At 60.6% G+C, this 51,675-nt stretch carries 55 protein-coding genes and 1 pseudogene; 30 read left to right on the top strand and 26 right to left on the bottom strand.

Annotation, left to right across the window (positions count from 1 at the left end):
* Window positions 1-12: 12 nt before the first annotated feature.
* On the bottom strand, window positions 13-915 hold the full coding sequence (locus ACF8GF_RS16445) for a DMT family transporter (RefSeq protein WP_176682569.1): 903 nt from the start codon (window positions 913-915) through the stop codon (window positions 13-15).
* 185 nt (window positions 916-1,100) lie between these two features.
* Between ACF8GF_RS16445 and ACF8GF_RS16450 the strand changes: the two genes are divergently transcribed.
* On the top strand, window positions 1,101-1,976 hold the full coding sequence (locus ACF8GF_RS16450) for a helix-turn-helix domain-containing protein (RefSeq protein WP_176682568.1): 876 nt from the start codon (window positions 1,101-1,103) through the stop codon (window positions 1,974-1,976).
* 30 nt (window positions 1,977-2,006) lie between these two features.
* Here the strand turns inward: ACF8GF_RS16450 and ACF8GF_RS16455 are convergent, their stop codons facing one another.
* The 6 genes from ACF8GF_RS16455 to ACF8GF_RS16480 all read right to left on the bottom strand — a co-directional run bounded on the left by ACF8GF_RS16455 (window position 2,007) and on the right by ACF8GF_RS16480 (window position 8,366).
* Window positions 2,007-4,397 (bottom strand): TonB-dependent siderophore receptor, encoded by a 2,391-nt coding sequence (locus tag ACF8GF_RS16455; protein WP_392488670.1) that lies wholly within the window; start codon window positions 4,395-4,397, stop codon window positions 2,007-2,009.
* 193 nt (window positions 4,398-4,590) lie between these two features.
* A complete protein-coding gene (locus tag ACF8GF_RS16460; RefSeq protein WP_176682566.1) occupies window positions 4,591-5,571 on the bottom strand; it encodes a FecR domain-containing protein in 981 nt (326 codons plus the stop codon).
* Window positions 5,568-6,155, bottom strand: coding sequence for an RNA polymerase sigma factor (locus ACF8GF_RS16465; RefSeq protein ID WP_392488671.1), 588 nt, complete (start codon window positions 6,153-6,155; stop codon window positions 5,568-5,570). Before ACF8GF_RS16465 ends, ACF8GF_RS16460 begins: the two co-directional genes overlap by 4 nt.
* Before the next feature lie 5 nt (window positions 6,156-6,160).
* Window positions 6,161-6,487 carry a DUF3325 domain-containing protein gene (locus tag ACF8GF_RS16470; RefSeq protein WP_176682564.1) on the bottom strand — a complete coding sequence of 109 codons (327 nt, stop codon included), beginning with the start codon at window positions 6,485-6,487 and terminating at the stop codon, window positions 6,161-6,163.
* Window positions 6,487-8,064 carry a PepSY domain-containing protein gene (locus tag ACF8GF_RS16475; protein WP_176682563.1) on the bottom strand — a complete coding sequence of 526 codons (1,578 nt, stop codon included), beginning with the start codon at window positions 8,062-8,064 and terminating at the stop codon, window positions 6,487-6,489. Before ACF8GF_RS16475 ends, ACF8GF_RS16470 begins: the two co-directional genes overlap by 1 nt.
* Window positions 8,061-8,366 (bottom strand): DUF3649 domain-containing protein, encoded by a 306-nt coding sequence (locus ACF8GF_RS16480; RefSeq protein ID WP_176682562.1) that lies wholly within the window; start codon window positions 8,364-8,366, stop codon window positions 8,061-8,063. Before ACF8GF_RS16480 ends, ACF8GF_RS16475 begins: the two co-directional genes overlap by 4 nt.
* Window positions 8,367-8,622: 256 nt before the next feature.
* Here ACF8GF_RS16480 and ACF8GF_RS16485 point away from each other — a divergent pair, with 256 nt between their 5' ends.
* Window positions 8,623-8,970, top strand: a complete 348-nt coding sequence (locus tag ACF8GF_RS16485) for an HPF/RaiA family ribosome-associated protein (RefSeq protein WP_176682561.1) — start codon at window positions 8,623-8,625, stop codon at window positions 8,968-8,970.
* Between the two features lie 55 nt (window positions 8,971-9,025).
* On the opposite strand, the gene ACF8GF_RS16490 is transcribed toward ACF8GF_RS16485, so the two are convergent.
* Window positions 9,026-9,439: a response regulator gene (locus ACF8GF_RS16490; protein WP_176682560.1), complete on the bottom strand. Its 414-nt coding sequence runs from the start codon at window positions 9,437-9,439 to the stop codon at window positions 9,026-9,028.
* Between the two features lie 22 nt (window positions 9,440-9,461).
* Window positions 9,462-9,632: a Flp family type IVb pilin gene (locus tag ACF8GF_RS16495; RefSeq protein WP_176682559.1), complete on the bottom strand. Its 171-nt coding sequence runs from the start codon at window positions 9,630-9,632 to the stop codon at window positions 9,462-9,464.
* A gap of 293 nt (window positions 9,633-9,925) precedes the next feature.
* On the opposite strand from ACF8GF_RS16495, the gene cpaB reads away from it, so the two are divergent.
* Genes cpaB through ACF8GF_RS16535 form a run of 8 tightly spaced genes read left to right on the top strand, consistent with a single transcriptional unit; the run spans window position 9,926 to window position 17,371 of the window.
* On the top strand, window positions 9,926-10,879 hold the full coding sequence (gene cpaB, locus ACF8GF_RS16500; RefSeq protein WP_176682558.1) for a Flp pilus assembly protein CpaB: 954 nt from the start codon (window positions 9,926-9,928) through the stop codon (window positions 10,877-10,879).
* A gap of 18 nt (window positions 10,880-10,897) precedes the next feature.
* Window positions 10,898-12,172 carry a type II and III secretion system protein family protein gene (locus ACF8GF_RS16505; protein ID WP_176682557.1) on the top strand — a complete coding sequence of 425 codons (1,275 nt, stop codon included), beginning with the start codon at window positions 10,898-10,900 and terminating at the stop codon, window positions 12,170-12,172.
* On the top strand, window positions 12,169-13,359 hold the full coding sequence (locus ACF8GF_RS16510; protein WP_392488672.1) for a pilus assembly protein: 1,191 nt from the start codon (window positions 12,169-12,171) through the stop codon (window positions 13,357-13,359). The genes ACF8GF_RS16505 and ACF8GF_RS16510 overlap by 4 nt, the downstream gene beginning before the upstream one ends.
* On the top strand, window positions 13,356-14,612 hold the full coding sequence (locus ACF8GF_RS16515; protein ID WP_176682555.1) for a CpaF family protein: 1,257 nt from the start codon (window positions 13,356-13,358) through the stop codon (window positions 14,610-14,612). Before ACF8GF_RS16510 ends, ACF8GF_RS16515 begins: the two co-directional genes overlap by 4 nt.
* Complete coding sequence (locus tag ACF8GF_RS16520) at window positions 14,609-15,490, top strand: type II secretion system F family protein (RefSeq protein ID WP_392462149.1); 882 nt, start codon at window positions 14,609-14,611, stop codon at window positions 15,488-15,490. Before ACF8GF_RS16515 ends, ACF8GF_RS16520 begins: the two co-directional genes overlap by 4 nt.
* A 2-nt stretch (window positions 15,491-15,492) precedes the next feature.
* Entirely contained in the window at window positions 15,493-16,380 is an 888-nt protein-coding gene (locus ACF8GF_RS16525) for a type II secretion system F family protein (RefSeq protein ID WP_176682553.1), read from the top strand.
* 10 nt (window positions 16,381-16,390) lie between these two features.
* On the top strand, window positions 16,391-17,092 hold the full coding sequence (locus tag ACF8GF_RS16530) for a tetratricopeptide repeat protein (RefSeq protein ID WP_176682552.1): 702 nt from the start codon (window positions 16,391-16,393) through the stop codon (window positions 17,090-17,092).
* A gap of 15 nt (window positions 17,093-17,107) precedes the next feature.
* Window positions 17,108-17,371, top strand: a complete 264-nt coding sequence (locus tag ACF8GF_RS16535) for a DUF3613 domain-containing protein (protein ID WP_176682551.1) — start codon at window positions 17,108-17,110, stop codon at window positions 17,369-17,371.
* A gap of 70 nt (window positions 17,372-17,441) precedes the next feature.
* Here ACF8GF_RS16535 and ACF8GF_RS16540 read toward each other — a convergent pair whose 3' ends face one another.
* Window positions 17,442-17,864: a prepilin peptidase gene (locus ACF8GF_RS16540; protein ID WP_392462150.1), complete on the bottom strand. Its 423-nt coding sequence runs from the start codon at window positions 17,862-17,864 to the stop codon at window positions 17,442-17,444.
* A 75-nt stretch (window positions 17,865-17,939) separates the two neighbouring features.
* Here ACF8GF_RS16540 and ACF8GF_RS16545 point away from each other — a divergent pair, with 75 nt between their 5' ends.
* Window positions 17,940-18,383 carry a TadE/TadG family type IV pilus assembly protein gene (locus ACF8GF_RS16545; protein WP_176682549.1) on the top strand — a complete coding sequence of 148 codons (444 nt, stop codon included), beginning with the start codon at window positions 17,940-17,942 and terminating at the stop codon, window positions 18,381-18,383.
* The gene (locus ACF8GF_RS16550; RefSeq protein ID WP_392488673.1) at window positions 18,380-21,025 is read left to right on the top strand and encodes an ATP-binding protein; all 2,646 of its coding nucleotides are present in this window, start codon (window positions 18,380-18,382) and stop codon (window positions 21,023-21,025) included. Before ACF8GF_RS16545 ends, ACF8GF_RS16550 begins: the two co-directional genes overlap by 4 nt.
* Here the strand turns inward: ACF8GF_RS16550 and ACF8GF_RS16555 are convergent.
* A complete protein-coding gene (locus tag ACF8GF_RS16555) occupies window positions 21,010-22,965 on the bottom strand; it encodes a TadG family pilus assembly protein (protein ID WP_392488674.1) in 1,956 nt (651 codons plus the stop codon). The two genes, ACF8GF_RS16550 and ACF8GF_RS16555, sit on opposite strands and share 16 nt — an antisense overlap.
* A 143-nt stretch (window positions 22,966-23,108) precedes the next feature.
* Between ACF8GF_RS16555 and ACF8GF_RS16560 the strand changes: the two genes are divergently transcribed.
* Window positions 23,109-23,399 carry a DUF3509 domain-containing protein gene (locus ACF8GF_RS16560; RefSeq protein ID WP_176682547.1) on the top strand — a complete coding sequence of 97 codons (291 nt, stop codon included), beginning with the start codon at window positions 23,109-23,111 and terminating at the stop codon, window positions 23,397-23,399.
* A gap of 3 nt (window positions 23,400-23,402) precedes the next feature.
* Here the strand turns inward: ACF8GF_RS16560 and ACF8GF_RS16565 are convergent, their stop codons facing one another.
* Window positions 23,403-23,654, bottom strand: coding sequence for a phosphate-starvation-inducible PsiE family protein (locus tag ACF8GF_RS16565; protein ID WP_392462156.1), 252 nt, complete (start codon window positions 23,652-23,654; stop codon window positions 23,403-23,405).
* A gap of 168 nt (window positions 23,655-23,822) precedes the next feature.
* Here ACF8GF_RS16565 and ACF8GF_RS16570 point away from each other — a divergent pair, with 168 nt between their 5' ends.
* From ACF8GF_RS16570 to ACF8GF_RS16585, 4 genes are all read left to right on the top strand, one after another.
* A complete protein-coding gene (locus tag ACF8GF_RS16570) occupies window positions 23,823-24,908 on the top strand; it encodes a hypothetical protein (protein WP_392462158.1) in 1,086 nt (361 codons plus the stop codon).
* Between the two features lie 2 nt (window positions 24,909-24,910).
* Window positions 24,911-26,005: a hypothetical protein gene (locus tag ACF8GF_RS16575; RefSeq protein ID WP_392462159.1), complete on the top strand. Its 1,095-nt coding sequence runs from the start codon at window positions 24,911-24,913 to the stop codon at window positions 26,003-26,005.
* Window positions 26,006-26,028: 23 nt separating this feature from the next.
* Window positions 26,029-26,721 carry a hypothetical protein gene (locus ACF8GF_RS16580; RefSeq protein WP_392462161.1) on the top strand — a complete coding sequence of 231 codons (693 nt, stop codon included), beginning with the start codon at window positions 26,029-26,031 and terminating at the stop codon, window positions 26,719-26,721.
* A gap of 88 nt (window positions 26,722-26,809) precedes the next feature.
* Entirely contained in the window at window positions 26,810-27,424 is a 615-nt protein-coding gene (locus ACF8GF_RS16585) for a hypothetical protein (protein WP_280076536.1), read from the top strand.
* A 58-nt stretch (window positions 27,425-27,482) separates the two neighbouring features.
* Here the strand turns inward: ACF8GF_RS16585 and ACF8GF_RS16590 are convergent, their stop codons facing one another.
* Both ACF8GF_RS16590 and ACF8GF_RS16595 read right to left on the bottom strand, forming a co-directional pair.
* Window positions 27,483-27,956, bottom strand: a complete 474-nt coding sequence (locus ACF8GF_RS16590; RefSeq protein ID WP_392462163.1) for a phosphate-starvation-inducible protein PsiE — start codon at window positions 27,954-27,956, stop codon at window positions 27,483-27,485.
* 80 nt (window positions 27,957-28,036) lie between these two features.
* A pseudogene (locus ACF8GF_RS16595) lies at window positions 28,037-28,285 on the bottom strand (phosphate-starvation-inducible PsiE family protein); the annotation flags it as partial.
* Window positions 28,286-28,742: 457 nt separating this feature from the next.
* Between ACF8GF_RS16595 and ACF8GF_RS16600 the strand changes: the two are divergent.
* The 3 genes from ACF8GF_RS16600 (at window position 28,743) to ACF8GF_RS16610 (ending at window position 30,051) form a co-directional block, all read left to right on the top strand.
* Window positions 28,743-28,985: a hypothetical protein gene (locus ACF8GF_RS16600; protein WP_392488676.1), complete on the top strand. Its 243-nt coding sequence runs from the start codon at window positions 28,743-28,745 to the stop codon at window positions 28,983-28,985.
* 162 nt (window positions 28,986-29,147) lie between these two features.
* Window positions 29,148-29,411, top strand: coding sequence for a DUF3077 domain-containing protein (locus tag ACF8GF_RS16605; protein WP_176682545.1), 264 nt, complete (start codon window positions 29,148-29,150; stop codon window positions 29,409-29,411).
* 376 nt (window positions 29,412-29,787) lie between these two features.
* Window positions 29,788-30,051 carry a YebG family protein gene (locus tag ACF8GF_RS16610; protein WP_176682544.1) on the top strand — a complete coding sequence of 88 codons (264 nt, stop codon included), beginning with the start codon at window positions 29,788-29,790 and terminating at the stop codon, window positions 30,049-30,051.
* Between the two features lie 57 nt (window positions 30,052-30,108).
* Here the strand turns inward: ACF8GF_RS16610 and ACF8GF_RS16615 are convergent, their stop codons facing one another.
* Window positions 30,109-31,128: a Glu/Leu/Phe/Val dehydrogenase gene (locus tag ACF8GF_RS16615; RefSeq protein ID WP_176682543.1), complete on the bottom strand. Its 1,020-nt coding sequence runs from the start codon at window positions 31,126-31,128 to the stop codon at window positions 30,109-30,111.
* 124 nt (window positions 31,129-31,252) lie between these two features.
* Between ACF8GF_RS16615 and ACF8GF_RS16620 the strand changes: the two genes are divergently transcribed.
* Window positions 31,253-32,059 (top strand): SirB1 family protein, encoded by an 807-nt coding sequence (locus ACF8GF_RS16620; protein ID WP_392488677.1) that lies wholly within the window; start codon window positions 31,253-31,255, stop codon window positions 32,057-32,059.
* Here the strand turns inward: ACF8GF_RS16620 and maiA are convergent.
* From maiA to hmgA, 3 genes are read right to left on the bottom strand one after another with little or no spacing between them, the layout of a single operon-like run.
* On the bottom strand, window positions 32,053-32,685 hold the full coding sequence (gene maiA / locus ACF8GF_RS16625) for a maleylacetoacetate isomerase (protein ID WP_209963526.1): 633 nt from the start codon (window positions 32,683-32,685) through the stop codon (window positions 32,053-32,055). The two genes, ACF8GF_RS16620 and maiA, sit on opposite strands and share 7 nt — an antisense overlap.
* A gap of 12 nt (window positions 32,686-32,697) precedes the next feature.
* Window positions 32,698-33,990: a fumarylacetoacetase gene (gene fahA / locus ACF8GF_RS16630; RefSeq protein ID WP_392488678.1), complete on the bottom strand. Its 1,293-nt coding sequence runs from the start codon at window positions 33,988-33,990 to the stop codon at window positions 32,698-32,700.
* A 3-nt stretch (window positions 33,991-33,993) separates the two neighbouring features.
* Entirely contained in the window at window positions 33,994-35,295 is a 1,302-nt protein-coding gene (gene hmgA, locus ACF8GF_RS16635; RefSeq protein WP_392488679.1) for a homogentisate 1,2-dioxygenase, read from the bottom strand.
* A gap of 112 nt (window positions 35,296-35,407) precedes the next feature.
* Between hmgA and ACF8GF_RS16640 the strand changes: the two genes are divergently transcribed.
* Window positions 35,408-36,241, top strand: a complete 834-nt coding sequence (locus tag ACF8GF_RS16640) for an IclR family transcriptional regulator (RefSeq protein ID WP_176682538.1) — start codon at window positions 35,408-35,410, stop codon at window positions 36,239-36,241.
* On the opposite strand, the gene ACF8GF_RS16645 is transcribed toward ACF8GF_RS16640, so the two are convergent.
* From ACF8GF_RS16645 to ACF8GF_RS16660, 4 genes are all read right to left on the bottom strand, one after another.
* On the bottom strand, window positions 36,172-39,396 hold the full coding sequence (locus tag ACF8GF_RS16645; protein ID WP_392488680.1) for a hypothetical protein: 3,225 nt from the start codon (window positions 39,394-39,396) through the stop codon (window positions 36,172-36,174). The two genes, ACF8GF_RS16640 and ACF8GF_RS16645, sit on opposite strands and share 70 nt — an antisense overlap.
* A 392-nt stretch (window positions 39,397-39,788) precedes the next feature.
* Window positions 39,789-40,694 (bottom strand): alpha/beta fold hydrolase, encoded by a 906-nt coding sequence (locus ACF8GF_RS16650; protein ID WP_103469453.1) that lies wholly within the window; start codon window positions 40,692-40,694, stop codon window positions 39,789-39,791.
* Window positions 40,695-40,870: 176 nt separating this feature from the next.
* Complete coding sequence (locus ACF8GF_RS16655) at window positions 40,871-41,557, bottom strand: LrgB family protein (protein WP_392488681.1); 687 nt, start codon at window positions 41,555-41,557, stop codon at window positions 40,871-40,873.
* Window positions 41,547-41,933: a CidA/LrgA family protein gene (locus ACF8GF_RS16660; protein WP_101196255.1), complete on the bottom strand. Its 387-nt coding sequence runs from the start codon at window positions 41,931-41,933 to the stop codon at window positions 41,547-41,549. Before ACF8GF_RS16660 ends, ACF8GF_RS16655 begins: the two co-directional genes overlap by 11 nt.
* Window positions 41,934-42,030: 97 nt before the next feature.
* Between ACF8GF_RS16660 and ACF8GF_RS16665 the strand changes: the two genes are divergently transcribed.
* Window positions 42,031-42,912, top strand: coding sequence for a LysR family transcriptional regulator (locus ACF8GF_RS16665; protein WP_176682533.1), 882 nt, complete (start codon window positions 42,031-42,033; stop codon window positions 42,910-42,912).
* A gap of 21 nt (window positions 42,913-42,933) precedes the next feature.
* Here ACF8GF_RS16665 and ACF8GF_RS16670 read toward each other — a convergent pair whose 3' ends face one another.
* The gene (locus ACF8GF_RS16670) at window positions 42,934-43,389 is read right to left on the bottom strand and encodes a flavodoxin (RefSeq protein WP_392488682.1); all 456 of its coding nucleotides are present in this window, start codon (window positions 43,387-43,389) and stop codon (window positions 42,934-42,936) included.
* A 115-nt stretch (window positions 43,390-43,504) separates the two neighbouring features.
* On the opposite strand from ACF8GF_RS16670, the gene ACF8GF_RS16675 reads away from it, so the two are divergent.
* The gene (locus ACF8GF_RS16675) at window positions 43,505-43,933 is read left to right on the top strand and encodes a PAS domain-containing protein (protein WP_392488683.1); all 429 of its coding nucleotides are present in this window, start codon (window positions 43,505-43,507) and stop codon (window positions 43,931-43,933) included.
* A gap of 59 nt (window positions 43,934-43,992) precedes the next feature.
* Window positions 43,993-44,610 carry a hypothetical protein gene (locus tag ACF8GF_RS16680; protein WP_176682530.1) on the top strand — a complete coding sequence of 206 codons (618 nt, stop codon included), beginning with the start codon at window positions 43,993-43,995 and terminating at the stop codon, window positions 44,608-44,610.
* On the opposite strand, the gene ACF8GF_RS16685 is transcribed toward ACF8GF_RS16680, so the two are convergent.
* Window positions 44,595-45,530, bottom strand: coding sequence for a MerR family transcriptional regulator (locus tag ACF8GF_RS16685; RefSeq protein WP_392462178.1), 936 nt, complete (start codon window positions 45,528-45,530; stop codon window positions 44,595-44,597). The two genes, ACF8GF_RS16680 and ACF8GF_RS16685, sit on opposite strands and share 16 nt — an antisense overlap.
* Before the next feature lie 219 nt (window positions 45,531-45,749).
* On the opposite strand from ACF8GF_RS16685, the gene ACF8GF_RS16690 reads away from it, so the two are divergent.
* Genes ACF8GF_RS16690 through ACF8GF_RS16705 form a run of 4 tightly spaced genes read left to right on the top strand, consistent with a single transcriptional unit; the run spans window position 45,750 to window position 47,721 of the window.
* The gene (locus tag ACF8GF_RS16690; protein WP_176682528.1) at window positions 45,750-46,310 is read left to right on the top strand and encodes an antibiotic biosynthesis monooxygenase; all 561 of its coding nucleotides are present in this window, start codon (window positions 45,750-45,752) and stop codon (window positions 46,308-46,310) included.
* 33 nt (window positions 46,311-46,343) lie between these two features.
* Window positions 46,344-47,081 (top strand): dihydromonapterin reductase, encoded by a 738-nt coding sequence (folM, locus tag ACF8GF_RS16695; RefSeq protein ID WP_176682527.1) that lies wholly within the window; start codon window positions 46,344-46,346, stop codon window positions 47,079-47,081.
* Window positions 47,082-47,090: 9 nt separating this feature from the next.
* Complete coding sequence (locus ACF8GF_RS16700) at window positions 47,091-47,387, top strand: DUF1244 domain-containing protein (protein ID WP_010955294.1); 297 nt, start codon at window positions 47,091-47,093, stop codon at window positions 47,385-47,387.
* Window positions 47,380-47,721, top strand: a complete 342-nt coding sequence (locus ACF8GF_RS16705; RefSeq protein WP_003251646.1) for a HopJ type III effector protein — start codon at window positions 47,380-47,382, stop codon at window positions 47,719-47,721. Before ACF8GF_RS16700 ends, ACF8GF_RS16705 begins: the two co-directional genes overlap by 8 nt.
* A 44-nt stretch (window positions 47,722-47,765) precedes the next feature.
* On the opposite strand, the gene ACF8GF_RS16710 is transcribed toward ACF8GF_RS16705, so the two are convergent.
* Both ACF8GF_RS16710 and fabV read right to left on the bottom strand, forming a co-directional pair.
* The gene (locus ACF8GF_RS16710) at window positions 47,766-48,674 is read right to left on the bottom strand and encodes an alpha/beta fold hydrolase (RefSeq protein ID WP_392488684.1); all 909 of its coding nucleotides are present in this window, start codon (window positions 48,672-48,674) and stop codon (window positions 47,766-47,768) included.
* 143 nt (window positions 48,675-48,817) lie between these two features.
* Window positions 48,818-50,029, bottom strand: a complete 1,212-nt coding sequence (fabV, locus tag ACF8GF_RS16715) for an enoyl-ACP reductase FabV (protein ID WP_176682524.1) — start codon at window positions 50,027-50,029, stop codon at window positions 48,818-48,820.
* A gap of 301 nt (window positions 50,030-50,330) precedes the next feature.
* Here fabV and ACF8GF_RS16720 point away from each other — a divergent pair, with 301 nt between their 5' ends.
* Complete coding sequence (locus ACF8GF_RS16720) at window positions 50,331-51,509, top strand: acetyl-CoA C-acetyltransferase (RefSeq protein WP_176682523.1); 1,179 nt, start codon at window positions 50,331-50,333, stop codon at window positions 51,507-51,509.
* The last annotated feature ends 166 nt before the right edge of the window (window positions 51,510-51,675 follow it).

Here is a 51,675-nt window from a genome sequence, read left to right on the forward strand (position 1 = left end):
GGCAACCATCATCTATTTGGCGACCACAACACCCTCAGCCCCCCTGGCCCGGGGCTTGCGAAACACCAGCACATTCCCCGCCATCACTGCCACCAAACCGAGCAAGGCCGGCGCCGTCCACTGATAACCCTCGGCCACCGCCGACACATTCAACGCCACCAACGGGAACAGCACCGTGCAGTAAGCTGCCCGCTCCGGCCCCATGCGCCCGACCAAGGTCAGGTAGGCAGTGAAGGCAATCACCGACCCCGGCACCACCAGGTACAGCAGCGAACCGATGTAGCGCGCGTTCCACTCCATGCTGAACGGTACGCCGCTGACCACACAGAACACCGCCAGCATCACCGCCCCATAGACCATGCCCCAGGCATTGGTCGTCATCGGCTTGAGGCCGGCCTTCTGCTGCATGCTCGACAGCATGTTGCCGGCCGAGAAGCACAGCGTGCCCAACAGGGCCAAGCCAAGGCCGTACAGGGTTTCGCGGCTGGCTGCGTGATGCGACAGCTCCGGCCAGAACAGCAGGCCCAGGCCAAGCAGGCCCAAGGCACCACCGCCAAGCACATTGGTGGCGATCTTCTGGCCGAAGAAAATTCGGGCGTTAAGCGCGTTCCACAGTGTGGCAGTTGAGAACACCACCGCGATCAGGCCGCTGGCGATCCACTGGCTGGCGCTGAGGAAGCAGATGAAGTTGACGCAGAACAGGCACAGGCCCTGGGCCAGGCAGATCTGGTGGCCGCGGCGGTTCATGGGTTGCAACTGGCGGGTAATCAACAGGAAAGCAAACAGGATCAGGCCGGCCAGGGCGAAGCGGTAGACGATCGACACCGGGATCGCGACCACGCCTAGCTGGAGTTTCAGGGCGATCCAGGTGGTGCCCCAGATCAGGACGGTGAGCAGGTAGAGTGACAGGTTCATGGCGGCAGTTCCTTGGGCCTTTGGAAATCGGTGCCCGGCGCTTGGCGGGTAAACCCGCCCCCACAGGGATGACCAGTGTTCTTTCGATCGGCCTCTGTCAGCTTGCATAAACTTGCGCTTTTCTTGCGCCGGTAGATGTCACTCGATCCAGTGCGCAGTAGGATGGCAGGCAAGAGGACCCGCCAATGACGCCACTCAACCAGCTGCAAGTGTTCAACGCCATGCATGCCTCGCCCCACGCCAGGCTGGAGCTGAGCGCGCACCTGGGTGACGGCTTGGCGGCGGCGTTGTGGAGCAACCGTGACGATGCCCGCGACTACCAGGCGCCCAGCCATCACACCCTGTCGTGCTACATCGCCGACGGCACCGGCACCTACCGCCGCCAGCGCCCGGCCGACAAAGGTGCACCCGACAAGCTGTGCGTGATGCCGGCCGGGCAGGAATCGAACTGGGTCGTCAATGGCGCGATCCGCCTGGCGCACCTGTATGTCAGCGAGGCGCAGTTCGCCTTGGGCTGTGTGCGTCTGCTCGACCGGGAACCGCGCGAGCTGCAACTGCAGGAAGCGACCTTTCTGGACGACCCGCAGCAAGCTGCACGCTTTCGTCAATTGATCCAGTTGGACTGGGACGAGCCCAGTGAGCGCCTGCTGGCCAGCAGCCTCGCGCACGAGATCGTTGACCATGCGCTGCTCAGCCAGGTCGGGTTGCGCCAAGGCCTTCGCCTGAAAGGCGGGCTGGCGCCAAACCTGCGCCGGCAAATGGTCGACTACATCGAGGCACACCTGGACCAGCCCATCACCCTGGGCGAGCTGGCGCTGCGCTGCAACCTGTCCGAATACCACTTTGCGCGCATGTTCCGCGCCAGTTTCGGGCTCCCGCCGCACCAGTATCTGCTGGCCCGGCGGCTGCACCGGGCGTGCCAGCTGTTGCGCCTGGGCGTGTTACCGCTGGGGGAGATTGCCTTGTTGTGCGGGTTTGCCAGTGCCAGCCATTTCAGCAACCGATTTCGACAGGCCTTGGGTGCCACACCTGGCGAATACCGCAGCGCCTTTGTCATCTGAAACCGGGGCCGCTCTGCAGCCCCCGATGACCTAGAACTCGAAGGTGCTCGACAAACTTACCTGCCGCGCATCGCCTACCGCCACAAAGTACTGGTTCACCGCCGAGCTGTAATAAACCTTGTCGAACAGGTTCTTCACGTTCAGCTGCAGGCGCACGTTGTGTTCGTCGAGTTTGGTTTCATAAGTGGCAAACGCATCGGCAACGGTATAGCTCGGCAGGTCGAAGGTGTTGGTCGAGTTACCAGAACGTTCGCCTACATAACGGGCGCCGGCACCGAAGCGCAGCCGGTCCCCCCCGAACAGGCTGCCAAAGTCATACACCGCCGACAGCGAGCCGCTGTGCCGGGCCACGTTCTGCAGGCGGTTGCCCTGAAGATCAGGGTCCTTGGTTACCTTGGCATCGGTCAGTGCATAACTGCCGATCAGGCTCCAGCGCTCGCTGAGCTGGCCGGTCACATCGAGTTCCACACCGCGTGAACTGACCTCACCCGCATTGCTGTAGACCGTCTCGCTTGTGATGGCGTCAATGTTCGAGACCAGTACATTGCGTTTGGTGATATCGAACAACGCCAGGGTGCCCGTGATGCGGCCCGGCATGTCGAGCTTGGCGCCCAGCTCCCACGACTTGCCCTCCTCAGGTGCCACCGAGGCGTCGAGCACAACATTGCCGGTCAGCGGCGCGATGGTCGAGTTGGGCTTGAACGACTCGCTGTAGCTGCCATAGAACGAGAGCTGGTCGTCCACTTTGTAGACGATACCGGCGTGGGGGACCCAGGCCTGGCCACTGATGTCGGTATTGGCCTTGAACGGGCGACCGCGGCCAGCGTACTGGTCGTACTGCTGAAAACGCGCACCAGCTACAAGGATCCAGTGCTCATCGAGGTGCAGCGCATCCTGCACGAGCAGCGCATCGGTGCGCAGCTTGTCGGTCTGGTCGCTGTCGCTGGCGCGTACGTTGGAACCCTCCACTTCCTGTCCGTAGACCGGGTCCAGATAACTGAACGTGGACTGTGGTGTCTGGCGGATCAGGTCACCGCGAAAGATCTTGCGGTCTTCATGGTCGATGCCGAACAGCAGGTCATGCTGCATCCCCGCCAGCTCGACATTGCCATTGAGGCTCAGGGTCACGAACTGGTCACGGCTCATGGCATTGTGGGTGCCGTCGATGCTGCGTGTCAGCGTGCCTTGGGTTTCGTTGACGCCGGTCACGCGAACCTGGCTGGCATCGTAGGTCTCACGATTGAAGCTGTAGCCAACGTGCAGCTTCCAGTCATCAGCCAGCTGATGATCGACTTCCAGGCGATACAGGTCGGAACGCCCTTCCATGTCGTTGAACGGCTCATCCAGGCGGCGCGTGGCGGGGATGTTCAGCGGGTGGCCGTTGTTGCCGAACGCGGTGCCACGGTCGAACGGATAGAGAAATTCACGGTGCTCGTAGGCCAGCACCACCTGGGTGTCTTCGCCCAGCCAGGCCAGCGACGGCGCCACCAGCGATTCGCGGTGCACGCCATAATTGCGCCAGTAGTCCTCGTCTTCGTGGTCGACGATCAGGCGGTAGGCGAAGTTGCTGTCACCCAGTGCGCCCGTGCTGTCGAGCCCGCCACCGCTGCCGTTCTTGCCGCTGCCATAGGTCGAGCCGCGCACAGTCAGGGCGTTGTACTGCTGCAACTGCGGACGCTTGCTGACCACGTTGATGACCCCACCCGGGTCCTGGATACCGTACAGCAACGAGGCAGGCCCCTTGAGCACTTCGACCCGTTCGGTGCTGGCGTTGAGGTTGCGACCCTGCACCACGGGCATGCCATCGCGCATGATCGAGCCGTCGCGGTTGTCGCCGAAGCCACGCTTCATCACCGTATCGGACGTGCCGCCGAAGTTGTTGCCCTGGGTAATGCCGCTGACGTTGCTCAGGGCGTCATCGAGGTTGCGCGGGGCCTGGTCGCGGATGACCTGTGCCGGTACCACGTTGATTGCCTGGGGGATGTCCTGGTTCGGCCCCTGCCCGCGCATGATCGAAGCGCTGGCCGGGGGCTGGTAACTGTAGTCGTCCAGCTGCGAGGTCACGGTGGTGGCCTGTAGGTTGAGGGCGGCGGAAGTGTCTACAGGTTCGAGGGTCAGGGTACGTGCGTCGACGCGGCGCCAGGCCAGCCCAACGTTGCCCAGCAGTTGTTGCAGCGCCTGCTCGGCGCTGAACCGACCATTCAGCGCTGGCGCTTGCACGCCCGGCAGTTCGAGGGTGTAGACCACGCTCTGGCCGGTGGTGCGGCTGAAGGCGTTCAGGGCCTGGGCCAAGGGTTGGGCCGGCTGGGCGAAGGTATAGGCCTGCAACTGCTCGGCAGCGCTTGCCAAGGGGGCGACAGCGAAGGCCGGGAGCGCAGCAAGGCCGAACCAGAGAGGAACGCAACGCGGGGAGAACTTCATGGACGCTGACCTGTGAGAGGGTGATTATTGCGAATCAATCGCACTTTCACTCATTACACGGATGCCACGTGCTGTTACCTCACCTGTGCCTGGAAATATTTTTGCTGTGCCGGCCTCTTCGCGGGTAAACCCGCTTCTACAGGGGGGTGGACGCTGTAGGCGGGTTCACCCGCGAAGAGGCCGGCACAGGCAACTACCGAATCAGGGTCAAACGCCCCAACACGGTCTGCCGTGAAAAACCCATCACCTTGCCCAGCGAATCCAGCGCCAGCAGCGGCTCGGCCACCGGGAAGCTGCCGCTGACCTTGCGCTGCCCCAGGTCACCATCGAGCAACAGGATGCGCCCTGGGTAATAACGCCCAAGGTCTTCGATCACCTGCGCCAGCGGCACCTGATAATAGTTCAGCCACCCTTGGCGCCAGGCCAGACGGTTGTCACTGTCCACCGCCAGGGTGTCGCTTACCCTGCCCGCGCTGTAGGTAGCCTGCTGGTTGGCAGTCAGTTCTCGCGCCAAAGTGCCCTGCGCGGGGCTGACGCCCACACGCCCGCTGCGTACCGTCACCTGGGCACCCTCGCCTTGCTCACGCACCTCGAACTGGGTGCCGAGCACCCGCACTTCGCCGCCGGCAGCTTCCACCAGGAACGGCTCACCGGTATGGGTAACCTCGAAGAACGCCGCGCCATGCAGCAACCGCACACGGCGCTCACCCTGGGCGAAATCGACCGCAATGGCGCTACCGGCATCAAGCGTCACCTGCGACTGGTCGGCCAAGGTCACCTGGCGAATCTGCCCGGCACTGCTGTAGTCCGCCTGCAGGTCCTGCAACCAGTACCCCGGGTGCCAACCACCAGCGACGCCCACGGCCAGCACCAGGCAGGCTGCCAACGCCAACCCTGCCACCCGCCGCCAGCCGCCACGCGCCGGTGGTCTGGCCATGGCATCGAGGTAGCGCTGCAGGGCGTCCTGCTCTTCGTCCGCCAGCCGCGCCGCCGGGGCGGCGCTTTTCTGCCACAGCACCTGGGCCTGTTCGTAGGCTGCGCGGTGCGCGGGGTCGGCCAGCAACCAGCGCTTGAATGCCGCCCCTTCGGCTTGCCCGGGTTGCCCGTTGATCCGGTTGAACCATTGCAGGGCAGCCTGAAACTGCGCCTCGGTGATCGGCGGTAAACGGCTCATCGACGGGCGCTCCCTGGCCGGCGTGGGGTGGACGCGGGCTCGGCAACACTCGCCTTGCACGCTTCAAGGGCGCGCATCATATGCTTTTCCACGGCGCTCTGTGACAGCTGCATGGCTTTGGCGATCTCGCTGTACTTGCAGCCGTGAATGCGGTTGAGCAGGAAGATCTGCCGGGTGCGCTCGGGCAAGGCACGCAAGGTGGCCTCGATACGCTGCAAGTCATGGTCGACCTCCACGGCCTGCTCAGGGGCCTGGGCCAGGCTCGCCTCGTTCACCGGCACAGCGGCTTCGGCCACGCGTTCGCGGCTACTTTCGCTGCGCAGGTGGTCTATGGCCAGGTTGCCCGCACAACGCAACAGGTAAGTGTCCAGCGCCTCGACCTTGACCTCGGGGCGACGCCAGAAACGCAGGAACAACTCCTGGACCAGGTCCGAAGCGGTGGCGCGGCAGCCGACCCGACGGCTTACCAGCGCCTCCATACGCGCACGCTGGGCCTGGAACACCTGAACGAAACGTGCACGTGCGCCTGCGCCTGCGCCTGCGCTGTCAGCGTGAGGCTCGATGATATCCCCTGGCTCACTCACGGGGGTCACACGGCAAACACGGCGAGCATCGGGCCCAGCACCACGCTGACGGCGGCCAGGCCCAGCAGCAGACGAGGCTGGTACGGCAGGCCGAACACCCACAGTGTTACCCCGGCCATCATCACCGCGGTCCACTCCACCAGGCCGAGGGCCCAGCCACGCTGGTGCACGCTGAGCACCAGCGACAGTATCAGCAGCAGCCAACCTGCGACACGCAACAGGTGCAAGTGGCGCGGGCGCGGCTTGCGCCCGAGCAAGTCGCTGAAGTGCTTTTCCATCGCCAGGCACAGGGCAACGAAGCCTGCAAAGGCGATCAGTGCGTTACCCAGCATCAACTCGCCCCCACCGTTTCAATGCTCGGCTTTTTTGTCGCACGCGCGGCGCGCTTGGCTACGGGCGTGGGGCTGGCCAGCATCTTGCGGGCCAGCCAGGCCAGAAACAGGCCGGTCCCCAGGGCTGTCAGATCGAAGCCGGCCATGGCCCAGTCACCCTCCAGTACCGAATGGTTCAAGCCCCGGTCAGTCGTCAGGCCATTGAGCAACGGCAGCAGGGCGAAGGCCAGCGCACCCAGCGCCAGTTGCTCGCCCCAGGCCTTGCGCCCGCTACGCAGCACGGCGTGCACCAGCGACAAGCCCCAGACGATGAAGAAAGCATTCACTTCCCAGTCAGCCCGGCCTTCGACAGCCAAGGGCACCAGGCGGTTGGCCCAGAAGAAGCCCGCCACCGCCAGCAACAAGCCACTCATGCTGGCAATATTGAGCACCTCGACCAAACGCAGCTCACCTGGCATATGCCCGTTCCTGGCGTGCTTGAGCTGGCGCTTGCCCAGCCACATCACCAACCCGGTACCAATCACTGCAGTACCGGCCACGCCAAAGAAGAAATACAGCCAGCGCAGCCAAGGCCCGGCGAAGTTACCCATGTGCAGCCCGGCGAAACTGAAGGCGGTCATCATTACTCCGCTCTCTGGCTTGCCCTGGCTCAACAGCGCACCACTGGCCCCATCGAATGTCCAGTTGGCACTACGCCGATAGGCCACGTGGTCGGCTGCCGATTGGGTGAAGGTGACGCGGGCATTGCTGTCGCCCGGGTTCTGCACCTGGATGTTGCCGACACGCGCCCCCGGCTGCAGCTCCTGCACCTTGGCGTACAGGCTCGGCAGCGCTACCAGCGGCGTGGCCACCTGGGCCGCCTTGGGCGCATCGTTGCGGCCAAACAGGTCGTTGAAGTACTTGTCGGTGTCATTGCCGTAGCTGGCCATGATGCCCGCCGGCATCACCATGTACATGAACAGCACCAGGCTGCTGTAGCTGATCATCAGGTGGAACGGCAGCACCAGCACGCCGATGGCGTTGTGCCCGTCCAGCCAGGAACGCTGCCCCTTGCCAGGGCGGAAGGTGAAAAACTCCTTGAAGATCTTCTTGTGGGTAATGATGCCGGTGACCAACCCCAGCAGCATGATGAAAGCGCAGAACGTCGAGAGCCAACGGCCAACCGGGTAAGGCATCTGAAGCTGGAAGTGAAAGCGGTAGAAGAACTCACCACCGCGGCTGTCACGTGCTGCCACCGGCTGGCCGGTCTGGGTATCGAGGGTTTTTCTGACAAAGCCACGTGGGCCGCCGCTGGGGTCGCGGTAGCCCACACTCAAGGCGGCCTCCCGTTCGTTCGGCAGGCGAATGAACCAGGTACGCGAATGCCCTGCATTGTCCTGCAGGTAACGTTGAGCGACAGCCAGGCTATTGATCGGGTCCAGGGCATGGCTGCGCACTTCAGGCTGCGACCAATGAGTGATTTCTTCCTTGAAGTACGACAGCGTGCCGGTCAGGAAGATGGCGAACAACAGCCAGCCGAAGATCAGGCCAGTCCAGGTGTGCAGCCAGGCCATGGCCTGGCGGAAGCCTTCTTTCATGCGTTCTTCATCCAGTAGGCAACGCCGCTGATCAGGCCCAGCAGCAGGCTTGGCGCCAATACGCCCAACCAGGCGCGACAGGCGCTGCGGCAGGCAAAACACCAGATAAACGCCAGCAGGTAGAAGACGAATGACAGCAGCAGGCCGGTGAGCGTGGCATCGACCTTTGGCAGTGGGGCCAGCAAGGCAATACAGACGCTCGCGAGGGACGCCAGCAGATAGCCACCCAGCAACGCGGCAAGGCTACGGGAGGTCACGGCCAGGCGATAGCTGAGGGGAAGGCCGGCGGTTTTGCGCGTCATGGCGGGGTCCGGGCGTTTTAAAGGCTGCAATAATAATGATTTCAATTCTCATAAGCAAAGCCCAGAATCCTCTCCCCGTTTGGCCACGATAGCGGCACGTCGCAGCCCGCCAATCTGCAACAAGAAATTTATTTTCCAAAAGGGCTTGAATTCGTCTCGCGCTTGCCTGACCTTAGAGTCAAGAGGCGCAGAAATTCCAAGGGTCTCAAGGACCTGAGCGCGTCTCCATGCGAGCAAGCTGAATAAGGATTGAATCATGCAAATCCAGGTCAACAGCAGCAACGATTTCGACGGTAACGCCCGCCTCGACCAGTGGGTCCGCAGCACACTGCAGAACTCGCTGGAACGTTACGAAGAAGACCTCACCCGCATCGAGGTTCACCTGCGCGACGAGAACGGCGTCAAGCCCGGACCGCATGACAAACGCTGCCAGATGGAGGCTCGCCCGAAAGGCCACCAACCGATTTCCGTGACCCACACCGCCACTTCGCTGGACCAGGCAGTCGACGGTGCCGCCACCAAGCTCAATCACGCGCTGGAACACTTCTACGGCAAGCTGCGCAGCAAGCGCGGCGTCTTGGAACTGAGTGACCCGGACGCCTGATCGCACCAATGAAAACGCCCGGCCAAGTGCCGGGCGTTTTCATTCAAGGCCTCCCTCAATTCACTATCCTCAGCTTGGGTACGGGGAACAGGTTCTCCAGTGTATTCAGCAAGCGCGCGTGATAAAGCGGCTTGCGGAAAAAATCCACCACCTGCAAGTGCAGTAATTCGCTGACGTCATCCAGCTCAGCCTGCCCGGACACGACAATCACTGGCAGGTGCTGGCGGGCCGTATGGTCGCGCATGCGCCTGATCAAACCGATACCACTTTCCTCCGGCATACGCAGGTCGGTGATGACCAGAGCAACGTCCGGATGACGGGTAAGTTGTTGCAAGGCAGCTTTTGCCGATGTCGCGGTCAAGCAAGCGAAGCCTTCGTTCTCGAGAAGTTCGGTCAGCTCCAGCAAAGCGTCCTGCTCGTCATCCACCAAGAGGATCTGCTGGCGCGGGAAAGCGTTCGAGTTCGACATGGCGTTGGCTCCTGCTCCCCGGTCAAAGGGCATCTTTGATCGTGGTGAAGGTGGTGTTGACGGCCGTGGAGATGTCCCCGACGAAGGCGGCAAGCACCACTGCGACCATCGTCGCGATGACCGCATATTCGATACCGGACGCACCGTCCTTGCGATGCAGGAAGTTCATGCAGTGCAGAATGAACAGTTTCATGTCTCAGCTCCTTGCGGCACATGCCGGCGATTGCGATATCAAAGTGACACCCATTTGCCATCAAAGAATTGCCAAGCTGAGGCGGACTGCAAATGTATTAAAGGATTAATTACAAAGTATTAGCTCAAGAGGATTAACACCCGCAAAATTGCTAACTGTCTGTATTGCCTCGACTTAATCACACGCCCCCCAAAAAAAACCTCTCACGCATGGCAAATGGCGATGACTGCGCTACCGTTCTATAGCGAAATGATGACTTTTTGACATCAGTCGATGCGTGCAGGGAGGCCGAGATGAGCAGTCGCTTGACCCTATGCCTGGCTGCGTTCTTCCTGCTGGCAGCACTGTTGGCAGGCTACTGGGGTGTGGTGCTGAGCCGCCCTGCGACTGCGCCCGCACCGGCTACCCCTACGGCCCAACAACCGATTGCAGCCATCGCCCCACCGCCCACCACCCCACCGGAGCCACCGCGTACTGCCGTTGTCGTACTGCGCAAGGCTTTGCCAGCCAATACGCCGGTCACTCAAGACGATGTGCTGATCGAACGCCTGCAGGTTGCCCCCGCAGGGGCCTACCAGCAAACCGCGCAGGTAATCGGGCGCACCAGCGCCAGGCCGCTTGCAGCAGGCACCTGGCTGGATGAGTTCAGCTTCCAACCCGGCGGGCCGCTGGCGCGGATGATCCGCACCAGCGAGCGGGCCGTGGCAGTCGGAGTGGACGAAGTGGTCGGCGCCGCCGGCCAACTGCGCCCGGGCGACTACGTAGACGTATTGCTGTTCCTGCGTGAAGAGCCGAACAACCCGCAATCCTCCGCCCAGGTGGTGCTGCCGGCCTTGCGCGTACTCAGTGTTGGCGAGCAGACGGGCCTGGCCAACGACGGCCGCCCGGCGCAGACCGCCGAAGAGCAAAAGGCCCGGCGCGAACAAGCCAGCCTGAGCCATGGCATGGGGACGCGCACCGTGGCGCTGGCAGTGCCCGAGGCCTTGGTCAGCCGTTTGATGCTGGCTGCCCAGGCCGGTACGTTGCGCCTGGCCGTGCGCAGTGCCGATGAACAACGCCTGGCGCGGTACTGGAACGAACCCGATGCCAAACCGCAGGTCGACGCCGCCAACCGCGAACTCTACCGTTTCAGCCAGCTATCCCAGTCGCCGGTGGCCAACGCTGCCAGCCTGGCGACCAGTAAACCCAAACCCGCCATGCACATCATCCGTGGCGCACAGGCTGACGATACGAATAAAAACCCCTGACCTGGCAAGGATGCAGCGATGCGTAGTTCCTTTTTGAGACAAGCATGTTGTACCGGGCTGCTGGCCGTGCTGTTGCCCCAGGCCCAGGCATCCGGCAAAGCCTGCGAGGCGTTCAATCAACTGCCCTCGGTCATCGAGATAGACCAGGGCCTGCAGCAGGAACTGCGCCTGCCACTGGCGATCAGCCGGGTTGCCGTAGGCGAACCCAAGGTGGCTGATGTGCAGGCCAGCGGAGAGCGCGGCGTGGTGATTACCGCGGTGGGCCAGGGTAATACCACCCTGATGCTGTGGACAGCATGCGCCCCGTCACCGCACCGTGCCATGGTGTTCGTCAAAGGCCGGGCCAGTGCCGACATGGCGCAAGACAGCTTTTTGCCGTCGCAGGATGCGCAACTGATCAGCCAGGTGCAGGCCGACATCCGTTTCGTGGAAGTACGCCGCACCAAATACAAGGAGGCCGGTGCACGGCTGTTCTTCAAGGGGTCGAACAACAGCCTGATCGGCTCGCCGGGTACCGTACCGAATACTGTCGTGCGACCTGATTATGTACCGGGAATACAGACAGGTGAGAACCCGGTTACGTATGCGGATGTGCGTCCAGGTATCCCCCTCGACGACACCGTCTTCAACATCGTCTGGGGCGGCGGCAGCAGCCGCTTCCTGGCCATGATCAACGCTCTGGAAAACAGCGGCTTCGCTTATACCCTGGCGCGCCCGAGCCTGACCGTGCTCAGCGGCCAGACAGCAAGCTTCCTGGCAGGCGGTGAAATTCCGATCCCGGTGCCCAGCGCAGGCAGCGACAACGTATCGATCGAATACAAAGAGTTCGGCGTACGTCTGGCGCTGACACCAACCATCATTAGCCCAGGCAGGATCACACTCAAGGTGGCGCCAGAGGTCAGCGAACTGGACTACAACAACGTGGTAACCATCGCCGGCACACAGGTGCCGGGTTTGACGGTAAGGCGCACCGACACCAGCATTGCCCTGGCCGATGGCGAAAGTTTCATCATCAGCGGCCTGGTCAGCAACAACACGCGTTCCGCAGTAGACCGGCTACCCGGCCTGGGCAGCCTGCCGATACTGGGTGCGTTCTTCCGCAACTCGGCCATGCGCCGCGAAGAAACCGAACTGCTGATGATCGTCACTCCACACCTGGTCCAGCCCCTGGCGGCCAACGCACGGCTGCCAGAACTGCCGGGCGAGAACCTGCGCAACTACGACCCCAGCTGGGGGCGCCTGTTTTTCCTCGAGAACGGCAACTTCGATGGCAAGGGCGGATTATCCCAATGAACGAGAGCCTGAACCCCACCTTCCTCGCCATCACCCGCAACGAAGAGGACCTCCACTGGCTACAGGGCGCACTGGCGCCGCAAGGCCAGGTAATCGGGGCCAGTGCCGGCAGCCTCGACGAGTTGCTGGCACTGGTCAATGCCACCTACAGCAACCTGATGTTCATCGGCCTGGACCGCGAACAGCTGGTCAGCCAGTGCGCCTTGATCGAGGGGGTGCTGGAGGCCAGGCCGATGTTGGCAATCGTCGCCCTCGGCGATGGCATGGACAACCAACTGGTGCTGCATGCCATGCGCGCAGGCGCCCGCGACTTCGTCGCCTATGGCTCACGCGCCAGCGAGGTGGCCGGGCTGGTGCGGCGCCTGGGCAAGCGCATGCCGACGGTGGCCAGCAACCCCAGCCTTGGCGGGCTTACGGTGCTGTTCGGCATACAAGCCAATGCGGACGGGGCATTGCTCACCACCCACCTGGCCCGCGTAGTGCAGGAAAGCGGCCAGCAAACCCTGCTGCTGGACCTGGGCCTGCCGCGTGGCGACAGCCTGGCGCTACTCGGCCTGGAGGCTTCGTTCTTCTTCGGCGACGCCCTGCGCCACTTGCGCCGCCTCGACACCACACTGATCGACAGCGCATTCACGCGTGACAAGAAGGGCTTGCGCCTGCTGACCTACGCCGAGGCCGATGAACCGCTGCAACAAACCAGCGCCGCCGAGCTGTACATGCTGCTGAGCGCTTTGCGCCAGCACTTCCAGCACATTGTCGTGAACCTGACCGGGCATGCCGACAGCGAGGCCCTGCGCACGTTGGTGAGCCATTGCGACAAACTGATTGTCTACACCGACCAGAATATCCTCGACTGCCGGCGCAACCTTGAAGTGCTCGACCTGTGGCGTGACAACGGCATGAAGCTGGAACACGCCAGCTTGCTGGTCGACCGCTACCTGGGCAACGTTGCCCCCGACGCCGACACCCTCGCCAAACGTTACGGGCTGCCCTTGCTCAAGGCCATCCCTTGTAGCCCCGAAGTACGCCTGAACGTGAAAAACCAGGGCCTGAGCCTGTTCGAACTGGCCCCGCGTGAAAGCCTCACTCAAGCCCTGCGCAGCCTGGGTGAGCGCCTGGCACAGCGCTCGGAAAACCTCGCACCACCAGGCTTCACCTGGCTGCGTCGGCTTTGGGGCAACAAATGAGCAATGACCAACCCTTTGGTGGCCAGCAACACGCCTCGGGCGACCCCTACGCGCTAAAGCGTGCCCTGCACCGCTTTGCCATCGACGCCATCGAGGACAGCGGCCGCAACCTGCTGGAAGGCGCGCGGCCAGCGCTGACCCAGTTCGTGCTGGAGCAGGTGGGCGATTACGTCGCGCGCCTGCACCTGGCCATGTCGCGCTACGAAATGGAGCGCCTGGCCGAGGAGCTGGTGGATGAGCTGACCGGTTTCGGCCCGCTGGAAGTGTTGCTGCGTGACCCCACCGTCACGGAAATCCTGGTCAACGGCCCCCACCGGGTGTTCGTGGAGCGGGCGGGCCTGCTGCAACAGACCGACCTGCGCTTTATCGACGCTCACCATGTGGAACGGGTGATGCAGCGCATCCTCGCACCGCTCGGCCGACGCCTGGACGAATCCTCGCCAATGGTCGACGCGCGCATGCCCGACGGCAGCCGGGTGAATGCGATCATCCCACCTGTGGCATTGGACGGCCCGTGCCTGTCGATCCGCAAGTTCCGCCAGGACATGCTCAAGAGTGCCGACCTGCTGGCCACCCGCGCCATCGACCAGGCCATCTTCGACTTCTTCGAGCGCGCCGTGGGCAAACGTTGCAACATCCTGGTCAGTGGCGGTACCGGCACCGGCAAGACCACCCTGCTGAACATCCTCAGCCAGATGATCGCGCCCCGCGAACGCCTGGTGACCATCGAAGACGTCGCCGAACTGCAACTGCACCACCCCCATGTGGTGCGCCTGGAAACTCGCCCGCCGAATGCCGAAGGGCATGGCGAAATCAAGGCCAGCGAACTGATCCGCAACGCCCTGCGCATGCGCCCCGACCGCATCATTCTGGGCGAGATCCGCGGCAGCGAAGTGCTCGACGTGCTCACGGCGATGAACACCGGCCACGATGGTTCGATGAGCACGGTGCACGCCAACTCCGCGCAGGATGCGCTGCTGCGCCTGGAAACCCTGGTCGGCCTGAGCGGTCGGCAGATTGCCGAAAAGACCTTGCGGCAAATGGTCTGCGCGGCGCTGGATGTGGTGATCCAGCTGACCCGCCTGCCCGATGGTCGACGTTGCGTCAGCGAGGTGCTGGAAGTGATCGGCGTGCGCGATGAGGTGTACGTGACCAACACCCTGTTCCGCCTCGATCGGCGCGGCGGCGATACCTTTCTGCGCGAAGCACCTAACCCGGCGGGCAGCAAGCTGCGCGCAGAGGGCGTGCTGTGACCGGCCCCCTGCTGCTGGCGCTGTCCCCGCTGTTGATGGGCGTCGCCCTGCTGCTGTTGCGCCGCGGCCTGTACAAGCGGCAAGAAGAGCGCATCCTGCAACGCCTGGGGCGGGCGTTCAGCATCGTGCGCAATGGCACCGCCCGGCGCGAATGGCTCGACGCGCTGCTGCAGCGCGCTGGCTTGGGGGCTGGCGACATCGAGCCACAGCGCTGGTTGCTGGCGTGGCTGGGCGTGGTGGTGCTGGCGCTGATCACCGCCGGCTGGGTGGCCGCCTTGATGCTGCTGGTCGGCCTGCCAACCCTTGCGTACCTGATCCTGAGCTGGCAAAGCCGCCGGCAGATGCGGCAAATCGTCGACCAGTTGCCTAGCCTGCTGGACTACAGCGTGCGCAGCCTCAAGGCCGGCCGCACGCTCAATGATGCAGTGCTGGGCGGTATCGACAGTAGCCGCGATCCCCTGCGCTCAGCCATGGCGCGTGTGCGTCGCAACGTACAGTTGGGCGTGACGCTGGAGGATGCTGTGAGCGAGCTGGCCGAACTGCACAAACAGGACGAACTGCGGCTGTTCGCCCTCGGCTTGCGCATCAACCAGCGCTACGGCGGCAATGCCAGCGAGCTGATGGAAAACCTGATCAAACTGATCCGCGAGCGGGAACAAGGGGCGCGTCAGCTCAAGGCGATGACCGGCGAAACCCGCATCACCGCAATCATTCTCGGCTCGTTGCCGCTGGCGATGGTCGGTTACTTCCTGATGGCCAACCCGCATTACCTGCTGACCATGTGGCGGGACAGCAGCGGCCAGATGATGCTGTTGCTGGCCTTTGCCCTGCAGGTGCTCGGCTGCCTGGTGCTGTGGCGAATGATGAGGAGCCTGTGACCATGGCCTTGCTGATCTGCACTTTGTGCCTGTTCATCGCTGCCTGCCTGTTTGGCCTGCAGGCTGTTCGCCAATGGCGCGCACGAGTACTGGTGGCCCGACGGCTGCAAGGGCGGCTGACCCGCGACGAGCGCCTGGGGGACTGGTTGCACTGGCTGGGCAGCAGTCCGTGGGGGCAGCGCCTACAGAGATTCGACGGCGAAAGCCAGGCCCTGCTCGAACGTATCGGCTGGCGCCGCAGCCGCCAGCGTGCCCTGTTTGCCGCTGTTCAGCTGGGCCTGCCGCTGCTGGCCGTGGCAATGACGCTGCTGCTGCAACAGGTGTTCAAGGGCAGCGCCGCAGCCGGCTGGCTGGTCTGGCCATCGTGCGCGCTGGGCGTAGGTTACCTGCTGCCCAAGCGACTGCTGGCCGTGGCTGCGGCACGTCGCCAGCAGCGCATTGCAGAAGAAGTCAGCCTGCTGATCCCCTTGCTGCGGATTTTATTCGAGACCGGCCTGGCCGTTGAACAGGCACTGCGCGTGCTGAGCCAGGAAGGCCGGACGCTGATCCCGCACACCAGCGCAGAGTTGCGCCAGGTGCTGCAGCGGGTGGACTCAGGCATGGCGCTGGGCCCGGAGCTGGAAAAGGTCGCCCAGTTGCTGGCTGTGGATGAGTTCACCGATACCTGCGTGATCCTGCGCCAGTTGCTGACACAGGGCAGTGGCGCGATGAAGTCGTTGCAGGCACTGAAGGCGCTGCTCGACGACCGTCGCCTGACCCGCCTGCAAGAACGGGTGTCGATGATGTCGGCAAAGATGTCGGCAGTGATGATGGTGTTCCTGTTCCCGGCCTTGCTCATTGTCCTTGCCGGCCCGGGTTTCTCTGCATTGGCGCGGGCGTTAAGCCCATGAGGACTGATTGATGAAGACAATCCTGTTGTGCGCAAGCCTGGTGTTGTTGACCGGATGCGCCGGGCAGCAGCCGGAAGGCCTGCGCCAGTTGTTCGCTACCGCCAGTTGCAGCAAGCCAGACGCCGACCAGCAACTGTCACTGAACCTGGCAGACGAAATGCTCAACGACGGGCGCCCGCACGCCAGCCTTGCCCACTTGCAGCAACTGCCGGACACCTTCGAACAGGTTCGCCTGCGCAAGGCCAAAGTGTCACGGCTGCTTGGCCTCGGCGAAGCCGAGCCCTTGTACCGCAGCCTGCTTGGCGGTTGCCTGGCCGCCGAAGGCGAACATGGCCTGGGCCAATTGGCCTCAGCCCGGGGCGACGACGTCCAGGCCCTGCAGCACCTGCAACGCGCAGTACGGCTTGCGCCTACCGACGAACGGGTGCGCAACGACCTTGGCGTGGTCTTGATGAACCTGGGGCGCTATGAGCAAGCTCGCTTCGAGTTGCTGACGGCCATTGAACTGAAGGACGACAACACGCTGCCTGCGGTCAACCTGGTGACCTTGGCGCTGGTGCAGGACAACTGGCAACAGGCCACCGACCTGGTATACCGGCTGCAGCTCAAAGCTGGGCAGTTTGCCGAAGCCCAGGCGCGGGCCAGCAAGATCAAGGCCGGCGGCCGAGGCCCGATCGCGTCGACCAGGGCCCAGGACATGATGGTCAATTGATACGCGGAGGTGATCATGATCAGGTATGTGATGGTACTGGCCTGCTGCGTTGGCAGCGCGACGTTACTGGCCGAGGAAAACCCGCACCATCCCCCTCTGGACGAGACGGCGACCGAACGGCTGCTGCGCTTGCAGTCCAGCGGTGAGCAGGCATCCAGGCACCTGCAGGTGCAAACCGCGCGGGAGCGTGACCAGTCCATGCAGCGCTGGCTGGATACCTACAAGTACGAAATCCCCGACTTCTACCGCTGGACAAAGATGGCAGAGCGAAACAACTGACTCGCTGACTTAGCGGGGGCTCTGTGGGCTGGGCAATCGCCTACAGATTCTTTGCATACCTTGAAGATGTTTAGCCAACCCAGGCCAGCGAAACGGCAAAGCCTGCCAGCAAGCAAGGCGCAAACGGCCTTTTCTCCCCTGGCTGGCGTGACCTGCGCCGTACCATTTGCCATACAACCATTGCCACACCAGCGCCAATGAACGTGCCGAGTACGTGGTCCAGGCTGGTGGCCAGGGCAAGCGCGCCGAGCAGCTTGACGTCGCCAGCCCCGAACTGGCCGAGCATGTAGCCGGGCAGCGTCAGTAGCAGGACGATGACGAAAGCAAGCGCTGCATCGCTGCCCTGAGCACCTAGCCAACTGTGCCCGGTGGCCAGCAACCAGGCCAGCGCACAGGCAGCAACCCCCAGCGTCAGGACATTGGAAATCTGCCGCTCCCAGGCATCCTGCCCAGCGCACAAGACCAGCCAGACAAGCACTGCAAGGCTATGCATAGGCAAATGGCCATCCCTGTTCGACGATCGGTTCTATGCTGTTACTCAGGATTCATGGTCAGGGTAGACGCAATCATGAAAGCAGGCCCGGCAAAACGGCAAAAAGGCGCAGCGGCCATTGAGTTCGCGGCCGTATTCATGATCTTTTTCGCGGTGTTCTACGGCCTGGTCAGCTACACCCTGCCCATGCTGATGCTGCAGTCATTCAACCAGGCCAGCGCCGAAGCCGTGCGCCGCTGCGTGGCCCTGGACCCGGACAGCGCCAGCTACAGCGCCGATGTGCAGACCCTGGCCCACCAGGTCATCAGCCAACAGTTGCAGTGGATGCCCGCCGCGTTCGACTTCCAGCCCGCCAGTGATACCCAGGTGACCCTGGGCGCCGACAAATTGCTGACCGTGACCATCAACTACCCCAAAACGAAACTGAACAACGTGCTGCCTATGCTGGTACTGCCGCTGATCGGTGAGGTGCCGCGCCTGCCCGATCGCCTAAGGGCCGAAGCGAGCTTGCAGCTATGAGCGGCTTGTTCGATCGCTGGCTGGGTGACCAGGCCACCGCGCAGGTAGCGCCCACCCCGCAAGCGGTGGGGCTGCAACTCTGGCTGGATGACCTTGGGCATGTGTTGCGCCTGGCCGGTCCCCTGCGCACGGTGCTGCCTGCGAGTTCGCACAGTGCCCCCCGTGTGCATGACTACCTGCAACGGCACAGCTGGCTGGTACTTGAAGGCCCCCCTGCCGACTGGCAGGGGCAACCGCTGGACCTTGACTTCACGACCGTGCACGGCCCTGCCCTGCACACCCGCGGCTGGCTCCAGCGGCAGGGCGACGGCTGGCTGCTGCAGCTGTTCGATATCGGTGACCTGCTGGGGGAACTCGAGCAACAAGACCATCGCCTGACGCAACAGGCGCTGGCAGCGGCGCTTGGCCGCGCCCTACGTGACTGCGACGAAGAACGTCTGATGCTGACGGCCACCGAACAACTGAAGCGCCTGGCCGAGCACTGGCATGCCGGCTCCCTGCGCCTGATGCTGGCGGGCGATTGCGGCTGGTACACCTACACATGCAGCGACAACGACTGGCCCTGGGCCGATGACGAGCGCTTGCGACCCTGGCTGCAAACGCTACCGCCACGGGGTCGAGAAGTGGCTGCTGGAAACTCGCTGTTGCAGCCATCATGTGCCGGCTTGCCATTGCTGGCCGTGCCCTACCTGCACGGCCATACCGTGCAGGCCTGGTTGCTGTGCGCAGGCGCGCAACGGCCACCGGCGAGCGAAACGGTCGCGGCCCTGCTGCAAGCGCTGATCGAACCCCTGCTCAGTCGCCTGCGCCAGCACCAGTTGCGGGAACGTTCACGCCACCTGGATGAACTGCAACAGCAACTGGGGGCAGGCTGGTGGTCATGGCCACTGCAAGGGCCGCTGCAGTTCGACCCGGCGCTGGCCTTGCGCCTGGGCATACCGGCTGAGGCCACCGCCGAGCAATGGTTGGGCCGGGTGCACCCGGCCGATCGTGAAGCCGCACGCATGGCGTGGGAACAACTGCGCGCAGGCATTGCTTTGAACCTGAACCTGCGCCTGCTGCCAGCCAACAGCCTGGCAAGCCCGCGCTGGCTACAGTGGGCAGGCCAGTTGCAAGGCCATCAGGTTCAGGGGTTTGTGCTCGATATCAGCGCGTTGAAGGACCAGGAACTGCAGGCCGGAGCCGCGCGCGCCCGGCTCGAAAACCTGATCGCCAGCTCGCCCGCGGTGATTTACATCCAGCGCTATGCCGAAGGTGCACTGCACAGTGAATTTTTCAGCGCCAGCCTGATGCCATTGCTGGGCTGGCCCAGAGACAGTGACCTGGCGCGCCACCCTGCTCAGGCAGTGCATCCCGACGACCACCCGACGTGGCTCGAACGCACCCGCACCCTGCTGCGCGATGGCCAGGTGCGCAGCCGCTACCGCCTGCGCGATCACCTTGGCGCCTACCACTGGATACTGGACGAAGCCCGCCTGCTGCGTGACGACCTGGGCCAGCCTGTGGAGGCTGTGGGGCTGTGGCTGGACGTCAGCGAATTGACCGAAACGGCCGAGCGGGTGCGCCAAAGCGAAGAGCGCTACCGGGTGCTGGTAGAAGACTCGCCGGCCATGATCTGTCGCTATCGCCCAGACCTTGAGCTGCTGTTTGGCAACCACCCGCTTGCCGAACAGCTGGAATGCACGCCGCAACAATTGACGGGCATGAACCTCGGTCAGTGGCTGTCCGACAGCCAGCGAGCGGCCTTCCTCCAACGCCTCTCGATGTTGACGCCGACCCAGCCGTTGGCCAGTGCTGAAATCTGCCTGCAATTGCCCGGGCGCCGAACATCCTGGTGGGTGTGGGCCGAGCGTGGCCTGTTCGATGAGCACGGGCAGTTGCAGGAAGTGCAGGCGGTGGGACGCGACAACACAGCAGTACGCCACAGCCAGCAACAACTGCTACAAGGGGCCAAGATGGCCACGCTGGGCGAATTGGCTACGGGCTTCGTGCATGAAATCAACCAGCCGTTGACTACCATGCGCCTTGCGCTGGTCAATACCCTCAAGCGCCTGGAAAGTGGCGTGGTCGATGCCGAGTATGTGGCGGGCAAACTGCAGCGGATCGATGCCCAGGTCGATCGTATTGCGCGCTTGGTCGAGCATCTGCGCACCTATGGGCGCCGGTCCGAGGTCGAACAGCAAGTGTTCGCCGCCTGGGTGGCGGTGCAGGGTGCGCTGGGGTTGCTGGCTGAGGGGTTGGGCAGCAAAGGTGTAGCCTTGCATATCGAAGAGCCAGAACTGTGTCCGGAAGTACTGGGCCATGAGGACCAGCTCGAACAGGTCCTGATCAACCTGCTGGTCAATGCCCGTGACGCGCTGCTCGAACGGCGGGTTGCCAGGCCGCGGATCAGCGTGAGCCAGCGCGTCGAGGAAGGGCACCTGTGCCTGGTGGTGGAAGACAACGGCGGCGGCATCGAGCCACGCCTGCTCGAACGCATCTTCGAACCATTCTTTACCACCAAGGCCGCCGGAGCGGGCACCGGCTTAGGCTTGTCGGTAAGCCACAGTATCGTCGAGGCCATGGGCGGCAGGCTGGAAGCACACAACAGCAACGAAGGTGCGTGCTTCCAGGTTTGGTTGCCCGTCTACAGCGCCAACTGAGCACGGCCGCCGGAGCAACTGAGGTTGGCCCCGACCTCGGCATTGACCAGGTCTATGCCGAGGACCTTGAGTAACACATTGACCAAGGGGTCGAGCAACGGGCTGAGCAGATTTTTGATCAGGGGTTCGACGATGCCTTTGACGCCGCCAAGGACGTTGCCGACGATTACCAGTACTTCGCCGAGGCCACTGTTGGCAGTGGGCTTGTAGGCTTCCAGCTGTATTCCCAGCAGCGTGTCGGTGAGGCTGCCGACAACGTTGTTGTTGGCGGGTTGCATGCTCTGGTAAGCCGAGGGAAGGCCAATGTTCGGTGGCGTGCTGTTGGGGGCCTGGAACACCAGCGGGCGTTCGACCGCTCCGCTGCCCAGCACCGTGCTGTTGACGCGCAGGCCGAGACCGCCTGCGGCAAAAGGTATACGAGCCAGGCAAGTGCCGATACCCAAGATCTGGCTACAACGCTTGGTACCGATATCTACCAGCGGCAGCGGTTTGACCACAGTAGTGCCACCAGTGAAGAACGCATCCACCGACTCAAAACGCCCCACCGCCACCTTGGCGGCTGAACTCTGAGTCTGTGTCGTCAAACGCTTGGGTGAGCAACTGAAGGTTTCTGGCGATAACGGGTTGAGCCTCGTCGTCGCTTCTGCCACCTCAAGACCGATGTCCAGCGACAACTTATCCGGGACCAGGATTATATCGGTGACCGTACATGGCACGCCGACCAGGCATAGCACCGATTGCAATGTACTGGCGAGGTTCAGGCTGAGCAGATTGTTAAGCACACTGGTTATCGGCCCGACGAGGTCCAACACTGCATTGAGCAACCCAAGCACCGAGTTGAGCAGAGGCAAGTCCAACGAGATCATCGCCCGCACCTGAGCGGTATGCACCCGCAACTCATCTGTACGCGGGTCTCCCACCGCAGAAATCTGCTGGGGTTCGATCACCTTCAGCCGCACCCGACCATTGACCAGCCCCAGCACGTTGATTGGCAAGTCCACCGTTGCTGCACTTTCGCTGACCGCCAGCTGGATTACCCCCTGCACCAGTTGCAGCAACTGAATACTGGCATCCAGCCCGGCCTGCGCCGTGCCGTTCTGAATATCGAGCAAGTCCCCAAGTTGCAGCAGCGTACTGTTGCTGGCGCCCAGTGCCACCTTGCCCAGATTGGTTACCACATCTGCCGCCGCACCGCTCTGCTGCAGTACCTTTACCGCCGCTTGCAGCAACTGCGTAGCAGTGGCGTCGGCAGTGAGCAGTTGCTGATAGTCGCCTGCCTTGAGGTCAAGTTCGACGGCCAGTTGGTCAAGGTAGCTGAGCAGATTCAGCTGAGTACTGGCGATGCCTTGCCAGCCGGCCACATCAAGCTGAACCGCACCGCCCAGGGCGCCGTGCAGTGCATTTAGCAGAACCGACTGCCGCGAGTCGACGGTCGCCAGCGTGGTACGAATACTCAACATAGCCTGCGGCGGCAGGGGCGACGATGCCACCGCATGTGCATGCAAGGTTGTGGTCAACGGCAATCCACTGCCCTGCGCCAACGTGTAGACCCCCGCAGCAACACTGGTGGGCACCGTGTTGCTCACATCCACCCGGATGGCTTCATTGCGATCGTTGTCACTGGTGAAGGTACGCAAGCTGTTGGCGCCGGTCTGCAGGTACCCGCAACTGGCCGTGAGCGGGTTGCTGGCCGCATGGCCGTTGCGTGTGGCGGCAGTCCGGGCAATCACGGTGGCTTGGGGACCGCTGCCGGTACACACGGCAAACTGGCCTGCCGCCTCCAGCGCCGACATGTCGGCAATGCGCTGCAGCTTGCGCTGCTCAAGAAAAAGCCGGCCGCTGTCGATCACCACCAGCATGAACAACAAGGCCAGGCCCAAGGTAACCACCGCCATGAGGCCGATTGCGCCACGCTGGCGGGCTGCAGATGAGGGAACCACGGGCACTCCTTTGCCGGCCATTGGCCATGCGTCGCGGCTGCGATTCCAGGAGTGTAGTTGCGATAATGGCCAATTGCCTGCCAGGAACCAACCTGATGGTGGCCGGTCAACTTCAGCAGATACCTTTTTACAGGCACCCAGCCATGAACAACCCTTTCGACCGAATCAGTGCTGCATTCGCCCCCGAATACCGGGTCAACCTGAGCATTACCAACCTTGACGGCAGCATCATGCTAACCCTGTCCGACGACGCCGGCGTGGTCGCCAAGCGCCTCATCACCCAGGCCCAACGCAACGACCCGGTGCGCCTGCAACGGGTGATCGACAGCATCCGCCTGGGCCTTGCGATCGAACTCGGCCAGAACCCCATGCAAGTGCTGGCCGCGCTGACCCGTGACGTCCGTCACGAGCCGCGCCATTCCGTTGCCAACTGAGGGCTACTTGCCCTCCTCCACTGCCTTGCCGTTGGCGTCCAGCACCTTGGTCGAGGGGTAGCGGTACGAGGCGTAGCGCACCACCAGGATCGAGAACGCCAGCAGCAGGATGCCGCCGCACAGGTACAGCAGCCCTTCGTCCGGTGCCTTGTGGTGCGAAACATCGCCGATCAGCAGGCGAGTGAGCGCGGTGATTGCCACGTACAGCAGGAAGCGGATCGGCATGTGGTTGGTCTTGACCGTTGGAGCTAACATTTTTTCCGTTGCGTGCCCCAAAATCTCCCACCATTCCGAACACGCGATTCACAAGAGCACTACTTTTTCTCGGCAGCCAACCTCTGAAAGCAAGCATCATTGACATAAAGACATCCTTATGATGGCATGAGGCCATTGCGGATAAATGAAAAATATAAGGAGCATAAAATGGCTGGAGGCGAGAGAGCAGGAATTGCGGCGATTGCAGTGAAAGTGGCGAACGAACTACTTCCTTGGCTTAAATGGAATTATCACAACCCTCCTGATCAAAATTTTAACTGTTTGCAAGTCACTAAACACAAGCAATCAAAAACAGAGCCTGATGACACTTCAGAGCAGAAGCACAACCATCCGACAGATGTAGTTTATTCATACATTGATCCTTACACGGAGAAAACTGTAGCGATCAATACTGACCTGAAAAGCTATGCAAAAAACTCCATCACACAATCCAGCATCAGAAAATCACTAAAATCGCTGGCACATACTATTGACTGTGCACGCTACAGTGATGAATGGAAGGAGAGATACTCACTAAGCGAAGAAGACATTGAAATCCGAGGCATGCTATTTGTTTACAATCACGACGGCGGTTGGGACAATAATTTTTATGATGTTTTTTACGGAAAAAAGAACCCAAGAAGATCCAAAAGCTCTCACGAAAATGAGAATGACATAAACATATCAAATATCGACCTCCAAGCAAATCAGCAAATCCACATTTTAGAACCAAAGACCATAAAATATATAAAAACCGTTTTCGACGACCTTGAAAAACTCGATTCAAGATCAGAATTCAATCGAAAAAGCTATCAGTTCTTTTATCCTGACCTTAACCTGCACAAAACTAACAACTCGCCCATCAACCGCCCTGCTACTCTCGAACTGATTTCCGCTCCATTTATGATCATCGAGTATCAAGGAGATGTGCTTTACAACGGAAATCAAGAAGAAGTAAAGCGTGTCGATCCCGGATACAAGATCTATTACAAAGAAAAAATTGAAAGTTGGAAAGAGATTTTCTTCCTTCTTGATTCACTATCAAACTATCAAATGCTTAACAGCAATAAAAAAATATCTGTAAGAGCAATTGCACAAGACCAAGGCGAGATGGCTCAAAATCATTTCAGAACTGCCGTACAAGAATACATAAAAAAATGGGGTAAAAATGAAGTACTTACAGGAATAAGCTTTGAACTGATTCCTACAGTCAGTGACACATTTAGCACACAAGAAATCGAATGCGAGTGGTGACCATGGAAAACCAGAAAAACCAAAGCATCTACATGCCTAATGACAAGGCAATATGCGACGCAGTTCAAAGCTCAAAAGTCAACAACCAAAGCCTAGCGGAAATATTTTTCAAAAGAGGAATAATAGTCTCCCCAAAAACAGAGAGAAAACCATTAGCACTATACTACTCTAGAATGTTTACAGGCTATAAAGACTTTGACGACTTAACATCCAATCTTCAATCAACGACGCACCGCGAAAAAATAACTTCTAGATTCATTAAAAACATTGCAAGCCATGAAGCATTAGATGCAGCCACTGAATTAAAAGACATAATCAATTCAAAAGACTATCCTAAGGACGCTAATGCTTCGATATCCAAACACCTAAACGAAACAATTTTAACAATCACATACAGCGACATAAATCCGAACAAGAGCCAACTCCAGCAGGTTGTCACCAAGGAAGCTGTGATAAGTATATCCTCAAATTCAGACGAGCTTGTAATCAGGTCTCCTTACAATGAGGACGCAGAGAAATGGACCAATCACCTCATAGAAATACTAAGCATAAAAAAAGAGCAGCCCGTTACAGCCGAGACCATATCTCTAGAATTTATTGACAATGCAGAGCTCAGATCTAAATTTTTAGAAGACCTGATAAATAATATTGATGGTTTTTCTCTTAAGGACGTTTCAAAAGTCTCCATCTTTAACCCCGAGAAAAATAGCCGCGAAGAGTCAGAAATAGATCAAGCAGAGAATGAAGAGGAAGACATTGGATCAGACATCCATGTATTCAAAGCATCCCTAAATGGAAAAGGTGTACTCAACTCCAAAGAAATTGATCTCCTACATAGCAAAGGCTTTTATACCTATCATGCAGTATGGACCTGTACAGAAGATTCGGCCACGCCTGACATATATGAGATAGAAGTTAAGTTTGAAGACTCTGACAACTGCACAAGCTTCTCTCACAAAGTTAAAGGATTCTATCGTTACATTTCCAGTGACAAGCATTCCACAAATAGATTTCCACCTACGGGTACGATTGAAAAGCTAATCCAGTCAAAAATTGAAGCAAAGGCTCGGGAGCTAATTGAAAACCTTACAAAATAACGCACATCACAAGGAGCTTCGTAGTGAAAAAAATATTCAACATCAAAGTTTCCGAATGCCCTCCCGCAGAGCTCTTCGAGAAACTACTACATCACGTGCACCATAACTCACTGGACCATGGACTCTACGATCTAGCTAGAGAAGATAATACAGTCTCTGGTTTTTTCTGGGCCCGTGAAACAGTAATAATTTCAAACGAGCTAGATTTACATACTCCAGGTGAAACTTTAACTTTTTACAAAGTTAATAAATTCGCCTTCACGCTACAGAGCATCAAGAAGTTTGAGTATCTACTAATTATCGATTCATCTTCGCGATCAATCAAACCGTTGATTAAACTACTGCAAGAGGCGACCGGTACAAAAGTATTCATTTCTCAAATAGAGATTTCTCTTACCAACCTCGTCACTCATCTGAAAAGCTCTAGCCCCACACAAATCACAATTACACACGCCTACACCTCTAACCAAGTAATTTCCAAAAGCGAGAAAATCTCATTTTCCATTTACAGCATCGAAAATGCATTAACCGCTGCAAACAAAATCATGAATGGAAGCACAATTAGATTTGATCGAATACGAATGCAAACTTCCAGACAAGGTAATATTCTGAAAATCGACATAAAGAGTAACTGTTTATACAGCATCTCAGAATCCAACTCAGAAATCGAAAAACTCCTGCTGCGATACGTTCTCAGCACTCAAAGTGAGCTTTAATTTTCCGAGCATAAACTATCTTATATGGACAAAAATCATACTATTATGATATCATTTAGCCATACAAATTACTTAAATCAGGTCATAGATGTCGCTCCAAGAATGGGCAAACGTTGCCACAATTATAGGGTCATTTGCTGTTGTCGGATTATCACTGCAAGTTTATATTGCACATAAGCAAGTGAAATCAGACCATGAAAGATCTAGAAGGGAAAAATCTGTAGATATATTACTGGAATGGGCTAAGAATCTAAAGAAGGAGGGCTCTGTTGCTAGGAAAATTGTTGAGTGCCTCAGCGAGGAGCAATGCCGAGATATATTCGGACAGAATGAGGTTAAAATTAACAAAAAGTATGCAAATTTATTAATTCAACTTTTTGGCGAAAATCTTGACGGACTGAACGAGCCGACAGAGACAATAACTATTTCAGAAGCTCAATCAACAGAACTGAGATGGCATGTTGTATCGTATCTAAATTCTTTGGAGTTCACTCTAGTAGCATGGCAGTACTCGGTAGTTGACAAAGAAATTATAGAATCTCAGTTCGGCTATCTTTTCCGCCCATCTGATGGGCACGAGGTTCTCAAAAATTTCCGAAAAGTAGCAGATGGCAGTAAAACATATCCCGCCATAGAAATATTCACAGCTCACCTGTCGCAAAAAGAAAGAGATCAGCTAATTTCTAAAGCAAATGTGGCCTAACGAACGCCAAAAAACAGGAGGGGCAACCTGCTAAGCACCTCCTATGTTTATCCTCAAATCACTTATCTAAAACTTGTTCCCCTATTACTTCCCCAGATGCGTCGATAGCTTTACTTGAGGGGAATTTATAGGATGCATATCTAACAGCCAAAACTGACAGAGACAATAAGAAAACACCGCCACAAAGATATATCAGACCAACATCAGGAGCTTTATGGTGCGAGACATCTCCTATCAGATATCGAGTCAGAGCTGTAATTGCGATGTACAATAGAAACCTTATAGGTAGATGATTGGTTTTAAAATAAATACCAACCATCGCCCCAAGCTCTAAGTAGATAAACAAAAGCAAAATATCATCTACACTTGCATGTCTTGCCTCTACCATTTCCAAGAAAGCCATAACAGAAGCCCACGCCGTCACAGCACCAATCGCAAACAATCCAAGATAGTGAAAGCCTTCTACCAGTAAATTCCCCATGGAATTTGCTTTGCCATGCATATTTTTTCGGCTTTCTTCTGCCCATTTCATACCCGAATACTCCAATCATAGCTAGTTTCAGTCTGCTGTATGGATAATCCGCCGGAAACAATGGTGTGTGTTAGATACGTGTGGTTGGTCTTGAAGTAGATCCCCACCATCGCCCCCAGCTCCAGGTAGATGAACAACAGCAGGATGTCATCGACACTGACCCCGCCCTTGCCCAGCATGTCCAGGAACGTCACCACCGCCGCGTAGGCGGTGATCGCGCCAATGCCGAACAGCGCCAGGTAATGGAACGCCTCGACGCAAAGGTTGCCCAGCGAGTCGGCCGAGCCGTGCAGGCCCTTGCGCAGTTTTTCTGCCCATTTGATGTTCACGATGTTCCATTCCCCGATACGTCTTTAAGGATGATGCGTCGCTGATGTGACGCTTGTGCCATGCAGTTAAAGGGCCAAGCCCCTGTCTTGGAAGGCGACCGATTGCCGCAAGGCACCTTGAGGCATGGTCCATTGCAGAAATGTACGGCCGTGCTTGGGGAAAAATCAGATTTAACCCCTTCCTTGTAGGGCATTTCCCAAAGATACTCTGGCCGCCTGTTTTCCATTGCGGCCGTTTTGGCAGCGATCTAGTCTCGGCGGGTCGTTGCATATCAGCGATCGGCTTTGACAGGCCGCGATGAGATACTTTGCATAGCTTTTCCCTTTATGGTGGCTGTGCATGGGGCACGTTCGCGTGCGCCGGTTCTGGTATCCGCCGGTCTGTCAACCTGTGCACAGCTGCCACCTACCTGTTTGACAGCAAGTGGGGAGCGGCCCCAAAAATGGATACCAGAGCATGCTGAAAATAGTTCCCGATCCACCCCACACCCCCCATTCCCTCGAAGACCCCCTGATCCAGGCCACCGACTACGCGTTGTGCGCAGCTACCGTGGCGCATCAGGCGTTGCTGCTTCAGCCCAAGTCACCGGTTTCGATCCTGATGATGACCTCGATGCATGAGCTGGAGGTGCTGCGGGCTCTGCTTGAGTCGGCACTGGTTCAGGTGCAGATGCCCGCTGAGCCCAGGACTTCGCACTAAGGCTGGTTAATGCGCCGGGAGGTCGGCCTCTTCGCGGGCTCGCCCGCTCCCACAGGATCACCACAGCCTCAAGACTTGCACAGTACCTGTTGGAGCCTGTGGGAGCGGGCATGCCCGCGAAAGGGTCGGCCAGACACTAGAGAAACTTCAGGGGATTGAACAATGACAACAGAAGACACCCAATTCACCGTCGGCAAGACCACTTTCTATCAAGGCGAAAACAGCACCCATCCACTGTTCCGCATCGAGCCCGGCATCCCCTGCAGGGACGCCCGCGAGCAGTCGTCGGAATTGATGGGCTATGTGCGTGAATTGACCATTACTGGCCTGATGGAGGAGAAACCCATGATGATCTGGGCCGCCCATTATCTGAGTGCCATGGCCAAGGCGCTGATGGATGATGCCGAGTTGGGTATGAAGCCGTGAGGATTTCGCTTCAGGTTGGATGAAGGCCTCTATGTGTTTGCCGCAGCAGTTTCAGCGCCTGTGAGATCGAGCGCCGCGCGGGCGGCGCTCGATCTACTACATCTACAGCGCATGTCTTGAGCCAGACTGCTCTCCTTGCGATCACGTGCCTGACGCAAAACCCAGCCGTTAACGCCCCCGTAGGAGCGGGTTCACCCGCGAATAGGCCGGACCTGCCGGCCAATATCCCCCGACCATTCACCGTCGCAGCCGCCACCGCATTCGCCCGGTCTATGCCACGCTACAATTTCTGCTTGCGAACCAACCAGCATTGCCATTACTGTATATAGATACAGTAAACCGCAACACAACCAGCAAAAAGGCATAGAGGTGATGAATGGCCGTCGAAGTGGTGTACCGCAGCAGCCGCGACCCGGAGCGCTTGTTCATGGATAAGGCCGAAGCAGACCGTCACGACAAAATGCTCGAACTGGCCGAGCGCCTGGCCGAGGTGCTGCACAAGGCGGTGCCGTCGCTGACCGAGCAGCAGGTCGAGGAAGCCGGTATCTACATGGCGAAGAACCGCGATGTGTTCGCCCGGGCGTTCAAAAGCCAGCCGGATGCGTTGTCCGAGTTGCTTGAGGATGCTGCTGCCGAGTGATCTGGAGGAGTGGGAGCGGGTTTACCCGCGAAGTGGCCCACAACGCCATCATCACCTTCAGCCATACAACAACCGTTCCGCCAACATCTGCGCCACCCTTGCCGGCGAACGCTTCTCCGCCTGCGCATGGCCAAACACTTCGGTCAACCGTGAAGGGATACGCGCGAGGTGCGCAGTAATTGTGCCCTGGTCTTCGCCACGGTGGGTGAGTGCCACATAGATCAGCCCACCGGCATTGATCACGTAGTCAGGTGCATACAATATGCCGCGCGACTCCAGCTGGTCTGCCACCTGCAAGGTAGTCAGCTGGTTGTTGGCCGCCCCCGCCACTGCCGCACAACGCAGTTGCATCACGCTCTGCCCGTTCAGTACCGGGCCCACGCCGCAGGGTGCAAAGATATCGCAAGGGGTACTGATCAACGCATCGTTGGTCACCGGTTTGGCATCGAACTGCTCCATCGCCAGCCGCACCCGCCCCGGGTCCAGGTCGCTGACCAGCAGTTCCGCGCCCACCGCATGCAATTGCTCCGCCAGTGCATAACCGACATTGCCCAACCCCTGCACCGCTACCCGCAAGCCTCTCAGGTCATCGCTGCCCAGCCGGAACGAGGTTGTGGCACGTATGCCCGCGAACACCCCCATCGCCGCATGTGGCGATGGGTCGCCCGACGCCGTAGTGCTGGTCACGTAGGGAGTACTGTGGGCAATGCAGTCCATGTCCAAGGTCGAGGTGCCACTGTCCACGGCAATGATGAAGCGGCCATGGAAGGTATCGATGAAGCGGCCAAAGGCCTCGAACAGCGCGGCGCGGTTTTCCACATGCGGGTTGCGCATGATCACTGCTTTGCCACCCCCCATCGGCAAGCCGGCCAGTGCTGCCTTGTAGCTCATGCCCTGGGCCAGGCGAATAGCGTCGGTCATGGCGCTTTCGTCATCGGCGTAAGGCAGGTAACGACACCCACCCATGGCAGGGCCCAACTGCTCACTGTGGATTGCCACAACGGCTTTCAGGCCCGTAGACGGGTCATTGAACAGGTGCAGTGACTGGGTACGGGTGCTTTGCATCAGCGCGAACATCGACCGGCTCCCCTACGAGGTGCTCCTTCCAGTATAGGCACGGCCTCGGCGTTGACGCCGCCGCCGGACCACTGGACGAAACCACGCGCCACGGCTAATACTCAAACGTGTGTGGAGATGCCCCATGAAGCCACGTCAAGCCTGCCTGGCCTGCCTGGAACGCGAGCCTGTCGACCTGCTGGAAGCCGCATTGTGGATTGCCGCCGAGCACGACCCTGGTGTCGAGCCCGCGGCCAGCCTTGCTGCGCTGCACGACCTGCAGCGCGAGATAAGCGCCAACCTGCCGATGCTGCCGCTGTGCGAACTGGCCCAGCCACTGCTGCGCCAGCTTAATGCGCTGGGCTTTCAGCAGGATGAATACCACCCCTTGCGCCCGCATGCAGCGATGATGGACAAGGTATTGCAGCGCCGCCGCGGCCAACCACTGACCCTGGCCATCCTCGCTTTGGAACTGGCCAGGCGCCTGTCCATACCGCTGGAGGGTGTGGGCTTCCCTGGCCATTTCCTGCTGCGCGTGCCGGGTGCAGACCACCTGCTCGACCCCTGCGGCGGCCGGCGCCTGTACCCCAGCGACTGCCGCGAGTTGCTGGCGCGCCAGTTCGGCCCGCACCAGGCGCTGACAGCAGAGCATCTGCGCAGCGCCAGCCCGCTGCAGATGCTGCAACGCCTGTCACGCAACCTGCGCCAACTGCACATCAGTAACGACAACCACCTGGCGGCGTTGATCGATGCAGAGCGGATCATGCAGTTGGGCCCGGTGCAGGTGAGCGACTATATGACCCGCGCCTCGCTCTACCATCATCTGGATTGCCCGCAGGCCGAGCGCTTCGACCTGGAGCATGCGTTGCTACTGACGGAAGACCCGGTCCAGCGCCTGAAGCTGTCCGAGCGAATCGGCAAGCTTCCGGCGGCGAACCGTTCACTTCACTGAGCCGGGCTGTCCGGTTGCTGGGCGGGGTGGGCCTTGGTGAACGCCGGGTGCGCGGCCGCCAATGCGGCAACCCGCAGGATGCGTGGGAAGCTGTGGAGGTCGATGTTGAAGCGTTCGGCCGCGTACAACTGCGGGATCAGGTACACATCCGCCAGCCCTGGTGTGTCGCCAAAGCAGAAACCGTGATCGCCAATCAGTTGTTCCACTGCCGCAAGCCCCTGGGTGATCCAGTGGCCGATCCACTGGTTGACCTGCCCTTCGTCCTGACCGGCCTGGCGCAGCCGGTTGAGCACGCTGACGTTGTGTAGCGGGTGAATGTCGCAGCCAATGATGGCCGCCACCCCCCGTACCTTGGCCCGTGCCTCGGCTGTGGCCGGCAGCAACGCAGGCTGTGGATAAACCTCTTCCAGGTACTCGATGATCGCCGGCGACTGCACCAGCACCTCACCACCATCGGTGCGCAAGGCCGGTACGCGGCCCTGCGGGTTGACGGCTACATAGCCCTCACCGCGCTGCTCACCCTGCAGCAGGTTGACCGGCAGGGACTGGTAAGCCAGCCCCTTCAGCGCCAGGGCAATGCGCACCCGGTAGGACGAGGTGGAACGGTAATAGGTGTACAGCTCCATACCCCTGCCTCCTCAGTTGGCTGCGATGACCGTGCCGCGGCATTCGCCGAAACCGATGCTGGCCACGCCATCACGTGTGCAGCGGGCACGCAGGATGATTTCGTCGCCGTCTTCAAGGAATTTGCGCACCTCGCCGCTGGCCAGCTCGATCGGCAGTTTGCCGCCTTCGGTGATCTCCAGCAGGCTACCGAACGATCCCGGCGTGGCACCCGACAGCGTGCCCGAACCGAACAAGTCACCCGGCTGCAGCTGGCAGCCGTTGACGCTGTGGTGCGCCACCAGCTGCGCCACGGTCCAGTACATGCTGCGGGTGTTGCTCAAGGTCAGACGGTGCGGGGCAATGCCCTGTTCGCGCATGCGCTCGGTCAGCAGCAGCACTTCGAGTTCGATATCGAATGCACCGCTGGCCTGGTCGCGCTTGTCCAGCAGGTACGACAGTGGCTGCGGGTCGCCTTCCGGGCGGGCCGGCTGGGCGCAGCGGAACGGCTCCAATGCTTCGGCGGTGACAACCCAGGGCGAAATGGTGGTGATGAAGCTTTTGGACAGGAACGGCCCCAGTGGCTGGTATTCCCAAGCCTGGATATCGCGCGCCGACCAGTCGTTGAGCAGGCACAGGCCGGCTATGTGCTCGGCTGCATCGCCTACCGGAATTGCCTGGCCCATGTCATTGCCCTGGCCAATCCAGATACCCAGTTCCAGTTCGTAGTCCAGACGAGCGCAAGGGCCGAAGCTCGGCTCGGTGTGCCCGGCCGGCAGGGTCTGGCCCTTGGGCCGGCGCACGTCGGTGCCGGACGGGCGGATGGTGGAGGCGCGGCCGTGATAACCGATCGGCACGTACTTGTAGTTGGGCAGCAGTGGGTTGTCGGGACGGAACAGTTTGCCCACGTTCTTCGCATGCTCGATACCAACGTAGAAATCGGTGTAGTCACCGATCTGCGCTGGCACGTGCAGCTGGCAGTCGCTGGCCGGGAGCAGCGCCGGCTTCAGGGCTGCCTGGTGTTCGCTGTGCTCGCCCAGCAGCACCTGCAAACGCTCGCGCAGGGCTACGCGGGCGTTGCGGCCCAAAGCGAAGAATGCGTTCAGAGCCCCACCGCGGGTGGCTTCAACGGCGGCCTTGGCCGCCCCGTCGAACAGGCCGGCGGCCAGCACCGCCTCCAGGTCGAGGATCGCGTCGCCGATGGCCACGCCACAGCGCCTGGCTTCACCCGGCCGGCTGAAGATGCCCAATGGCAGGTTCTGCAGGGGGAAGTCGCTGTGCCCGTTGGCGTGCTCGACCCAGCTACGGGCATTGGCAGAGTGGTTCATGGATTATCTCCGGTTCGGGTTGAAGGTGCTCGGCAAGGTTGCCCAGCAACTATCGTAGTCGGCCTGCAATTGCGGGCATTCAAGGGCTTGCAGGCTCGGGCGCAACACTTGGCTGGTCTCGAACATGAAGGCCATGGTGTTGTCGATCTTGTGCGGCGCCAGGTCAGCGGCAATGGCCTTCTCACAGGTTTCGGCGTCGGGGCCATGGGCACTCATCACCCCGTGCAACGAGGCACCACCCGGCAGGAAGCCCTCGGCCTTGGCGTCGTAGGCGCCATTGATCAGGCCCATGAACTCGTTCATCAGGTTGCGGTGGAACCATGGCGGACGGAAGGTGTTCTCGGCCACCATCCAGCGGGGCGGGAAGATCACGAAGTCCATGTTGGCCATGCCATGCACGCTGGTTGGCGAGGTGAGCACGGTGAAGATCGAGGGGTCCGGGTGGTCGAAGCTGACGGTGCCGATGGTGTTGAAGCGGCGCAGGTCATACTTGTACGGCACGTTGCTGCCATGCCAGGCCACAACGTCCAGTGGCGAGTGCTGCAGCTCGCAGGCCCAGTGCTCACCCAGGAACTTCTGTACCAGTTGCACCGGGCCTTCGGCTTCTTCGTAGTGGGCCACAGGCGTGAGGAAGTCGCGGGGGTTGGCCAGCCCGTTGCTGCCGATCGGGCCCAGGTCCGGCAGGCGCAGCGGCGCACCGTGGTTTTCCGCGATATAGCCACGGGCCTGGCCGTCGAGCAGTTCGACGCGGAACTTCATGCCACGTGGGATCACCGCAATTTCCAACGGTTCGACCTCCATCACGCCCAGCTCGGTGGCGATACGCAAGCGGCCCTGTTCCGGCACCAGCAGTAGCTCACCGTCAGCGTTGAAGAACACCCGTTCCATGGACCGGTTGGCGCGGTAGATGTAGATGCTCACGCCAGCCGGTTTTTCCGCTGCGGCGTTGGCGACCATGGGCAGCCAACCTTCGATGAAATCGGTCGGTTCGGCAGGAATCGGCTGCGGGCTCCAGCGCAGGCGATTGGGGTTGATGCCACCCAGTGGCCCGCCGAGCGGCTGGCGCGCCAGACGCTCGAAGCGTGGGTGCAAGGCAGAAGGCCGAATGCGGTATAGCCAGGTACGGCGCAGCTCGCTGCGGGCCATGGTGAACGCCGTGCCCGACAGCAGCTCGGCATACAGGCCGTACGGGGCCTTCTGCGGGGAGTTCTGCCCGACAGGCAGCGCCCCGGGCAATGCTTCGCTGGCGAATTCGTTGCCGAAGCCGCTCAGGTAGTGAAGGTCGGGCGACGTGTCGCGGTTCATCGATGCCTCCGGATTTTGTTTTTATCGTAATCAGATTACGAATAACGTAATTTGCTCCGCTCAAGGCGTCAAGCTATAAAGGCGACACGATAAATCCGGAACCTCCCCGCCCATGGCCAAAGCCAACTCCCCCACCGACACCGGCAAGCAGAAGGTCCGCTCGGCGGAAGTCGGCACCGATATCCTCAAGGCCCTCGCAGAACTCTCACCCTCGACTTCACTATCACGCCTGGCCGAGCACGTGCAGATGCCTGCAAGCAAAGTGCATCGCTACCTGCAGGCGCTGATTGCCAGTGGTTTTGCCGAACAGGATGCCGCCACCAACCATTATGGGCTGGGGCGTGAGGCACTGCGGGTGGGGCTGGCGGCGTTGGGCAGCATCGATGTGCTCAAGGTGGCGGCAATGCCGTTGTCGCAGTTGCGAGATGAACTCAACGAAAGTTGCTTCATCGCCGTGTGGGGTAACCAGGGGGCCACGGTGGTAAGCATCGAACCTGCCGTGCGCGCGGTCACCGTGGTGACCCAGATCGGTTCGGTGCTGCCATTGCTCAGTTCGTCCACCGGGCTGGTATTCGCCGCCTATCTGCCCGAGCGAGAAACCCAGGAGCTGCGCGACAGGGAACTGGCCGTTTTGCAACAAACCGCCAGTGACTACCACACACTGCTGGCCGGCATCCGCAAACAGGGCCTGCACCATGTGCATGGCCTGCTGATGCCGGGGGTGGATGCGCTGTCGGCGCCAGTATTCAACGCCATGGGGCAGATCGCCGCGGTGATGACCGTGGTCGGGCCGACGTCGATCTTCCATGCCGATGAACATGGGCCGGCGGCGCAGCGCCTGCTCACGGCCGCACGAACCGTGAGCTGGCGCATGGGTTACGCGGGCAACCCACACTGCGCTTCGACGTCTAGCGTTTCCTCCTCGACGAGCCAGAGCAGTTCCTGAGAGAAGCCATCATAAAGGGCGGGCGCCACCTCGCTCACCAAATCGCCGTAGTCATCGCATAGCCGCCCGATGACACGCGAGAATGCCGTGGGCTGCGACACCTCTGCCCGGGAAAGCACGGTGATGTATTTCTGCGCGGCACCGAACAGCCGTACCAAGACCCCCGTGGAAGCCACCGTTCCTGCCACCCCCGCCGCGAACGACAGCAAGGCGGCAGAACGGTCGCCATCGCTCCATGCGATGGCCCCGGTGACGAAGGACCTGGCCGCACAGAAAAGCCCGACGGCCATGGCCGCCGGTGGAAACGGCACCGTGAGGATGCCAGCCAGTACGATCCCCCACTCCACCACCACGGCCGAAATACGCTCGGCAGCGCCTGCGCTGTCTTCAGCGGCTTCGTTGATCATCCGCCTGATCCGCTTTTCAAGGTCCTGGACAGGATCCCCGATACGCCCGGTCTCCCCTATCGGCGCCCGCACGCCCCTGCCTCGGGCAACGGCGTCCAGCACCACCTCAATGCCATCTCCGGCGCGCAGTTGCTCTTCGATCAATGCGTTCATGCGCGACTGGCTCGATAACGGCACGCGGTCCTGGCAATAACCTGCCAAGTCGTGCTCACGCCAGGTCCTTGCCAGCTCACTGAGGGTCCGCAGAGTGGGCCCTTGCTCGATTTCTGGCAGATAGACCAGAGGCTCAAGTTCGCGGTCCCGAGCAGGTTTCAGCAGGTAGGCACCCTGGACGGGGCAATCGTCCATCCATAACGGATAAAGGTTGCACGCCGCGTCGATCGAGGTCCCGGAAAAGCTGTCGATCACTGACGCCAGCCACTGCGCATGGCGACCCGACAAGCTGCCCTGAAGTTTCTCGCTGAGCACGGCACGCCTGATCTTCAAAGCGAAGAGCGTGCGATAACACTGCCTGAGCCTTTCATATTCAGGCCTGGAGCGGTCGAGTAACTGCGCTTTCACTTCTTCGATGTACTTGTTGCCCAGGTCGGCAGCGCGGATGTAGCTCCCCAGCAGCGCCGGGCTCAGGTGCGAGATATCCTGGCCCGTAGCCGAGGTGATGCGGGCAAAGCCGGAAAAATTGTAATACGTGGGATACCCTTTGATGACGGTCTGCGTCAGTGTGCGAAAAGCATCCTCTTCCAGCGCTATCAATACCTGATCCGGGTTGATTGGGCCGCCGCGATTGCCCGGGTATGAATTGACCTTTTCCGTCACCTGTCGATGAGCGAAGGTGCGAAAGCTCGGCATCTTCATCAGCGACTGATACCTGGCCTGTGCCAGCTTGAGCAGTTGGTCGATATCAACCAGTGCCTGCTGCTCGGTACGACTGGCTTTGATGAACCAGCTTGGCGTGGTGGCCTGCTGATCCTCGATCAGGGCAGTGATCTTGCGCCTGGCCAGGGCATTGAGCACATCCGGCCACTGCTGCGACTTGACCGGCGCGAGCGTCACGCTGTGCATGGACCAGTCGGTGGGCAGCATCCCGACCTTGCGCAAATGGCGCTTGAGCGAATCATGCTGGGCCCACGAGCATTGCCCCAGCAGGTACTCACTGCCTACCGGCAACAAGGTCCAGCTACCGATTTCGAGCGCCATTTTTTCGAGTGAGTCGAAAAGATGAAAATCGCCTCCCGGTGCGCCGGGGGCATAGAGCAGGTACTGATCGCCCTGTACCAGGCACAGCAGGTCCTTCAAGGGCGTTGGCGCACCATTGAGGCAAACCAGACCGGCGCTGATGCCATTGGCCTGCATTTCCCCCCGGCGTGCGTGGTGCAACAGATCGAACGCCGCCGGGTGAAAACCTTGATGACGAGCGGCCTGATTGGCCAGCGCCAGCCGCGCATCAAGAACCTCACACAGTGCGGCCATGGTCAACGTGTCGTCATAGAGCGTACGGATCTGTTTGACGTAGCTGACGCGCAAATCCAGTTTCTCGATCACCCGCTGGACAGAGGTGCCCCCCAACAATGAACGGTGCCGCTCACCCAGGACTTCGACCTTGAGCTGGCACCCGCTGTAGCCACCACTCAACGCCCAATCGAGCAGGGTGTGTTTCATCGCCTGCTCAGGGTCATCGACGTGACTGACTCGCAGCCGCACCTGCTCGGGGTCGATATTCAGCCCAAGGGCTTGCTTGACCTGTTTCTGGGCGAAGCTGCGCAGGTCGCGCCATTGCGCCAGACGCTCGGTGCAACGCTTCTCCTTCACCTGCAGATCATCTTCCAGTTGTCGATAGGCTTGCAGTGCCTCGCCCTGCATGAACCGCCGCCATTCGGGCAGCAGGCTGGTGCGGTACGCGCGCACATGCCGCGTCGCACGTTTCTGCAGCGCAGCCACCAGAGGCTCAAGCCGGGCCGCACTGTCGAGCTGGGTGAGACGCCGGGCGTCATCGACCTTGATCCGCAGGCTGCGCCGGGTGGCTTCAAGCTGGATAGCCTGCAGATCACGGATGAAATACCTGTGAAGTGGCACCTGCAGCGGCACGAAATCGAGTGTCAAACCCTCTGTAGACAGCGCTGCCCGCTCTTGCGAAGACAACAGCCAACGCAACGGGCTGCCTTCAGCAAAGGCAGGGGCGAGTTCACGGGCTGCGCGCGCGCGTTCAGTGTCGAACCAGCAACCGCTGGCCAGGCTGTAGATCAGGAAATCCGCAGGTGCGTCCGGGTTCTGTTCGAGGTCATGACTGCTGGCAACGACACCCGGCAAACGAAAACGCAAATCGCCGGCAACCAGGTGCACCTCATGCTTGTTTACGTCCCCGCCCTGCTCGAGGGCCTCGATACCGGGTTCCCAGGCCTTGAACGTAAGGGCCTTGAGGCGCGTTTCGGCAAACATCAGCTGGATCAAATGGGACGCCAGGGTAAGTGATTTCGAACTTAACCTGGACTGTTGCTCCCACCACTGGTCAAGAACCGCCTGCCTTTGCGGCACAAGCGACTCGACAACCGCCAACGGCAAACGCTTCTGCTCGGTGAACTGTTGTCGATGAGCCTCCGGGATCAGGCTGGCCAGTTGCGCAACCGTAGCCATCAGCTGTTGCAGCTCCTGGGCGTGAGCCATCATGGCCTTCACCTGTTCTTTCACAGAGCGTGCACCTGGGCACCCTTCACCGAGATCGGGGATGCCAAGATTGAAATCGATAGACATGAACTGTGCTCCAAAATTACCGAAGCAGCAGAGTGAACGGATGATAAAAGCAATAGCGCAGGGAAGCTTACCCAGCACTTGGCACTGTTGCCTGAAACGTAAAGGTGAATGTCGACAGAAGCTATTTTTCCAGACGGATCAAGCGCTTATTCTTAACTCACTGGCCGGCTTGAAGGGCTCTCCCCCCCGCTTTTCAAGCCTGCGAGGTTCACCGACGTAGATTTTGAAGCTCCTTGATCTGACGTCTCGATTGGCCGCTGCGGCTTGCAGCGGCCTTTTTTTTGGGCGACTGAAAATGCACGCTGGCTGTCAGGTGACCGTCAATATTTTCAGCGTCGATGAGACCGAGCGCCGCACGGACAGCGCTCTGTCCCGTTAGCGCAAAGGCCCCGTCATGACCACGCCACTTTCGGTGGGTAATAGCTCAGCGGCCGCTCACGAAAGGCCAGGTAGTGGCGCAGTACCTGCACTGGCGCTTCCGTATGCGGGTAATGGCCAATGCCCAGTAACTGCACGGTGTCCGGCTCCGGCACCAGTTGCCGGTAGCGCTCAAGCATGTGCGCGCCGGAAAGCGGGTCGACAATGCCATTGATCAAGCGCAGCGGCACGCCTTTACGTTGCATCGCCCCTACCCAGCGCTCGCGGTGCAACCTGCGCTCTGGCATGTAGCCCACCAGCTTGTGCAGGATGCGCGTGCCCCGGTTGGCAGCGATCAGGCTCCAGAAGTCATCCAGCGCGCTTTCACTGGGATGGGTGCAGGGGCCGTAGACCTGCATCACATTACGCACCAGATCGTCACGCCCGAACGAGCGCCCGACCAGCCAGCCAAACCGGCTGAGCAGCAGCTTCTGGATCAGTAGCATGCGGCAGCTTTCGGGGAACAGCCCGCTGTTGAGGAACACACAGCTGCCAATGTCGGCACGCTGCTCATGGTGTCGCGCCAGCAACTCCTGCGCCACGCTGCCACCGTAGTCGTGAGCCAACAGGTGTACCGGCTCCGTGACCTGCAGGTGGGCAAGCAATGCCTGCTGCAGGTCTGCTTGCTCCATCAGGCTGTAAGTGTGATCGACGGGCTTGTCCGAATCACCAAAGCCGAGCATGTCGCAAGCGATCACCCGGAAACGTTGGCTCAGAGGGCCCCACAGGTAGTGCCAGTCCCAACTGGCGGTGGGGAAACCGTGTAACAGAAGCAGAGGCTCTCCTTGCCCTGCGGTCCAGTAGCGGATGCTCTGGCCCCGGAAGATGAAACTCTGTGCCCGGGTACGCCAGACGCACAATGGAATCTCGGCCATAGGCATCAGATGGGTCCCGGTTTAGTGGTGTTGGCGGAATAGGGCAAGGCTGCGTTCATTGCATGTCACCTCGGCACTTACATGTGCTCTCTATGTCGAGGCAAAGTCTAGCCAGCAGCCCATTGGCTGGAACTTGCGTTGCCAGCCAGCTTGATGACTGAGCGAGTCAGTGGCACGAACGGTCAGAGGAGCAAGGCCAACAAGGGGGCCGCGAACAGGTTGAGTAGCCCGGTCAGGACCATCACCAGGCCGGCCACCGAGCCTTCCTCACGGCCCACTTCCTGCGCCCGGCTGACCCCGGCACCATGCGCGCCAACACCGAACAGCGCTCCCCGTGCCAACGGTGTGCGCAGCGGCAGCCAACGCAATAGCACACCGCCGAACATGGCACCGAGCACGCCGGTGAACATCACGAACACCGCTGTCAGCTCTGGCACCCCACCTAGGTCATGGGCCAGCGGCATGGCAAAGGGCGTGGTGATCGAGCGCGGCACCAGCGACAGGCTGGTTGCGCTGTCCAGCGCCAACAGGTGCGCCAGCCCCCAGGAGCTGGCGATCGAGGCACTGCTGCCAGCGACCATGCCCATCATCAAGGCCGGCCAGTGGCGCGCCAGCATGGCCCGCTGCTGCCAGATCGGCACCGCGAAGGCTACGGTCACCGGGCCGAGCACGCTCATCAACCAGTGGGTGTTGCGCGCATACTCGGCATAGGCTGTATGCAGTGGCACGGCCACAGCCAACAGCAACAACGGCACCAGGATCAACGGTGACAGCAGGTAGCGTTTGCTACGCCGGTACAACCAGCGGCTGCCCAGGTAAGCCAGCAAGGTCAAGGCCAACCAGAACAGCGGCATGGGTTCAAGGCTCATGGCGCAACCTCCAGCGGCACACCAGCTCAACGGTCATGGCGGTCACTATCATCACCATCAGCGTGCTCACGGCGATCACCAGCAAGATGCGCCAGCCCTCATCACGGATCAGTGAGCCATAGTCGAGCAAACTCATCAGCGCCGGGATGAAGAACAACAGCATCTCAGCCATCAGCCAGCCAGCACCCAGTTGCAGCATGGCCGGTTTGAGCACACCCGAAGCGAACAGTATCAACAGCAGTGCCAGGCCCATCACACCACCGGGGATCGGCCAGCCCAGCCAACTGGCAATCTGGCCACCAAGCAGGAACAGCGCACAGAGAACCGCCAGCTCGACAAGCAGGCGCAGGGCTTTTTTCAATAATGCAGGTTTCATGGCGGGGTTCCTCGACAGGCCCTCATTTTAAGATTTGGCTGCCTAGGCCAGAAGCGAATTGTTAGACTACTCGCCATTCCAAAATGGAATTCGACTCATGGAGTTCAAACAACTGCGCAGCTTCATTGAAGTTGTGCACCGCGGCGGTTTTACCCAGGCGGCACAGACCCTGCACATCAGCCAGTCGGCCGTGAGCAAGCAGGTGGCCCAGCTTGAGCAAGATGTGGGCCAGCCGCTGCTGGAGCGCCAGGCGTCGCACCTGCACCTGACCGCTGCCGGGCGCATCGTGCTGGAACGTGGCGAAGCCCTGCTGCGCATGCGCCAGGCGCTGCTCAACGAGCTGGACGATCTCAGCCAGATGGAGCGTGGCGAACTACGCCTGGGCTTGCCGATGCTTGGCAGCGACACATTGTTCGCCGGCTTGTTCGCCGAGTACCGGCGGCGTCATCCGAACATCGCCATCCAGCTGCTTGAAGGCGGCAGCCGCAACGTCGAACAGGCCGTCAGAAGTGGCGAACTGGAACTGGGCGGCTGCTTGACGCCCACCGACGAGGCATTCGACTACCAGCCCTTCTGCAACGAGCCGCTGGATGCCTTGCTGCCGGCTGGCCATGCCCTGGCGGGCCTGGACGCCGTGGGCCTGAGGCAACTGGCCGATACACCGTTCCTGCTGTACCAGCGCAGTTTCGTGCTCAACGACCGGCTGCTGAAGGCGTGCCAACAGCAGGGCTTCACCCCCAAGGAAGGCGGGCGCAGCGGCCAGGCGGATTTTTTGGCGGCGCTGGTGGCAGCGGGCCAGGGCGTGGTGATGCTGCCCCGGGTAGTGGCAAAAGCGCTGGAGCGCCCCGGGGTGGTGCGTGTGCCGTTGAATACGCAGGAGGATTTGCGTTGGGATATCGCGTTTATCTGGCGACGCGGCGCCTACCTGTCACGGGCGGCGCAGGCGTGGTTGGCCTTGTTGCGCGAGCCGCACAGCTAACACGCCTGCACAGGTGCCGGTTCAGGCTTTCAGTGCGTTCGCCAACTCAGCCAGCCAAGGCTCGGCATCCGCTTCCGGGGTCACCGTCTCGCTCGCATCCAGGCGCAGCATTGGCTGCACTTCGCGCACGCCCAGTTCGGCGAACAGCTCACGCATCTGCTCGCCACCACCGCAATAGGTATCGCCATAACTGGAGTCGCCCAGCGCGATCACCGCGCCAGGCAGGCCGCGCCAGGCCGCGGGCAGCGTGTCACGAAGGGTGCTGTACAGCGGCATGAGGTTGTCCGGCAGCTCACCCATACCGGTGGTCGAGGTCACGGCCAGCAAGGCGTCAGGGGCAAAACCCTGAAGATCCTGAAGGGTGGCACGCGCAGCATGCCAAGCCTCGAAACCTGCCGCCTTGAGCAGCGATTCAGCGTGACGGGCGACTTCTTCGGCGGTGCCATAGACCGAGCCGGAAATAATGGCGACTTTCATCGAGTAGAGGATTCCGAAACTGAGTGAAAACGTAGGATACTAGCATTCAACGCTGGCAAAAGGCCGCCCTTACCAAAGTCGCCATCTTCCGTTTTCCTTCACCTATGGCCCGGACATGATCAACGCGCAATTGCTGCAATCGATGGTCGATGCGTCCAATGACGGCATCGTGGTTGCCGAACAGGAAGGCGACGACACCATCCTGATCTACGTGAACGCCGCTTTCGAATGCCTCACTGGCTACAACCGTGACGAGATTCTCTATCAGGATTGCCGGTTCCTGCAGGCTGACGACCGTGACCAGCTTGGCCGCGCACGCATCCGCAAGGCCATGGCCGAGGGCCGCCCATGTCGCGAAGTGCTGCGTAACTATCGCAAGGATGGCAGCGCCTTCTGGAACGAGTTGTCGATCACGCCGGTGAAGAGCGACTTTGACCAGCGCACTTACTTTATCGGCATCCAGAAAGACGTCAGCCGCCAGGTCGAACTGGAACGGGAGCTGGCAGAACTGCGCGCTCGTCCGAAACCCGACGAACGCGCCTGAACCAAGTCCGCCACGCACGGTCAATTCCGTTGAAGAAATCGCCACCACCGAGTTCGATCATGCAAGCAGACGCGCTCCTGACCCAGGACGAGCTGGATTTCATACAGAACATGCAGCATTCGCCGCAACTGAACCTGGCTGACACCATGTCGAGCCTGCTGGTCAATGGCGACCGCCGCATACAAAGCTTGCTCACCCGGTTGGTGGCTAACGAGCAGGTGACCTTGCAGGCCCAGTTCAACAACCAGCAAATCAGTTTCCCGCTGCAGTTGGTAGAGGACGAGTTCCACGCCCTGCACCTGCAACTGGGTTCACCGGAAATCTACGAAGACGGCCCCATGCTGCGCCCATGGCGCCTGGCGATGGACCAGCCGAGCGCACTGCTCGATGCCCATGACGAAACAAGCGGCCTGTGGGTACGCGAGATTTCCTTCAAGGGTGTGCTGCTGGAAGTCCGTGATTTGCCAGCAGCACCCGCCCGCTTCGCGCTGCGCTTCGCCCCGGGCGGCATCAACCCGATCGAACTGCATGGTGTGTTGGGCCGGCGCATCGGCTCGGACCTGGCTGCCTACGACCTCAGCCAAAGCCCAGCCGAAGAAATCGAACGCCTGCGCGACTACATCCTCCAGGCGCACCGCCGCGCCCACCCCGAGCTGCACACTCAGGTATCGAGCTGACGGGCTAGAAACTGCCGCAAGCGCTGGCGCATCACACTGCCCTGCGCGCCCAGGCAGGCTACAGGGCTGCCAGCCAGGCTGTCCTGTACCGCTTCCGCCGCTTCACCGGCCAGTAACAATGGGCATTCCAGCATCGATGCCAGGCGCTTGAAGTGCCGGGCGAGTTCTGCTGTGGGCGATTGATGGGAAAACAGCACCAGGGCGTCCGGCTTCAGCCGTTCGCAGACCAGCGCAAGCTCTTGCAGCGGCTGCCCGTTCGCCAACGGGATCACGCGAACTTCGTCGCTATCCAGGATCAGGCTGGTTACCAGCAACTCAAGCTCATGGCACTGCCCCGGCAATGGCGCCAATAGCACGGTGCGGCTACACGGCACACGGGCCAGCTGCAAGCGGGCGAAAACCCGACCGCGCAGGAACTGGTCATAGAACAGCCATTCGCTGGCCTGCCCATAGCCGCCTTGCCGGACTACCATGTCATGCCACACCGGCATGAGTACATCCGCGAAAACCTGATCCAGGGTGCTGGCTGCGAACACCTCGTCATAAAGGCGATTCAGGCCCGCCACATCGAAGTGCTGTACCGCCAGGCGAATCTGGTTTTGCCAGCGCAGGCTAGTGTCCACCGCGCCGCCAGCCTGCCCGGAGAGGGCATGTCCGCGGGCCAGAATACTGCCCACCTTGCTGACCGCCACGCCGCGCTCCAGCCACCCGAGGATACGGCGGATTTCATCGATATCAGCCTGGGAATACAAGCGGTGACCACTGTCGGTACGGATGGGCTGGATCAGTCCATAACGGCGCTCCCAGGCACGAAGGGTGACGGCGTTGACACCGGTCAAGCGTGACACTTCACGAATCGGAAACAGCTCCTGCTGCTCGAAGCTCGCATCGATCAACGGTTTACGTCCCTGTTCGTTCATCTGCACGAAGTACCCTGAGTGCGAAAAACTGGGCACATAGCTTACTACGACTGTGTCGGTCTGTTGGTGCCACCGTTTAACTGCCGATATTTGCCGAAGATCGCAACTGCGCGATAATGCGCGCCCGATTCTTGCATGCACGACTGCGTCGCCCATCACCCCGGGCCACACAGCCAAAGGGGCCAGCTACCCGCCAGCCCCGTTGCCAGGAGATACACGATGTCTACCCCACCCGTTACCCTCATGGTGTCGCGCCGCGCCGCCCATGGCCGCTACCAGGACCTGCTGGCCTGGCTGCACGAAGGCGAACAGCTGGCCACCGACTTCCCTGGCTACCTCGGCTCGGGCATCCTTGCCCCGCCTCAGGATAGCGACGAATTTCAGATCATCTTCCGCTTCAGCGACGAGCCGACCCTGCATGCCTGGGAACACTCCGCCTCTCGCCGCGCATGGTTACAACGCGGCAACGGCCTGTTCGAGCGCCCCAAAGAGGCGCGCGTCAGCGGTATCGACGACTGGTTCGGCACCAACAGGGTGCAAAAACCGCCTCGCTGGAAGCAGGCCGTGGCCATCTGGCTGGCGTTTTTTCCAGTCTCGCTGGCCTTCAACCTGCTGTTCGGCCATTGGTTGACGGCGCTCGACCTCATACCCCGGGTACTGCTCAGCACCCTGGCCCTGACGCCGGTCATGGTGTACCTGTTCATCCCGCTGTCCACCCGCCTGCTAGCCAGTTGGCTGCAGGCCTCCCCACCCACTGCCGGCGCCTTGCGCAGCCGCTGAGGCCAGGCCATACAACAGGGAAACAGTTCGGGTATGCTGGGTGGCAACCAAAGGACAGACAAGTTGACCACCCCGAACATGAACAGCCCCATTCTCGTTACCGGAGCCAGCCAGCGCGTCGGGCTGGCCCTGGCCCTCGAACTGGCACAGGCCGGCCATACGGTGGTCAGTGCCAGCCGCAGCATCCAGCCGCAGGCAGCCCACCCCAACATCGTGCAGTTTCAGGCCGACCTGTGCCACGCGGGCGACCGCCAGGCGCTGATCGATCACCTGCACGATCGTTACGACGGACTGCGCGCCATCATCCACAACGCCTCACTATGGCTCGACGATAGCCTCGACAACCTCGAGACCATGTTCCGCCTGCACGTCGAAGCGCCCTACCACCTCAACCTGGCCCTGGGCGACCTGCTGGCCAAGGTGGAAAAGGCCGACATCATCCACATCTGCGACGAAACCTCCTCGCGCGGCAGTAAAAGCCACATCGGCTATGCCGCCACCAAGGCCGCGCTGCAGAACATGGTGCTGTCATTCGCCGAAAAATATGCGCCCACGGTGCATGTGAACGGTATCCTGCCCGGGCTGCTGATCCTCAAGGAAGGGGGGGACGAAGCCTACCGCCAGCAAACCCTGAAAAAGGCCCTGCTGGAGTTCGAACCCGGCGCCGGCCCGCTGATCGAGACCGTCAAGTACCTGCTCGCCAGCCAGTACAGCACCGGCAGCCAGGTGGTCATCAACGGTGGCCGCCACCTGAAGAACCGCATGACTTGAGAGAAGACCATGACCCCACAACAACAGCTTGAGCTCGAGGCCGCCGCATTCCGGCGCCTGGTCGAACACCTGCAAAAGCGCACCGATGTACAGAACATCGACCTGATGAACCTGTCCGGTTTCTGCCGCAACTGCCTGTCCAAGTGGTACAAGGCCGCCGCTGACGAGCGTCAGCTGGACCTGAGCCTGGATGATGCCCGCGAAGCGGTGTACGGCATGCCCTACGCCGAGTGGAAAGCCCAATACCAGAAAGAAGCCAGCGCCGAACAACAAGCGGCGTTCGAAAAAGGAAAACCTCGTGACTGATCTGAATACCCTGCGCGCAAGCCTGGCCAGCGGCCAACATGTATTTGCCGATACCTTGGCGTTCATTGCCGACAATTACAGCTACCAGCCGCAGGCCTTCAACAACGGCGGCGTGGAGAATGCGGCAGGGCAGAACGAAGGTTCGTGCAAAACCCTGGGCCTGGCCTTGCTTGAAGGGCTGAGCGACCAGGAAGCACTGCTGGCCTTCGGCGAGCACTACCGTGATGTGGTGGCCACACCTGAGGGTAGCGACCATGGCAACATCCGTGCGCTGATCAAACACGGTCTGGCGGGTGTGAAGTTTGCTGCGCAGCCGCTTGCGCGCAAGGCTTGAGATAGCCGGGGCCGCTTTGCGGCCCCACTGTCCTGCGCCCACCATCAACCCATAATGGTGCCAGGCCCCCCACCTTCCAGCCTCCCCTGCCGCAACCACTGCAAGGCCACCGGCCACAGGTTTTCGCGAAACCGGTCATGGAAGAACGCGAAATGGCCAATTTCCTCGGCCGAGATATCCACAGGTGCAATGCGCAGGTGCTGGCGCTCGCCCCCCTGTAGATAACCCAATAAACGCTCGGTCGCCGCCACGGTCCCAAAAGGGTCGTCAGTCAGACTGATGGCCAGCGTCGCCGCACGCACCTGGGCGAACGGTAGCGCCGCCAACGCCCGCCCGCTGGGGCGGTGCTCATAACGTGGTGTGCGTGTGGTCCAGTCATGCACCACACCGGCTGGCGTGTCTTCCAGCCAACCCAGGCGCTTGCCGGGAAAGTAGCCGAATACCCGGGTCAGCAGCGGCATGACCACATGCCACTTGCCGAACAGTTGCCAGCGCTGGCTGGCCGCGTAGTCGCGCCAGTAGGCGAACTGCGCGCCAACCATGACGACCCGACGGATCTCGCCAGCCGACGGTGCCAGGCCTACTGCACAACCGCCGAAACTGTGCCCCACCACGTCCACCGGCTGACCTGGGAAATGCGCTGCCGCATGCGCCAGCATGGCTTCGAAATCCAGCCGGCCCCAGTCGCTCCAGGAGGCCTGGAAACCACGCAGCGACGCAGGCCGGGATTCGCCGATACCACGGTAGTCATAGGTCAGCACATCGCAGCCGTGGGCGAACAGGTAGTCGGCAAAGCGGGCGTAATAGCGGCAGCGTACCGAAGTGGCAGCGTTGATGATCACCAGCGGGCGCTGGGGGTCAGGTTGGGCGTGGTACCAGCAGAAGCCGCCGAGGCGGTAGCCGTCGGCCGCGGGGTGGCGAAATGGGGTAGCAGGTTGGGTGAGGCTACTCATGGCGCATTCCCTGTCGTTGTGCGCCAAAACTAGCAAATATTTTGTAGCCTGTACCGGCCTCTTCGCGGGCAAACCCGCTCCTACAGGGGGAGAACCTGTGGGAGCGGGTTTGCCCGCGAAGAGGCCGGTACAGGCTTACCCGATTACAGCTCGACGCAGTCGAACTTCACATCGGTGGCTACGTCTTCGTCGTAGTTGACGTCAGCGCGCTCGAAGCCGAACAGGTTGAGGAACTGCTTCTTGTAACCGGCGTAGTCGGTCAGCTCGAACAGGTTCTCGGTGGTCACCTTGGGCCACAGGGCCTTGCAAGCGTTCTGCACGTCGTCACGCAGCTCCCAGTCGTCCAGGCGCAGGCGACCCTTCTCGTCGACTTCTGCCGGCGCACCGTCGGTACGGTACATACGGTCGCGGTACATGCGGTCAAGCTGGTCCTGGGTGCCTTCGTGAACACCTTTCTCCTGCATGATCTTGAAGACCATCGACAGGTACAGTGGCATCACCGGGATGGCCGAGCTGGCCTGGGTAACCACCGACTTGAGCACCGCCACATTGGCGCCGCCTTTCACTTCACCGGCCAGCTTCTGGTTCAGACGCAGGGCAGTTTCGTCCAGGTCCTGCTTGGCCTGGCCCAGTGCACCGTGCCAGTAGATCGGCCAGGTGATATCGCTGCCGATATAGCTGAAGGCCACGGTGCGAGCGCCTTCGGCCAGTACATTGGCGCCAGCCAGCGCATCGATCCACAGCTGCCAGTCCTGGCCACCCATGACGGTGACGGTGTCGGCAATTTCCTGCTCGGTGGCCGGCTCGATGCTGGCCTCGATGATGGTGTCCTTGTTGGTGTCGATGGCGGTCGACTTGTACGGCTGGCCGATCGGCTTGAGTGCCGAGCGGATGACTTCACCCGTCTGCGGCAGCTTGCGCACGGGCGAAGCCAGCGAATAGATGACCAGGTCGACCTTGCCACCCATTTCGTTCTTGATCAGCTCGATGACCTTGGCGCGGGCTTCGTCGGAGAAGGCGTCACCGTTGATCGACTTGCTGTACAGGCCCTCGGCCTTGGCGAACTTGTCGAAGGCAGCAGCGTTGTACCAGCCAGCAGTGCCGGCCTTGGTCTCGGTGCCTGGTTTTTCGAAGAACACGCCCAGGGTGTCGGCCTTGAAGCCGAACGCCGCGGTGATGCGGGCTGCCAGGCCGTAGCCGCTGGAAGCACCGATGACCAGGACCTTCTTCGGGCCATCCTCGCGTACGCCCAGCTTGCGGGTGGCTTCGATCTGGTCACGGACGTTGAGCTCGCAGCCCTTCGGGTGAGTCGTGGTGCAGATGAAACCGCGAACCTTAGGATGAATGATGGCCAATGTCTGTACCTCGTCAGGTTTATGCCGGGGAAGCGCCGCTTGGGGCGATTCCGATTGATCAGAGGGTGAGACTACCCCCGCAGGTTATCCGACACATATTAAGGGGTGATCATGGGGATGCAAAACCAGAGTTCTTCTGTGCAGGAGGGTCATGGCAGCACGAAATCCAGCTTGGCAGGTTAGAACGTCCGCCACCCATTGATTTGTTTTTCACATCAATCCGAAAGAAAAACAAACTTAACAAATAAGCCAAACCCGCCGATGCTGGCGGCACTACGCCCATTGCACGGAGAACAACAACATGAACGACGTGGTGATCGTCGCCGCAACCCGTACCGCCATCGGCAGCTTCCAGGGCGCCTTGGCCAGTGTGCCTGCAGTCGACCTCGGCGCCGCCGTGATCAAGCAACTGCTGAAACAAACCGGGCTGGACCCGGCCCAGGTCGACGAAGTCATCCTCGGCCAAGTGCTTACGGCCGGTGCCGGTCAGAACCCGGCCCGCCAGGCGGCGATCAAGGCTGGCCTGCCCTTCAGCGTACCGGCCCTGACCCTGAACAAGGTCTGCGGCTCGGGCCTCAAGGCCCTGCACCTGGCCGCCCAGGCGATCCGCTGCGGCGATGCCGAGGTGGTGATTGCCGGTGGCCAGGAAAACATGAGCCTTGCCCCCTACGTGATGCCCTCGGCCCGTACCGGCCAGCGCATGGGCCATGGCCAACTGATCGACAGCATGATCACGGACGGCTTGTGGGATGCCTTCAATGATTACCACATGGGCATCACTGCCGAAAACCTGGTGGACAAGTACGGTCTAACCCGTGAACAGCAGGATGCCTTCGCTGCCGAATCGCAGCGCAAGGCAGTGGCGGCGATCGAGGCCGGCCGTTTCGACGCTGAAATCACCCCCATCGTGCTGCCGCAGAGAAAGGGAGAGCCCAAGGTTTTTGCCCGTGACGAGCAACCACGCCCGGACACCACCGCCGAGTCCCTGGGCAAACTGCGCCCGGCCTTCAAGAAGGACGGCAGCGTTACCGCAGGCAATGCTTCCAGCCTGAACGACGGCGCCGCCGCCGTGCTTCTGATGAGCGCAGCGAAGGCCGAGGCTTTGGGCCTGCCGGTGCTGGCGAAGATCGCCGCCTATGCCAGTGCCGGGGTAGACCCCGCGATCATGGGTATCGGTCCGGTTTCGGCGACCCAGCGTTGCCTGGACAAGGCCGGTTGGCAACTGGCCGAACTGGACCTGATCGAAGCCAACGAAGCCTTTGCCGCCCAGGCGCTGGCCGTGGGCAATGCGCTGGCATGGGATGCCGCACGGGTTAACGTCAATGGAGGGGCGATTGCCCTGGGCCATCCGATTGGTGCTTCCGGGTGCAGGGTGCTGGTGACCCTGCTGCACGAGATGATCAAGCGGGATGCCCAGAAAGGCCTGGCCACCTTGTGCATTGGTGGCGGGCAAGGGGTGGCGCTGGCCATCGAGCGCTGATTGATTCAAGCAGGCCCGCCCTCTTCGCGGGTGAACCCGCGCCTACACTGATCGGTGATGGACACACATCGGTGATCGGGCGCAGGCCGTTGTAGGAGCGGGTTTACCCGCGAAAGGGCCGGGCCTGCTGGCCAATTTCCACCAGCCGTTCACTGTTGCCGCCGCC

The organism is Pseudomonas sp. yb_5 (assembly GCF_043103865.1).
Classification (GTDB): Bacteria; Pseudomonadota; Gammaproteobacteria; order Pseudomonadales; family Pseudomonadaceae; genus Aquipseudomonas; species Aquipseudomonas putida_Y.

Coding starts and splice junctions, on each gene's coding strand:
- ACF8GF_RS16445 (WP_176682569.1), bottom strand. CDS start 915: ATGAACCTGTCACTCTACCTGCTCACCGTCCTGATCTGGGGCACCACC.
- ACF8GF_RS16450 (WP_176682568.1), top strand. CDS start 1,101: ATGACGCCACTCAACCAGCTGCAAGTGTTCAACGCCATGCATGCCTCG.
- ACF8GF_RS16455 (WP_392488670.1), bottom strand. CDS start 4,397: ATGAAGTTCTCCCCGCGTTGCGTTCCTCTCTGGTTCGGCCTTGCTGCG.
- ACF8GF_RS16460 (WP_176682566.1), bottom strand. CDS start 5,571: ATGAGCCGTTTACCGCCGATCACCGAGGCGCAGTTTCAGGCTGCCCTG.
- ACF8GF_RS16470 (WP_176682564.1), bottom strand. CDS start 6,487: ATGCTGGGTAACGCACTGATCGCCTTTGCAGGCTTCGTTGCCCTGTGC.
- ACF8GF_RS16475 (WP_176682563.1), bottom strand. CDS start 8,064: ATGAAAGAAGGCTTCCGCCAGGCCATGGCCTGGCTGCACACCTGGACT.
- ACF8GF_RS16480 (WP_176682562.1), bottom strand. CDS start 8,366: ATGACGCGCAAAACCGCCGGCCTTCCCCTCAGCTATCGCCTGGCCGTG.
- ACF8GF_RS16485 (WP_176682561.1), top strand. CDS start 8,623: ATGCAAATCCAGGTCAACAGCAGCAACGATTTCGACGGTAACGCCCGC.
- ACF8GF_RS16490 (WP_176682560.1), bottom strand. CDS start 9,439: ATGTCGAACTCGAACGCTTTCCCGCGCCAGCAGATCCTCTTGGTGGAT.
- ACF8GF_RS16495 (WP_176682559.1), bottom strand. CDS start 9,632: ATGAAACTGTTCATTCTGCACTGCATGAACTTCCTGCATCGCAAGGAC.
- cpaB (WP_176682558.1), top strand. CDS start 9,926: ATGAGCAGTCGCTTGACCCTATGCCTGGCTGCGTTCTTCCTGCTGGCA.
- ACF8GF_RS16505 (WP_176682557.1), top strand. CDS start 10,898: ATGCGTAGTTCCTTTTTGAGACAAGCATGTTGTACCGGGCTGCTGGCC.
- ACF8GF_RS16510 (WP_392488672.1), top strand. CDS start 12,169: ATGAACGAGAGCCTGAACCCCACCTTCCTCGCCATCACCCGCAACGAA.
- ACF8GF_RS16515 (WP_176682555.1), top strand. CDS start 13,356: ATGAGCAATGACCAACCCTTTGGTGGCCAGCAACACGCCTCGGGCGAC.
- ACF8GF_RS16525 (WP_176682553.1), top strand. CDS start 15,493: ATGGCCTTGCTGATCTGCACTTTGTGCCTGTTCATCGCTGCCTGCCTG.
- ACF8GF_RS16530 (WP_176682552.1), top strand. CDS start 16,391: ATGAAGACAATCCTGTTGTGCGCAAGCCTGGTGTTGTTGACCGGATGC.
- ACF8GF_RS16535 (WP_176682551.1), top strand. CDS start 17,108: ATGATCAGGTATGTGATGGTACTGGCCTGCTGCGTTGGCAGCGCGACG.
- ACF8GF_RS16540 (WP_392462150.1), bottom strand. CDS start 17,864: ATGCATAGCCTTGCAGTGCTTGTCTGGCTGGTCTTGTGCGCTGGGCAG.
- ACF8GF_RS16545 (WP_176682549.1), top strand. CDS start 17,940: ATGAAAGCAGGCCCGGCAAAACGGCAAAAAGGCGCAGCGGCCATTGAG.
- ACF8GF_RS16550 (WP_392488673.1), top strand. CDS start 18,380: ATGAGCGGCTTGTTCGATCGCTGGCTGGGTGACCAGGCCACCGCGCAG.
- ACF8GF_RS16560 (WP_176682547.1), top strand. CDS start 23,109: ATGAACAACCCTTTCGACCGAATCAGTGCTGCATTCGCCCCCGAATAC.
- ACF8GF_RS16565 (WP_392462156.1), bottom strand. CDS start 23,654: ATGTTAGCTCCAACGGTCAAGACCAACCACATGCCGATCCGCTTCCTG.
- ACF8GF_RS16570 (WP_392462158.1), top strand. CDS start 23,823: ATGGCTGGAGGCGAGAGAGCAGGAATTGCGGCGATTGCAGTGAAAGTG.
- ACF8GF_RS16575 (WP_392462159.1), top strand. CDS start 24,911: ATGGAAAACCAGAAAAACCAAAGCATCTACATGCCTAATGACAAGGCA.
- ACF8GF_RS16585 (WP_280076536.1), top strand. CDS start 26,810: ATGTCGCTCCAAGAATGGGCAAACGTTGCCACAATTATAGGGTCATTT.
- ACF8GF_RS16590 (WP_392462163.1), bottom strand. CDS start 27,956: ATGAAATGGGCAGAAGAAAGCCGAAAAAATATGCATGGCAAAGCAAAT.
- ACF8GF_RS16600 (WP_392488676.1), top strand. CDS start 28,743: ATGCTGAAAATAGTTCCCGATCCACCCCACACCCCCCATTCCCTCGAA.
- ACF8GF_RS16605 (WP_176682545.1), top strand. CDS start 29,148: ATGACAACAGAAGACACCCAATTCACCGTCGGCAAGACCACTTTCTAT.
- ACF8GF_RS16610 (WP_176682544.1), top strand. CDS start 29,788: ATGGCCGTCGAAGTGGTGTACCGCAGCAGCCGCGACCCGGAGCGCTTG.
- ACF8GF_RS16615 (WP_176682543.1), bottom strand. CDS start 31,128: ATGTTCGCGCTGATGCAAAGCACCCGTACCCAGTCACTGCACCTGTTC.
- ACF8GF_RS16620 (WP_392488677.1), top strand. CDS start 31,253: ATGAAGCCACGTCAAGCCTGCCTGGCCTGCCTGGAACGCGAGCCTGTC.
- maiA (WP_209963526.1), bottom strand. CDS start 32,685: ATGGAGCTGTACACCTATTACCGTTCCACCTCGTCCTACCGGGTGCGC.
- fahA (WP_392488678.1), bottom strand. CDS start 33,990: ATGAACCACTCTGCCAATGCCCGTAGCTGGGTCGAGCACGCCAACGGG.
- hmgA (WP_392488679.1), bottom strand. CDS start 35,295: ATGAACCGCGACACGTCGCCCGACCTTCACTACCTGAGCGGCTTCGGC.
- ACF8GF_RS16640 (WP_176682538.1), top strand. CDS start 35,408: ATGGCCAAAGCCAACTCCCCCACCGACACCGGCAAGCAGAAGGTCCGC.
- ACF8GF_RS16645 (WP_392488680.1), bottom strand. CDS start 39,396: ATGTCTATCGATTTCAATCTTGGCATCCCCGATCTCGGTGAAGGGTGC.
- ACF8GF_RS16650 (WP_103469453.1), bottom strand. CDS start 40,694: ATGCCTATGGCCGAGATTCCATTGTGCGTCTGGCGTACCCGGGCACAG.
- ACF8GF_RS16655 (WP_392488681.1), bottom strand. CDS start 41,557: ATGAGCCTTGAACCCATGCCGCTGTTCTGGTTGGCCTTGACCTTGCTG.
- ACF8GF_RS16660 (WP_101196255.1), bottom strand. CDS start 41,933: ATGAAACCTGCATTATTGAAAAAAGCCCTGCGCCTGCTTGTCGAGCTG.
- ACF8GF_RS16665 (WP_176682533.1), top strand. CDS start 42,031: ATGGAGTTCAAACAACTGCGCAGCTTCATTGAAGTTGTGCACCGCGGC.
- ACF8GF_RS16670 (WP_392488682.1), bottom strand. CDS start 43,389: ATGAAAGTCGCCATTATTTCCGGCTCGGTCTATGGCACCGCCGAAGAA.
- ACF8GF_RS16675 (WP_392488683.1), top strand. CDS start 43,505: ATGATCAACGCGCAATTGCTGCAATCGATGGTCGATGCGTCCAATGAC.
- ACF8GF_RS16680 (WP_176682530.1), top strand. CDS start 43,993: ATGCAAGCAGACGCGCTCCTGACCCAGGACGAGCTGGATTTCATACAG.
- ACF8GF_RS16685 (WP_392462178.1), bottom strand. CDS start 45,530: ATGAACGAACAGGGACGTAAACCGTTGATCGATGCGAGCTTCGAGCAG.
- ACF8GF_RS16690 (WP_176682528.1), top strand. CDS start 45,750: ATGTCTACCCCACCCGTTACCCTCATGGTGTCGCGCCGCGCCGCCCAT.
- folM (WP_176682527.1), top strand. CDS start 46,344: ATGCTGGGTGGCAACCAAAGGACAGACAAGTTGACCACCCCGAACATG.
- ACF8GF_RS16700 (WP_010955294.1), top strand. CDS start 47,091: ATGACCCCACAACAACAGCTTGAGCTCGAGGCCGCCGCATTCCGGCGC.
- ACF8GF_RS16710 (WP_392488684.1), bottom strand. CDS start 48,674: ATGAGTAGCCTCACCCAACCTGCTACCCCATTTCGCCACCCCGCGGCC.
- ACF8GF_RS16720 (WP_176682523.1), top strand. CDS start 50,331: ATGAACGACGTGGTGATCGTCGCCGCAACCCGTACCGCCATCGGCAGC.